Source organism: Selenomonas sp. GACV-9 (genome assembly GCA_900116485.1).
In the GTDB taxonomy this organism is placed as follows: Bacteria; Bacillota; Negativicutes; order Selenomonadales; family Selenomonadaceae; genus Selenomonas_A; species Selenomonas_A ruminantium_G.
This window is the reverse complement of sequence record FPAX01000013.1, coordinates 1-55,743: the sequence shown is the minus strand read 5'-3', so window position 1 is coordinate 55,743 and position 55,743 is coordinate 1. Positions and strand designations below refer to the sequence as shown.

The 55,743-nt window shown below is 49.2% G+C and carries 54 protein-coding genes, 1 pseudogene and 1 other annotated feature; of the genes and pseudogenes, 13 read left to right on the top strand and 42 right to left on the bottom strand.

Annotation, left to right across the window (positions count from 1 at the left end):
- Positions 1–383 precede the first annotated feature (383 nt).
- Together nadA and BM322_RS10350 are read left to right on the top strand one after the other, a co-directional pair.
- Entirely contained in the window at positions 384–1,292 is a 909-nt protein-coding gene (nadA, locus tag BM322_RS10355; protein WP_075430206.1) for a quinolinate synthase NadA, read from the top strand.
- 7 nt (positions 1,293–1,299) lie between these two features.
- On the top strand, positions 1,300–2,946 hold the full coding sequence (locus tag BM322_RS10350; protein ID WP_075430204.1) for an L-aspartate oxidase: 1,647 nt from the start codon (positions 1,300–1,302) through the stop codon (positions 2,944–2,946).
- Between the two features lie 16 nt (positions 2,947–2,962).
- Here the strand turns inward: BM322_RS10350 and BM322_RS13810 are convergent, their stop codons facing one another.
- Positions 2,963–3,094 carry a hypothetical protein gene (locus tag BM322_RS13810; RefSeq protein ID WP_318254594.1) on the bottom strand — a complete coding sequence of 44 codons (132 nt, stop codon included), beginning with the start codon at positions 3,092–3,094 and terminating at the stop codon, positions 2,963–2,965.
- On the opposite strand from BM322_RS13810, the gene nadC reads away from it, so the two are divergent.
- Complete coding sequence (gene nadC / locus BM322_RS10345) at positions 3,054–3,809, top strand: carboxylating nicotinate-nucleotide diphosphorylase (RefSeq protein ID WP_318254593.1); 756 nt, start codon at positions 3,054–3,056, stop codon at positions 3,807–3,809. The genes BM322_RS13810 and nadC overlap by 41 nt on opposite strands.
- 67 nt (positions 3,810–3,876) lie before the next feature.
- On the opposite strand, the gene ptsP is transcribed toward nadC, so the two are convergent.
- The 3 genes from ptsP to BM322_RS10330 all read right to left on the bottom strand — a co-directional run bounded on the left by ptsP (position 3,877) and on the right by BM322_RS10330 (position 7,955).
- Positions 3,877–5,589, bottom strand: a complete 1,713-nt coding sequence (ptsP, locus tag BM322_RS10340) for a phosphoenolpyruvate--protein phosphotransferase (protein ID WP_075430200.1) — start codon at positions 5,587–5,589, stop codon at positions 3,877–3,879.
- 124 nt (positions 5,590–5,713) lie between these two features.
- Positions 5,714–5,980 carry an HPr family phosphocarrier protein gene (locus BM322_RS10335; RefSeq protein ID WP_075430198.1) on the bottom strand — a complete coding sequence of 89 codons (267 nt, stop codon included), beginning with the start codon at positions 5,978–5,980 and terminating at the stop codon, positions 5,714–5,716.
- Between the two features lie 292 nt (positions 5,981–6,272).
- On the bottom strand, positions 6,273–7,955 hold the full coding sequence (locus BM322_RS10330) for a sigma 54-interacting transcriptional regulator (protein WP_075430196.1): 1,683 nt from the start codon (positions 7,953–7,955) through the stop codon (positions 6,273–6,275).
- 221 nt (positions 7,956–8,176) lie between these two features.
- Between BM322_RS10330 and BM322_RS10325 the strand changes: the two genes are divergently transcribed.
- From BM322_RS10325 to BM322_RS10315, 3 genes are all read left to right on the top strand, one after another.
- On the top strand, positions 8,177–9,244 hold the full coding sequence (locus BM322_RS10325) for a hypothetical protein (protein WP_075430194.1): 1,068 nt from the start codon (positions 8,177–8,179) through the stop codon (positions 9,242–9,244).
- 18 nt (positions 9,245–9,262) lie between these two features.
- A complete protein-coding gene (locus tag BM322_RS10320) occupies positions 9,263–10,225 on the top strand; it encodes a PRC-barrel domain-containing protein (RefSeq protein WP_075430192.1) in 963 nt (320 codons plus the stop codon).
- Between the two features lie 201 nt (positions 10,226–10,426).
- Positions 10,427–11,371 (top strand): Rpn family recombination-promoting nuclease/putative transposase, encoded by a 945-nt coding sequence (locus tag BM322_RS10315; RefSeq protein WP_075430190.1) that lies wholly within the window; start codon positions 10,427–10,429, stop codon positions 11,369–11,371.
- A 98-nt stretch (positions 11,372–11,469) separates the two neighbouring features.
- On the opposite strand, the gene BM322_RS10310 is transcribed toward BM322_RS10315, so the two are convergent.
- The 3 genes from BM322_RS10310 to BM322_RS10300 all read right to left on the bottom strand — a co-directional run bounded on the left by BM322_RS10310 (position 11,470) and on the right by BM322_RS10300 (position 15,813).
- Entirely contained in the window at positions 11,470–12,912 is a 1,443-nt protein-coding gene (locus BM322_RS10310) for a sugar transferase (protein ID WP_082334457.1), read from the bottom strand.
- A gap of 164 nt (positions 12,913–13,076) precedes the next feature.
- Positions 13,077–14,429, bottom strand: coding sequence for a phosphomannomutase (locus BM322_RS10305; protein WP_075430188.1), 1,353 nt, complete (start codon positions 14,427–14,429; stop codon positions 13,077–13,079).
- A 10-nt stretch (positions 14,430–14,439) separates the two neighbouring features.
- Positions 14,440–15,813 carry a mannose-1-phosphate guanylyltransferase/mannose-6-phosphate isomerase gene (locus tag BM322_RS10300; RefSeq protein WP_075430186.1) on the bottom strand — a complete coding sequence of 458 codons (1,374 nt, stop codon included), beginning with the start codon at positions 15,811–15,813 and terminating at the stop codon, positions 14,440–14,442.
- A gap of 339 nt (positions 15,814–16,152) precedes the next feature.
- On the opposite strand from BM322_RS10300, the gene BM322_RS10295 reads away from it, so the two are divergent.
- Positions 16,153–17,448 carry an RNA-binding domain-containing protein gene (locus BM322_RS10295; protein WP_075430184.1) on the top strand — a complete coding sequence of 432 codons (1,296 nt, stop codon included), beginning with the start codon at positions 16,153–16,155 and terminating at the stop codon, positions 17,446–17,448.
- A 112-nt stretch (positions 17,449–17,560) separates the two neighbouring features.
- Here BM322_RS10295 and BM322_RS10290 read toward each other — a convergent pair whose 3' ends face one another.
- Together BM322_RS10290 and rfbC are read right to left on the bottom strand one after the other, a co-directional pair.
- On the bottom strand, positions 17,561–18,478 hold the full coding sequence (locus tag BM322_RS10290) for a glycosyltransferase family 2 protein (RefSeq protein ID WP_075430182.1): 918 nt from the start codon (positions 18,476–18,478) through the stop codon (positions 17,561–17,563).
- An 8-nt stretch (positions 18,479–18,486) separates the two neighbouring features.
- Positions 18,487–19,059 (bottom strand): dTDP-4-dehydrorhamnose 3,5-epimerase, encoded by a 573-nt coding sequence (rfbC, locus tag BM322_RS10285; RefSeq protein WP_075430180.1) that lies wholly within the window; start codon positions 19,057–19,059, stop codon positions 18,487–18,489.
- A 485-nt stretch (positions 19,060–19,544) separates the two neighbouring features.
- Between rfbC and BM322_RS13875 the strand changes: the two genes are divergently transcribed.
- Complete coding sequence (locus BM322_RS13875) at positions 19,545–19,760, top strand: transposase (RefSeq protein ID WP_407047834.1); 216 nt, start codon at positions 19,545–19,547, stop codon at positions 19,758–19,760.
- A gap of 21 nt (positions 19,761–19,781) precedes the next feature.
- Positions 19,782–20,126, top strand: coding sequence for a hypothetical protein (locus BM322_RS13700; RefSeq protein ID WP_075430176.1), 345 nt, complete (start codon positions 19,782–19,784; stop codon positions 20,124–20,126).
- Positions 20,127–20,259: 133 nt separating this feature from the next.
- Here BM322_RS13700 and BM322_RS13340 read toward each other — a convergent pair.
- The 27 genes and pseudogenes from BM322_RS13340 to BM322_RS10145 form a co-directional block, all read right to left on the bottom strand.
- Positions 20,260–20,527, bottom strand: a pseudogene (locus BM322_RS13340) (glucose-1-phosphate thymidylyltransferase); the annotation flags it as partial.
- A gap of 47 nt (positions 20,528–20,574) precedes the next feature.
- The gene (locus BM322_RS10270) at positions 20,575–21,576 is read right to left on the bottom strand and encodes an acyltransferase family protein (RefSeq protein WP_075430174.1); all 1,002 of its coding nucleotides are present in this window, start codon (positions 21,574–21,576) and stop codon (positions 20,575–20,577) included.
- 30 nt (positions 21,577–21,606) lie between these two features.
- A complete protein-coding gene (locus BM322_RS10265) occupies positions 21,607–22,029 on the bottom strand; it encodes an adenylyltransferase/cytidyltransferase family protein (protein WP_075430172.1) in 423 nt (140 codons plus the stop codon).
- Positions 22,030–22,037: 8 nt separating this feature from the next.
- Positions 22,038–23,510: an oligosaccharide flippase family protein gene (locus BM322_RS10260; protein ID WP_177220867.1), complete on the bottom strand. Its 1,473-nt coding sequence runs from the start codon at positions 23,508–23,510 to the stop codon at positions 22,038–22,040.
- 58 nt (positions 23,511–23,568) lie between these two features.
- Positions 23,569–25,077, bottom strand: a complete 1,509-nt coding sequence (locus tag BM322_RS10255; RefSeq protein WP_075430168.1) for a hypothetical protein — start codon at positions 25,075–25,077, stop codon at positions 23,569–23,571.
- Positions 25,078–25,096: 19 nt separating this feature from the next.
- On the bottom strand, positions 25,097–26,020 hold the full coding sequence (locus tag BM322_RS10250) for a glycosyltransferase family A protein (RefSeq protein ID WP_075430166.1): 924 nt from the start codon (positions 26,018–26,020) through the stop codon (positions 25,097–25,099).
- The gene (locus BM322_RS10245) at positions 26,017–26,427 is read right to left on the bottom strand and encodes an FdtA/QdtA family cupin domain-containing protein (protein ID WP_075430164.1); all 411 of its coding nucleotides are present in this window, start codon (positions 26,425–26,427) and stop codon (positions 26,017–26,019) included. Before BM322_RS10245 ends, BM322_RS10250 begins: the two co-directional genes overlap by 4 nt.
- A gap of 3 nt (positions 26,428–26,430) precedes the next feature.
- Complete coding sequence (locus BM322_RS10240; protein ID WP_177220865.1) at positions 26,431–27,531, bottom strand: DegT/DnrJ/EryC1/StrS family aminotransferase; 1,101 nt, start codon at positions 27,529–27,531, stop codon at positions 26,431–26,433.
- Positions 27,532–27,552: 21 nt separating this feature from the next.
- Positions 27,553–28,152 (bottom strand): DapH/DapD/GlmU-related protein, encoded by a 600-nt coding sequence (locus tag BM322_RS13805; protein WP_143102227.1) that lies wholly within the window; start codon positions 28,150–28,152, stop codon positions 27,553–27,555.
- A 106-nt stretch (positions 28,153–28,258) separates the two neighbouring features.
- Complete coding sequence (aepY, locus tag BM322_RS10230) at positions 28,259–29,380, bottom strand: phosphonopyruvate decarboxylase (RefSeq protein WP_075430162.1); 1,122 nt, start codon at positions 29,378–29,380, stop codon at positions 28,259–28,261.
- Positions 29,377–30,105: a sugar phosphate nucleotidyltransferase gene (locus BM322_RS10225; RefSeq protein ID WP_075430161.1), complete on the bottom strand. Its 729-nt coding sequence runs from the start codon at positions 30,103–30,105 to the stop codon at positions 29,377–29,379. The genes aepY and BM322_RS10225 overlap by 4 nt, the downstream gene beginning before the upstream one ends.
- Before the next feature lie 4 nt (positions 30,106–30,109).
- The gene (locus BM322_RS10220; protein ID WP_075430160.1) at positions 30,110–31,240 is read right to left on the bottom strand and encodes a 2-aminoethylphosphonate aminotransferase; all 1,131 of its coding nucleotides are present in this window, start codon (positions 31,238–31,240) and stop codon (positions 30,110–30,112) included.
- Between the two features lie 18 nt (positions 31,241–31,258).
- Complete coding sequence (gene aepX / locus BM322_RS10215) at positions 31,259–32,557, bottom strand: phosphoenolpyruvate mutase (RefSeq protein ID WP_075430159.1); 1,299 nt, start codon at positions 32,555–32,557, stop codon at positions 31,259–31,261.
- A 40-nt stretch (positions 32,558–32,597) separates the two neighbouring features.
- Positions 32,598–33,392, bottom strand: a complete 795-nt coding sequence (locus BM322_RS10210) for a phosphorylcholine transferase LicD (RefSeq protein WP_075430158.1) — start codon at positions 33,390–33,392, stop codon at positions 32,598–32,600.
- Positions 33,393–33,420: 28 nt separating this feature from the next.
- Positions 33,421–34,518, bottom strand: a complete 1,098-nt coding sequence (locus BM322_RS10205) for a glycoside hydrolase family 99-like domain-containing protein (RefSeq protein ID WP_075430157.1) — start codon at positions 34,516–34,518, stop codon at positions 33,421–33,423.
- Complete coding sequence (locus BM322_RS10200) at positions 34,515–35,483, bottom strand: glycosyltransferase family 2 protein (RefSeq protein ID WP_075430156.1); 969 nt, start codon at positions 35,481–35,483, stop codon at positions 34,515–34,517. Before BM322_RS10200 ends, BM322_RS10205 begins: the two co-directional genes overlap by 4 nt.
- Positions 35,480–36,541 (bottom strand): EpsG family protein, encoded by a 1,062-nt coding sequence (locus tag BM322_RS10195; RefSeq protein ID WP_075430155.1) that lies wholly within the window; start codon positions 36,539–36,541, stop codon positions 35,480–35,482. The genes BM322_RS10200 and BM322_RS10195 overlap by 4 nt, the downstream gene beginning before the upstream one ends.
- Positions 36,542–37,582: a glycosyltransferase gene (locus tag BM322_RS10190; protein WP_075430154.1), complete on the bottom strand. Its 1,041-nt coding sequence runs from the start codon at positions 37,580–37,582 to the stop codon at positions 36,542–36,544.
- Positions 37,583–37,632: 50 nt separating this feature from the next.
- Entirely contained in the window at positions 37,633–39,003 is a 1,371-nt protein-coding gene (locus BM322_RS10185) for a GumC family protein (protein ID WP_075430153.1), read from the bottom strand.
- Between the two features lie 212 nt (positions 39,004–39,215).
- The gene (locus BM322_RS10180) at positions 39,216–39,710 is read right to left on the bottom strand and encodes a hypothetical protein (RefSeq protein WP_075430152.1); all 495 of its coding nucleotides are present in this window, start codon (positions 39,708–39,710) and stop codon (positions 39,216–39,218) included.
- Positions 39,697–39,987: a hypothetical protein gene (locus BM322_RS10175; RefSeq protein WP_075430151.1), complete on the bottom strand. Its 291-nt coding sequence runs from the start codon at positions 39,985–39,987 to the stop codon at positions 39,697–39,699. The genes BM322_RS10180 and BM322_RS10175 overlap by 14 nt, the downstream gene beginning before the upstream one ends.
- A gap of 1 nt (position 39,988) precedes the next feature.
- Positions 39,989–40,585, bottom strand: coding sequence for a hypothetical protein (locus BM322_RS10170; protein ID WP_075430150.1), 597 nt, complete (start codon positions 40,583–40,585; stop codon positions 39,989–39,991).
- A 333-nt stretch (positions 40,586–40,918) separates the two neighbouring features.
- Positions 40,919–41,077 (bottom strand): YvrJ family protein, encoded by a 159-nt coding sequence (locus BM322_RS10165; protein WP_075430148.1) that lies wholly within the window; start codon positions 41,075–41,077, stop codon positions 40,919–40,921.
- 15 nt (positions 41,078–41,092) lie between these two features.
- Positions 41,093–41,308, bottom strand: coding sequence for a DUF2922 domain-containing protein (locus tag BM322_RS10160; RefSeq protein WP_075430146.1), 216 nt, complete (start codon positions 41,306–41,308; stop codon positions 41,093–41,095).
- A gap of 26 nt (positions 41,309–41,334) precedes the next feature.
- Positions 41,335–41,556 (bottom strand): DUF1659 domain-containing protein, encoded by a 222-nt coding sequence (locus BM322_RS10155; protein WP_075430144.1) that lies wholly within the window; start codon positions 41,554–41,556, stop codon positions 41,335–41,337.
- Positions 41,557–41,691: 135 nt separating this feature from the next.
- Positions 41,692–43,026 (bottom strand): MFS transporter, encoded by a 1,335-nt coding sequence (locus tag BM322_RS10150; RefSeq protein ID WP_075430142.1) that lies wholly within the window; start codon positions 43,024–43,026, stop codon positions 41,692–41,694.
- A gap of 36 nt (positions 43,027–43,062) precedes the next feature.
- Positions 43,063–43,357: a binding site (T-box leader), on the bottom strand.
- A 371-nt stretch (positions 43,358–43,728) separates the two neighbouring features.
- Positions 43,729–45,783, bottom strand: coding sequence for a methyl-accepting chemotaxis protein (locus tag BM322_RS10145; RefSeq protein ID WP_075430140.1), 2,055 nt, complete (start codon positions 45,781–45,783; stop codon positions 43,729–43,731).
- 222 nt (positions 45,784–46,005) lie between these two features.
- On the opposite strand from BM322_RS10145, the gene BM322_RS10140 reads away from it, so the two are divergent.
- From BM322_RS10140 to BM322_RS10130, 3 genes are read left to right on the top strand one after another with little or no spacing between them, the layout of a single operon-like run.
- The gene (locus tag BM322_RS10140) at positions 46,006–47,067 is read left to right on the top strand and encodes a methionine ABC transporter ATP-binding protein (RefSeq protein ID WP_075430138.1); all 1,062 of its coding nucleotides are present in this window, start codon (positions 46,006–46,008) and stop codon (positions 47,065–47,067) included.
- Positions 47,036–47,689 (top strand): methionine ABC transporter permease, encoded by a 654-nt coding sequence (locus tag BM322_RS10135; protein ID WP_075430136.1) that lies wholly within the window; start codon positions 47,036–47,038, stop codon positions 47,687–47,689. Before BM322_RS10140 ends, BM322_RS10135 begins: the two co-directional genes overlap by 32 nt.
- A 14-nt stretch (positions 47,690–47,703) precedes the next feature.
- Entirely contained in the window at positions 47,704–48,546 is an 843-nt protein-coding gene (locus BM322_RS10130; protein ID WP_075430134.1) for a MetQ/NlpA family ABC transporter substrate-binding protein, read from the top strand.
- Between the two features lie 62 nt (positions 48,547–48,608).
- Here the strand turns inward: BM322_RS10130 and BM322_RS10125 are convergent, their stop codons facing one another.
- From BM322_RS10125 to BM322_RS10100, 6 genes are all read right to left on the bottom strand, one after another.
- Positions 48,609–49,745 carry a glycoside hydrolase family 3 N-terminal domain-containing protein gene (locus BM322_RS10125; RefSeq protein ID WP_075430132.1) on the bottom strand — a complete coding sequence of 379 codons (1,137 nt, stop codon included), beginning with the start codon at positions 49,743–49,745 and terminating at the stop codon, positions 48,609–48,611.
- Positions 49,746–50,163: 418 nt separating this feature from the next.
- Positions 50,164–51,540 carry a sodium-dependent transporter gene (locus BM322_RS10120; RefSeq protein ID WP_075430131.1) on the bottom strand — a complete coding sequence of 459 codons (1,377 nt, stop codon included), beginning with the start codon at positions 51,538–51,540 and terminating at the stop codon, positions 50,164–50,166.
- Positions 51,541–51,639: 99 nt separating this feature from the next.
- Positions 51,640–52,098: a low molecular weight protein-tyrosine-phosphatase gene (locus tag BM322_RS10115; protein WP_082334452.1), complete on the bottom strand. Its 459-nt coding sequence runs from the start codon at positions 52,096–52,098 to the stop codon at positions 51,640–51,642.
- A gap of 17 nt (positions 52,099–52,115) precedes the next feature.
- On the bottom strand, positions 52,116–52,409 hold the full coding sequence (locus BM322_RS10110; RefSeq protein ID WP_318254591.1) for a hypothetical protein: 294 nt from the start codon (positions 52,407–52,409) through the stop codon (positions 52,116–52,118).
- A 100-nt stretch (positions 52,410–52,509) separates the two neighbouring features.
- A complete protein-coding gene (locus BM322_RS10105) occupies positions 52,510–53,385 on the bottom strand; it encodes a zinc ribbon domain-containing protein (protein ID WP_177220863.1) in 876 nt (291 codons plus the stop codon).
- Positions 53,386–53,478: 93 nt separating this feature from the next.
- A complete protein-coding gene (locus BM322_RS10100; protein ID WP_177220861.1) occupies positions 53,479–54,669 on the bottom strand; it encodes a PrsW family intramembrane metalloprotease in 1,191 nt (396 codons plus the stop codon).
- A gap of 200 nt (positions 54,670–54,869) precedes the next feature.
- Between BM322_RS10100 and BM322_RS10095 the strand changes: the two genes are divergently transcribed.
- The gene (locus BM322_RS10095; RefSeq protein WP_075430125.1) at positions 54,870–55,466 is read left to right on the top strand and encodes a zinc ribbon domain-containing protein; all 597 of its coding nucleotides are present in this window, start codon (positions 54,870–54,872) and stop codon (positions 55,464–55,466) included.
- Positions 55,467–55,743: the final 277 nt, after the last annotated feature.

The window sequence follows — 55,743 nt, the reverse complement described above, 5'->3', positions numbered from 1 at the left end:
ATTCGTACAATCTCAGATTTCCGTTACCAAAGGGGCGAACGGGGTAGTGCTTCTTTCTGTCTGGAGCGACTGTCCTGCGCAGCAGGACTGGGCCGTAATCGTATAACCTAGAAAGAACTATGTACGTCGCGACCTGGTGACGGGAGCAGGTAACTAGATCCGTAGGACTGGTCGTACGGTCCATTCAGCGGAAACAGAAAAAGTACTACCCCGTGAACCCCGAGCTGCGTACTATCGGGATTCCGTTCCGCACGCACTGACAGACAAACTGCAATTGTACTTTCTGTGCCTTGCCACCAGCAACATTTGTGTTTATAATGTTATTGTCCGCTGTCATGACAGTAGACAATATAAAATCATTTACACATCAATGGAGAGAAATTATGGAAGATATTGTTGAGGAAATCCTGCGCCTGAAACGAGAACGCAATGCAATCATTCTTGCGCACGTCTACCAGCCCGAGGAGATACAGGAAATCGCTGACTTCACTGGCGACTCCTTTGCCCTGTCGCGGCAGGCCGCGGCTACTGACGCCGACACCATCGTGTTCTGCGGCGTGCGGTTCATGGCTGAGACCGCAAACATCCTCTCGCCGGACAAGGTCACGCTGCTGCCGGCTGCCGATGCGGGCTGCCAGATGTTCACCGATGCCCTCGAGGGCCAGGTGCGCCAAGCCAAGACCGACCATCCGAATGCGCTGATCGTTTCCTATGTGAATACGCCAGCCTCGGTCAAGGCCATGAGCGACATCTGCTGCACCTCCTCGAACGCTGCGGCCGTCGTCGGCTCACTGCCGGAGGATAGGGAAGTCATCTTTATCCCCGACCAGAACCTTGGCGGCTGGGCCGAGGAGCAGTGCGAGCGCCCGCTGCTCAAATGGCGCGGCGGCTGCCCGATCCATGCCAGCCTCACGGTAAACGACATCCGCCTGGCCAGGATCAAGTATAAGGATGCCCTTGTCCTCATGCATCCCGAGTGCCGTCCCGAGGTCCGCGAGCTCGCCGACTATATCGGGAGCACCAGCGGCATCATCAAGTATGCCGAAAAGAGCGAGGCCACGGAGTTCATCATCGCCACCGAGGAAGGTGTGCTCTATGAACTCACTGAGCGCTGCCCCCACAAGAAATTCCATCTGGCCTCCCGTCATCTGCTCTGCCCGAACATGAAGAAGACCACCCTCGAAAAGGTGCGCGATGCCCTCGCCACCATGGAGCCACGGGTCATCGTGCCACCTGAGATCCGCCAGCGCAGCGCCGCTGCCCTCACGAAAATGCTGGCCATAAAGGGGTGATAGGACTATGCAACGCTATCTGATGAACTTCAACACACGCACCATGGAAACGCGCCGCACCGAATGCCTGGTCATCGGCTCCGGCGTGGCAGGCCTCACGGCGGCAGTCCAGCTGGCCCGCCACGGCCACCACGTGCTGCTGGCCGTCCGCGATACCCTCGCTGACAGCAACACAGCCAATGCCCAAGGCGGCATTGCAGCAGCCTTTGGCAAGGATGACAATCCCGAGCTGCATCTGCAGGACACGCTGGTTGCCGGGGCTGGCCTCTCCGACGAAGACGTGTCACGCCTTGTGGTGACTGAGGGCCCTGACGACATTCGCTGGCTTGCCAAAAACGGTGCCGAATTTGACCGCACAAAAGACGGCTCACTTGCCCTGGGCCGCGAAGGCTGCCACAGCCGCCAGCGCATCGTCCACAGCCACGGCGACGCTACGGGAGCCGAGGTCGCCCGCGCCCTGCGCGCCATGGCAGAAAGTGAGCCAAATATCCAGCCACTGGAAGGCTGCTATATCGTCGACCTCTTGACCCACGAGGGACGCTGCTATGGTGCCATCGCCCTCTGGCATGGCCGCAAGCTTGCCCTGCGCGCCACCCATACGGTGCTCGCCACCGGCGGTCTTGGCCGCCTGTTCCTGCACACGACAAATCCCGAGGGGGCAACAGGCAGCGGTCTTGCCCTTGCCGCCCGCGCGGGAGCTGAGGTCGCCGATATGGAATTCGTGCAGTTCCACCCGACAGCCCTTGCCCTCGATGGCTGCCCGAACTTCCTGATTTCCGAAGCAGTACGCGGCGCTGGAGCGCACCTGCTGAACCTCGACGAGGAGCGTTTCATGCCTCAGTGCCATCCCATGGCCGAGCTTGCGCCGCGGGATGTTGTCGCCCGCTGCATCTTCCGCGAGATGACCAAGGCAAACGCCACCCATATCTGGCTCGACGCCCGCTGCATCGAGGGCGTCGCCCAGAAATTCCCGATGATTGCCGCGACCTGCCGGGATTACGGCATCGACATCGAAAAGGACCTCATCCCGATAGCGCCTGCCGCTCACTACATGATGGGCGGTATCAAGACCGACCACTGGGGCCGCACCAATATCACGGGGCTCTATGCCTGTGGCGAGGCTGCCTGCACAGGACTCCAGGGCGCCAACCGCCTTGCCAGCAACAGCCTGCTGGAGGGCCTTGTCTTCGGCCGCCGCTGCGCCACCATCATCGGCAAAGCGCGCCTGCCCCAGGCAGAGCCGGACCTTTACTGGCGCGAGGCTGCGCTTGACGAGACGCCGCTTGAATTCACAGCGGCGGACACCGCCCGCAGCGAGCAGATCATGAGCCGCTATCTCGGCATCACCCGCACAGCTGACGCCCTCGACCGCGCTCAGCAGAGCCTTACGGAAATCGCAGGAATCTACGAGGGCTGTGCCGCCAGGACCATCGCTGACCTCGACCTGCGCGCCCGCCTGACCTGCGACCTGCTGATCGTCAAGGCCGCCCAGCGACGCCAGGAAAGCCGCGGCGCCCACTACCGCAGCGACTACCCGCATAAGGACGAGGCCCTGCGCCAGCACTTCTCCGACCAGCTGACCACTCCCAGCGATGCCCATACCCGCACCGAAAACGTCGCTGCCAGCGAGCTGCTGAGCCCCGCATTCGCCTGATATAGCAGAAAGGATCTCACACCATGAACATACAGAATCTCGACCAATCCCTTGCCGCCTGGCTGCAGGAGGACATCGGCAGCGGCGACATCACGACGCTGGCCACCGTGCCCGAAACGGCCACAGCCCATGCCATCATCCATGCCAAGGACACAGGCATCCTCGCGGGTGTCGACGTCGCAGCCCGGGTCTTTGCCCTGCTTGAACCAGCGCTGAAGTTCACCAAGCACCTCGAAGACGGTGCGGCCCTAACCAAGACCTCCGTTATCGCGACAGTCGACGGCCCGGCCCGCGCCATCCTCACCGGCGAGCGGCTGGCCCTGAATCTCCTGCAGCACCTCTCAGGCGTCGCCACGCGTACCCATAAGCTCGCAGAGATAGCTGCCCCCTACGGCGCCAAGCTCGTCGACACGCGCAAGACCACGCCAGGCCTGCGCCTCCTCGACAAATACGCCGTCAAGGTCGGCGGCGGAGCCAACCACCGCCTCGGCCTCTACGATGCCATGCTCATCAAGGACAACCACATCCAGGTGGCTGGCGGCATCAGGGCTGCCCTTGACCGCGCTCATGAGTACGCCTCCCATATGACCAAGATCGAGATCGAGGTCGAAGACCTCGCTGGCGTCGAGGAGGCCCTTGCCGGTCACGCTGACGTCATCATGCTCGACAACATGGCACCAGACCAGATGGCCGAGGCCGTAAAGCTCATCGACCACCGCGCCATCGTCGAAGCCTCCGGCGGCATCGACGAGACGACGCTTGCCGCTGCCGCCCAGAGCGGAGTCGACATCATCTCCGTCGGCGCGCTCACACACAGCGTCAAAGCCCTTGATATCAGCATGGATATCGGCGAGATAAAATAACGCATACGAAAAAGGCAGAACCAGCCAAGAACTGGTTCTGCCTTTTCTATTGCTTGCAAAATCTCAATCAGAGAACTTTTGCCAGATATGCTTTGATTTCGTCGCCATCTTCCATCTTCATGACGTCAGCCAGGATTTCCTTAGCCTTGATGGAGCTGATGTTGCGGATCTTCTCCTTGACGCGCGGAATGGACGGTGCGCTCATGGAGAGCTCGCTGATGCCCATAGCCATCAGGAGGACTGCAGCGTTCGGATCGCTGGCCATCTCACCGCACATGCCAGCCCAGATGCCGTTCTCACGAGCGCTCGTGATCGTGCGCTGGATGAGCTGCAGGACAGCCGGGTTGAAGTGGTTGTAGAGGTAGGAGATGCTAGCGTTGCCGCGGTCGCAGGCCAGCGTGTACTGAACGAGGTCGTTCGTACCGATCGAGAAGAAGTCAACATACTTCGCGAGAACCGGCGTCATGACAGCAGCTGCCGGCGTCTCAACCATGATACCGACCTGAACATCATCAGCGAAAGCCTTGCCCTCATGGGTGAGCTCGAGTTTAGCCTCTTCGATGAGCTCTTTGACCTTCTTGAACTCAGCGACATTGATGACCATCGGTACCATGATACCGACTTTACCGAACTTACCAGCGCGCAGGATAGCCTTGAGCTGCGGCAGGAAGAGGTCGCGGCGCTGGAGGCTGATGCGGACTGCACGGTAGCCGAGGAACGGGTTCTCCTCAGGCGGGATGTTGAGGTACGGCAGCGGTTTGTCGCCACCGATATCCATCGTACGGATGACGCAGAGGTTGCCGCCGCATTTCTCGACTGCCTCTTTGTATGCCTTGAACTGGTCTTCCTCGTTCGGGATGTCCTGACGGCCCATGAATACGAACTCGGAACGGAACAGGCCGACGCCTTCAGCACCATAGGTCAGGGCATTGTCAACGTCCATATGCGTGCCGATGTTGGCCATGAGGTCAACCTTGACACCATCGGTCGTTACAGCCGGCAGATCCTTGAGCTGTGCATAGTGAGCAGCCAGCTCCTGCTGTTTCTTGATCTTCTCGTTGTACTCAGCCATCTCCGCCTCAGTCGGGTTGATGACGATCTGGCCAGCCTCGCCGTCGATGACAACATGGTCGCCATCAGCGATCTTGTCGATGCGATCCTCTTTGTTGAGGCCAACAATCGTCGGGATAGCACGAGCCTTAGCAATGATGACAGCGTGAGCCGTCGTGCTGCCCGAGCCCAGGATGACGCCGGCAATCTTGTCGGTCGGCATGCCAGCGATAACGGACGGCTCGATCTCACGGCCGCAGAGGATAACCTTCTCATCGCCGATTTCCGGCTCTTTGACGCCGAGGATGTACTTGGCAACGCGCTTGCCGACATCGCGCAGATCAACAGCGCGGGCAGCGAAGTACTCATCTTCCATCGACTCGAACATCTGAGCCTGCTCCTCAGCAGCCTTGAGGACTGCATGCGGTGCGCTGGCGTTCTCCTCGAGTTTCTCCTCGATCTTCTGTGCCATCATCGGATCCTGGACCATCATGCGATGAGCCTCCATGATAGCAGCCTGCTCCGTCATCTCCTGTTTCTGCAGGCGCTCGATGCTCTCGCGCAGAATCTCAGCGACAGCCGTCAGAGCAGCCGTAGCCTTCTGCTGCTCCGTCTCTTTGCTCTCCGGCTGGTAGCTCACGAGATAGCCGTCCAGATTCTGGCCAGCCAGCATGATCTTACCCATAGCAATACCGGAAATTACGCCTTTTCCGCGAATCGTCTCTGCCATTTGTTTCTTTCCCCCTGAAACTATCTAAAAATTACCAAAACTCGCACGAAAAGCCCTCCCCCGGGGACGCATCAGCATCCGTCGGAGGAAGGCTATTCAGTTGTTGCCCTATACCCCGCAGGAATTATTCCTCGCCGAACTTGGAAGCAACGAGATCTTTCAGAGCCTTAACTGCCTCAGCCTCATCCGGACCATCAGCAACGATCGTGATCTCCGTACCTTTAACCAGGCCCATGCTCATGATCATGAGGATGCTCTTAGCGTCAACCGTCTTGCCTTTAGCCTGAAGCTGAACCTTGGATTTGAACTTCGTAGCCGTCTGAACGAAGATGGATGCCGGACGAGCATGGATACCAGTTTTGTTCTCGATCGTAATAGTTTCCTGAGTCATTGTTAAACCTCTCCAATCTTTTCATTAAAAATACTTCTTTTTCCTGCCTGGCAGGGTGTCAGCACGATTTGTCTAACTGCCCTTTAATTATTGCAAGCAGCGTGCCAACTTCTGCAGGTTGGGAAAAATTTCTATATCTTTTATCTAACCCCCCGTAAAACAAGGACTTAGCAAAAGCCTGAAATTATGTTTTCGGAAATATGCATAAACGCCAGCGATACGATTGGTAAAATTTACCTAAAACCCGCAAAGTGTTGGTAATTTTTTCTACCACCGGGTAAAATTTACCAACTCATTCCACCAAACCGTATTTGCGCGCCTTGGCAGCCACGGTCTTATGGGTAATCTTCAGCATCTTGGCCGCGGCATTGAAACTGCCGCACTGCTTGAGGGCGTTGGCGATGATCTGCTTTTCGTACTCCTCCCAGGGCAGCACGGTCTCCGCCGCTGTGAACTGCTGCACCTCGCGCCCCGCCATCTCGCCCTTGATATAGGACGGCAGCGCGGCCACCGTGATGCGTTCGCTGTCCATCAGCGTGATCACACGCTCGATGACATTCTCGAGCTCACGCACGTTGCCCGGCCACTTGTAGCCCATCAGCACCTCCATGGCCTCCGGCGTGACATCGCGGACCGTCTTGCCGCTGGCGGCACTGACCTTCTCGACGAAGTGCTCGACGAGCAGCGGGATATCATCGACGCGGTCACGCAGCGGTGGCAGGCTGATGGGGATGACGTTCAGGCGGTAGTAGAGGTCGTCACGGAAGGTCCCGTCCTTGACCATCTGCTCGAGGTTGCGGTTCGTCGCCGCGATGATGCGCACATCGACATGCACCGTCTCCTCGCCGCCCACGCGGTCAAACTCCTTCTGCTGCAGCACCCGCAGCAGCTTTACCTGCATGTTCTTGTCCATCTCGCCGATCTCGTCGAGGAATATCGTGCCCTTGGCCGCAAGCTCGAACTTGCCGAGCTTGCGCCGCACGGCCCCCGTGAAGGCGCCCTTCTCATGGCCGAAAAGCTCCGACTCGAGGAGCGTCCCCGGGATAGCGCCGCAGTTGACGCGGATGAATGGCCCACGCCGCCGGTCGCTCGCATAGTGGATGCCCTCAGCGATGACCTCCTTGCCCGTGCCGCTCTCGCCGCGGATCAGTACCGTAGCCGTCGAGCCAGCAGCCTTCGAGGCCAAGGCCAGCACGTCAACCACCTTGCCGCTCTTGCCGATGTAGTTCTTGAAGGCCTGTGCTGTCTTCTTCGTGCGCAGCAGCTCCTGCTCGAGATACTCCGCCCGGGCCGAGACCTGCGAGAGCCGCGCCATGAGGTTCTGCAGCTCCGTGATATCCTTGATGACCGACACGACACCGGCAATCTCGCCATCGACGAAAATCGGATTGACATTAGCGACAACCGTCGTGCCATCCTTCTTGCGGCTGATGCTGCCGATACGCGCGACACCAGAGCGCAGCACGCCGCAGCGGTTGCCGTCCGGCGCGGTCTTGAAGACATTCTGCCCGACCACCATCTCAGGGGTCTTATGCACGATGCGCAGATAGGAAGGATTGACATAGGTGATCTCACCCGTGCGGTCGACGACGCAGATGCCGTCCTGCACCGCCTCGAGGATCATCTGCAGGCGCTCCTGCATCAGCGCATTCTCATGCAGCAGCAGGTCCATCTCATGGATGTCCCCTGGCGAATTCATCTCGAAATCACTCTCGAGGAACCGGACCATCTCATAGACAGCCTGGCGCCCCTCGTCGCCCTCCGCGGCCACGAACACCGAATCCCCGCAGCCGATCTTCAGCGCGACAAGCTTCATGAGGCTGTGCATCTCACAGCGCTCACTGCGCTCGCTGCGCAGGAACAGCGGTGTCCCATATTTCTTTCCGAGATCCTTCGCCCGCTGCACGATCATCGCGGCAATACGGGCATGGATGCCGCTATCATGGCGGATGACGGCCTCCTGCTCAAACATCATATCGAATCGTTCCTTTCTGATCCTTCTATTATACTATAAAACCTCGCCAAAATCTGCCAAAAACAATAAGAATTTTCAATGGTAATTTGATATTGTTTGAAATTCCCTTCTCATGGTATAATAAAAAGGTATTTTTGCTAAACGGCAGCAGGAATTTCCCCTATCATGTCGAATAGGGGAACATAGTGGTATTTTGCCCAATACAGGAAGAGGTGAGCAACATGACATTTATCCTGGTGACGGGCTCCATCATGGCCGTGAGCATCTTCCTCATCTATCATCTCTGCCGCTTCATCGGCATCGAGATGAAATGGTTGTCGCTAGTGCTCTGTGCGGCCATGGCCTTCCTTGTGAACGCCGTGGCCATAACTATGAGTCCATTCCTGGACCGGTCGCACTATCTACGGCTCGGCGTTCTTGTCATCGCCGCCGCTGCCTTCGTCACGCTATTCAACGAACATCTGCTGCGACGCAGCGATGACGCAGGCAAGCAGCCAGCGGACGAGCCAGCAGCTGCACTCCCTTGGAAGGCTGAGCAGCCAGCAATGGCCGCCGCAGCCGCCGGCGCTGCCACCAGCAGCCCTGCGCTCCCAAGCGTGCCGGCCAAAGTCCATGAGGAAAAACCTGAACCAAGCACCACCGTAACAGCAAAACAAGAAGATACCGCCCAGCAGGCCGCCGCTCTCAAAGCGAAAAAAGCTCAGGAAGCTGCCGCCCGCGCCGAGGAAGAACTCGCAGCTAAAGCCGAGCAGGCCGCCAAGGCAAAAGCCGAAGCCATCGCTCGTGCCCAGGCCCTGCAGGCCGAAAAAGACGAGGCCCGCCGCAAGGCCGCCGAAGAGCTCAAGGCGCAAAAAGCCGCCGCTTCTGCCCGCGACGCGAAACGCAAGGTTTTCCGCGAGGAAATCACTGCTCTCGACTCGCTCGACAGCATCCTCGACTACGCCTATGACAAGGCCGCCAGCGAACCAGACGCAGCCATCTACGCCTACCAGCAGGCCATCGACCGCTACAAAGAGGACAGCTACACGCCGTTCCTCGTCATCGAGCTGGGCAATCTCTACAAGGAACAGGCTGCCTACACCGAGGCTATCCAGTCCTACCAGCAGGCCCTGTCCCTGCCGATCATCGCATCGAACGATGACATGAAGCAGGAGTTCATCAAGAACACCCGCTACCTGACCATCGTCCAGGATATATTATCCAAACACCACGCGCTCTCGACGCCATTCCCGGACATCCCGGCCGACGTCATGCAGGAAATCGAGACCGAGTTCCAGCAGAGCAGCTAATCTAATGGGGGAATATTCATGAAGAAAAGTGTAGAAATCCTTGGCCTCCCGGTCATCAGCATTACCGAAGGCCGTGAGCTCGGCATGAGCAAGACCCTGCTCATCGATGCCAAGAACGGCAGCGTCGCAGCCATCACCATCGAGGATGAGGACTGGTACCGCGGCGTCAAGCTGATCCCGTACGAGTCGGTCATCGCCATCGGTGATGACGCCGTCACCGTCACCAACAGCGAAAACATCCTGAAACTTGATGACGCTGGCGACTATGAGAACCTGCTCGATGAGAACATCCGCGTCATCGGCACCAAGGCCATCACGAAGTCCGGTACCATCCAGGGCAACATCACCGAGCTGTTCATCGGTGACGATGGCAAAATCGAAAAATGCGAAATCACTGCACCGGACGGAACGAGCTCCGAAGTTACCAGCGACCAGATCTCCATCTTTGGTAAACAGGTAACGGTCATCGATCCGAACGGTGAAAAAAAAAATGAACCTGTAAGCGCTGCTCCGAAAGCTGCCGCAGCGGCTCCGGCACCAGCCGCTGCTCCCAAGGCTGAGGAAGCTCACGAAGCTCCGAAAGCTGAGGAGAAACCGGCTGAGGCCCCCAAAGCGGAAGAACCGAAAGCTGCGCCAGCACCCAAAGCCGAGCCAGCTCCGGAAGTGAAGGAAGAGCCGAAGAAAGAGGCTCCGAAGGCTGAAGAGCCGAAAGCTGCCCCGGCAAAACCTGCCGCTCCGGCCCCGAAGAAAGAGGCTCCGAAAGCAGCAGCTCCGGCAGCTGACGCCGCTAAACAGGCCGCTGCTGACAAAGCAACGGAAGAGCGTCATCGTCGCTTCCTGCTCGGCAAGAAGGCAACGCGCGACATCAAGATGGACAACGGCATCGTCATCGTACAGGCTGGCCAGGACATCACCGAAGAAGTCCTCCAGAAAGCCAAGCTCGCCAACAAATTCATCGAGCTGTCCATGAACGTTCGCTAACAAAGACAAAAGGCAAGACCGCAACTACGCGGTCTTGTTTTTTTGTGCCCCAGATGTATGTATACATGTATTTATATAGAAAATGCGTTCTAAATATGATAGAATGTATGTGTGGGGAATGTATGTTTTTGTTATGTAGATACCCTCTGCATATTGCAGAGACATCCATCATTATCTATAATAAAGAAAGGAAGGATTTTCATGGAAACGGCGCATATCTACGCTTCTCGTCCCTATGATCCCACGAACGATTTGCTCTTCAAATTCGTCTTTGGACGCGAAGAGCGCAAAAACATCACACTCCAGCTTATCAATGATATCCTCGGGCGTGATGGCGACGATGCCTTTGTCGACCTGCAATTCCACAATACCGAATTCTCTCCGGAGAAACAGGCTGACAAACTGGGAAGGCTCGACATCTTCGGCATCCTCAACGATGGCAGCCGCATCGACATCGAGATGCAGGTAGTCAACCGACGCAACATGGAAAAACGGACGCTTTTCTACTGGTCACATATGTATCTCCATTTTGATGCGCTCCGTTCCGGCGATGACTACGGTACACTGAAGCCTGCCATCTCCATCAATATCCTGCGCTACAATTTCCTGCCACAGGAAAATCCCCACGCAGCCTATATCCTCTATAATCCTGAGACACAGCATCGTCTCACAGAGGATCTGGAGATACATTTCCTCGAAATCCCTAAATACAAGAACAAACCCATACAATCCATGGATCGGATTGAAAAATGGCTTGCCTACTTTGCTAATAAGCTCGACGAAAAACAAAAGGAGGAACTCGCGATGAAAGACACCGCCATCAAAGATGCCATGCAGGCATCCGACCGCTACATCATGGACGATGCCGCCTATCGGGAATACATAGCCCGCGAATCCGCCATCTGGGACTACAACAGCGACCTCAAAGCCAACCTCGCCGAGGGACGTGCCCAAGGCCTCGCCGAGGGGCGTGCCGAGGGGCGTGCCGAAGGGCGTGCCGAAGGTGAGCGGAACATGGAAATGACTATCGTCAAACGTATGCTTCTAAAACAAAAGCCATTGATTGAAATCAGCGATGCTGTCGACTGGTCCAAAGAACGCATTATTGCCTTTGCCCAAGAAAACAACATCGCTATCCCCAAATAACCAACAAAACAAGACGTGCGCTCCAACAGAATTGTAAAAATTGAGCATAATAAGAAGGGCTTAGCCACATTCGGCTAAGCCCTTCTTATTATGCTCTTTCAGTACGCATCCCGTCCAAGCACGACCCGTACGGTCTTGAACAGTATCACGATATCTGTCCAGAGGTTCCAGTTACGCACATACCACGAATCCATCTTCAGGCGACCGCTGAACTTCACATTGCTGCGGCCGCTGACCTGCCAGAGGCCAGTCATACCTGGCGTCGTCATGCAGATGACTGGCATATACCCGCCGATATCCTCCTTCTCACGCGGCAGATACGGCCGCGGCCCGACAAGGCTCATATTGCCCTCGAGCACGTTGAAGATCTGCGGCAGCTCATCGATACTGTACTTGCGGATGAACCGGCCCACCTTCGTCACGCGCGGATCCTCGCCGCGCAGCTTCTGGAACTCCTGCCATTCCTGCTTTGCCTCAGGATTCCTCTCCAGATGATCGCGCAGGATCCGATCCGCATCCACATACATCGAGCGGAACTTATAGCAGCGGAATGTCGTGCCATCCTTGCCAATACGCTCGGCATTATAGAACGCCGGGCCATCCGAATCCACCTTGACCAGCACATACGTCACCACGAGGATAGGCAGGATGCACACCGCAATCGCACTGCCGACCACCAGGTCAAAAACACGTTTCAGCAAGCGGTTCGACATGCGGTTCAGGTTGTTATGCGTACGCAGCACCAGAAGCTGATCATCGAGGCTCCGCAACGCCTTCATATTGCCGATCGGCACCCCGAAGAGATCCGGGATCAGCGACACATGCTTCGTATATGGCTGCACCTCATAGAAAAGCTGGATTGTCCGCGCCTTCGAAAGCCCCGGCGCCGCAATCAGCACCTCATACACGGGGTGCTCCCGCAATACCTGCTCAATATCGGCAAAACCACCAAGATGCGGATACTTCTTCAGCAATGGCCGCCCAGGGTTATCCTCGACAAAGCCAACGATATCAAACCCCGCACCGAACGCCTTCACGAACTTCTCCGCTGTCTTGCCTGCACCGATAATCACAATCTCCGATTTCCACATCCCTAGACGACTGAAGACCGCCCGCAGCAAGCATCGCTCCGCATACAGCCCCCAAAAGCTAAGCAGCCAGAACAGCACGAGGAATGCCCGCGACAGCGGCGTCCCCCCCATATGCAGCAAGAAATCTGCCAAGACGATCGTGATGACAGCGTACCCTGACGCCTTGAAAATCTTGCGCGCATGGTCTGCCAGCACCCGCCGCGTCCGGTAGAGATCCGCAAACAGCAGATTCGACATGTAAAGCACCGTCAGCCAGACGCCCCAGCTGCGCGACACCCACACAGGCTGCCCCATCCCCTGCGCCACCAGCATCATCGCCGCCATCATCGTACCATACACGACCAAGAGGTCCGCGGTGAACAGCACAAACGGCAGGATGAAATAATTCCACTTTATCCCCGACAGCAGACTAGTATTCGTTTCCCCCATAAAAGCAAAAACCATCCTCATAATAAAAACATCCTATCATTCAATGTCTTTATTATAGCAATTCACGGTGCAATATACAATTAAATATATGTTGTATATTGCACCGTGCCATAACATACCACAAAGGGAGGCTGCACCGCAAAATAGCGGCTGAGCCTCCCTTTGTCTATACTATCTTGAGGTCTTTACCCCCGGATTTTCGCCAAAAGCTCCGTTGTCTTTTCCTTCATCAACACCTCATCCTGGCGCGTCTCGACGTTCAATCGAATCACAGGCTCCGTATTGGATTTACGCAGGTTGAAGCGCCAGTTGCCAAAGTCCACGGACAAGCCGTCGACTTTCATGACCTTCCCCTGCGGCCCGTATTCTGCCTCGATCCGCTGCAGCACTTCATCTGCATCTTTTACCTTGCTGTTGATTTCCCCGGAGCAGGGATAGCGTTCCATGCGTTCCTTCATCAACTCAGACAACGACTTCCCTGATTTCGACAGCAGTTCCAGCACCAGCAGCCAAGGAATCATGCCGCTGTCGCAATAGGAAAAGTCACGGAAATAATGATGGGCACTCATTTCCCCACCATAGATAGCATTTTCTGCACGCATCTTTTCCTTGATAAAGGCATGTCCGCTCTTGGACATTACTGGAATACCACCATTTTCCTTGACCAGCTCTTCCGTATTCCAAGTCAGCCGCGGATCATAGATGATCTTCTCCCCAGGAGCCTTCTGCAGGAATGCCTGGGCAAGGAAGCCTACCATATAATAGCCTTCAATGAAATTCCCCTGCTCATCAAACAGGAAACAGCGGTCAAAGTCTCCATCCCAGGCAACGCCAGCATCAGCGCCAGACTCCCGCACTGCCTCTGCCGTAGCCTCGCGATTCTCGGGAAGCAGCGGATTGGGTACGCCATTCGGGAAGTTCCCATCTGGCTGGTGATGAACCTTCACCAATTCAAAGGGCAGATACCTCTCCATCACATCCAGGATTGGCCCCGCCGCACCGTTACCGGCATTGACTACCACCTTCAGCGGCCTCAGCCGAGATACATCTACATAAGACAAGATATGCTTTACATACGCTTCGGTGATATCTACGGTCGCCACTTTACCTACCGTATCTGCCGTAGTTGGCAGCTCTCCATCAGCCACCAGCTTTTCCAACTCCCGCAACCCGGTATCCCCGGAAATCGGACGAGCCTCCTGCCGCACAAACTTCATGCCGTTGTATTCCTTGGGATTGTGGCTGGCAGTGATCATGACACCACCATCCAGTTTCAGATGCGACGTAGCGAAATAGATCATCTCCGTGCCACACTGACCAATATCCAACACATCGCAGCCCGACTCCGTAAGCCCCTTGATCAATGCATTCTTCAGCGCCGGGCCAGACAGCCGGATATCATTCCCTACCACTACTTTTTTCGCGGCAAACAAAGACGGGAAAAAGCGGCCAATCCGATAGGCGATCTCTTCATTTATCGTCTGCGGATATATCCCGCGGATATCATAGGCCCCAAAAGCCTCTACACAAAAACTCATAAAAAAATCCTCATCCTTGCTCTGAAAATCTTACGATATCTTCTTCGCTGATATACTCTCCATTCTGTATCTCAATCAACTCCAACGGAATTTTCCCCGGGTTCGACAACTTATGTTTTACGGTTTGCGGAATGAATACAGATTCTTCCTCATGAATGAACATATGCTCATTCCCCCGCACAACTTCAGCTGTGCCACGCAAGATCACCCAGTGCTCTGTCCGATGATAGTGCATCTGCAATGACAGTTCCTTGCCTGGCATGATCCGAACCTTCTTCATGCGATAACCTTTGCCTTGCCCAATAATAGATGAGGTTCCCCATTCATGATATATCGTGGTATGCTCAACAGCCTCTTTACGATTCATAGCTTTAAGCTTCTCCACTACATTCTTTACCTTTTGCGATTCGCCTTTCTTCGCTACCACGATAACATCGTCAGTTTCTACCAGCAGCAGATCGTCAAGACCGATCCCCGCAATCAAACGATTACGCCCCATGATAAGAGAATCCTTGCACTCCATAGCAAGGACATCCCCTTGTACCGCATTGCCGTTATCATCCTTAGGCAAAATCTCATACATGGCATCCCAGGAACCAATATCATTCCAATAGCAGGAAAGCTCCACCATACATATATTCTTCGAACGTTCAATAATTGCGTAGTCAATGGAGATATCTGGCATAGCAGCAAAATTATCCAGCATATACGCATAGCCCGCTTGCATCTGCCGAGCTATTTCCGTCTGATAGTTATCAAATTCTTTTTCAATAGACCTCAGCGAAAAAGCAAACATGCCCGAATTCCAAAAATAATTCCCAGCAGCTACATATTTCTCTGCTGTAACTAAATCCGGTTTTTCCTTGAAGGAAACCACTTCCCTGATAGCGCCCTGGCTTTTGCCAGTTTCTATATAACCATAACCTGTTTCAGGCCGCTTAGCCGTAATGCCAAAAGTAACCAACTTTCCAGTCTTTGCTGCCTGCTCGGCCGAACGCACACAACACTGGAATTCCTCCAACGGCCTGATGACATGGTCAGCAGCAGCCACAAGCAGGATCTCATCATCGCTGCAATCGAGCTGCGAACGACAGAACTCCGCCCCCAAGGCAATAGCCGGCGCAGTATTGCGGGCAACCGGTTCCAATAAGACATGCGCTGCCTCAGCCTGACATTCGCTTAATTCATTTTTGACATGATATACATATTTCTGATTGGTAATTACAACAATGTCCTTTGCTGGCACGAAGGACAGCATCCGTTGTACAGTATGAGCCAACAATGAAGCATCATCTTCAAGTTTCAGGAACTGTTTCGGATACGCATTACGAGATAACGGAAACAATCTCGACCCGCCACCACCAGCTAAAATTATGACTTTCAAAACTTACACAACCTTCCCACCGCCGAAATATCGATCTTGCTGAAATTGTTGGTGGCCAAATATGCCTCAACAGCCTGCGGCATCCCTCCCCATCTTCAACCGGATCACTACATGAATTATACCACAGCATCGCACAATCCCCAATTCTTTGCAGATACATTTCCGCACTATCCCTATTCCTATCGCTATGTCCCCCAGGCTGCTCCTGTACTACCAACATCTTTCCTGGTAACCGCAAAACCATTCTGGGACACACTGTATTATTTTACGGTTACAATCAAGCCTCTTGACTAGAATGATTAGAATGACTAGAATAATGACTAGAAAGAAGGGATTACGATGCTGCGAAAAGAAGATGCGCATACAGAATTCAAGCGTGAGCTTACTGATGCACTAAAAAAAGAGGTGCTTGCCTTCGCAAACACCAGTGGCGGCTCTATCTATATCGGTATTGAAGATGACGGAACTGTAACTGGTGTAGATGACCAAGACCAGATAATGCTGCGTGTTGCCAGCATGCTGCGCGATGCCATCCATCCAGATATCATGATGTTTGTCGACATCCAAGCCAAACAAATCGAACAACGCACGGTCATCCATATCATCGTATCTGAAGGAACCAACAAACCTTACTATCTGATCAAGAACGGACTCAAGCCTTCCGGCGTCTATGTACGTCAAGGAAGTGCCACCGTGCCAGCCTCAGCAGAACAGATCCGGAAAATGATAAAAGCTTCTGATGGCGACGTTTACGAAGACAACATTTCCCTAAACCAAGAATTGACCTTCCAAAAAACCACCAGCCTATTTCTGTCCCACAATCTAAGATTCGGAATCCAGCAGCAGAAAACACTGGGCATCATACGCAGCGATGGCCTATACACGAATGTCGGACTGCTGCTATCCGACCAATGCCCCTTTACGATAAAAGCTGCTGTATTCAATGGCGATGACCAGTCCGAATTCCAAGACCGGCGAATCTTTACCGGCCCGCTCTTCACGCAGCTAGAAGAATGCTACACCTACCTCCAGCTGAAGAACACACTATCCGCAACCTTCGACGGCCTTTACCGGAAAGATACAAAAGCCTACCCAGACACAGCCCTCCGCGAAGCCTTGCTCAATTGCATCATTCACCGTGATTACTCCTTCAGCGCCAGCAGCTTTATCAGCGTTTACCGCAGTCGGATAGAAATCACCTCCATCGGCGGCCTGCTCCCCGGCATCCACCAAGACGACATCCTCATGGGCATATCTGCCTGCCGCAACAAAAAGCTCGCAGAAATCTTCTACCGCCTGGAACTGATTGAAGCCTACGGAACCGGCATCACAAAAATCCGCACAGCCTACAAACACAATCTCTCCCAACCTGAAATCCATGTATCGACCAACGCCTTCAAGATATGCCTGCCACAGATGCAGTCCCAGGTCACTCCACCGCCATCTGCACTAACCCCAGAGGCAACTGACCTCATAAATTATTTACACCACAACGACAGCATTACCCGAAAGGACGCCGAAACCTTGCTCGGACTCAGTCCGTCTACCGTAACGCGAATACTGAATCAATTAATCGCTGACAACCGTCTCCATCGAACCGGGCGCGGAAAAAACACCCAATATCACATACGATGAATACATACATCTTTCTGCCGAACACATCGCTGAGCTTGCTAAGACTCTCTAACCATAAGCGAACACTTCTAGCTCGAATCGAAACATCACACCAGCCTCCTTCTATTCATGTTCACTCTGACTCCCAATACCTTTTCATCATGCTGATATGCCGTTTAATTCCGATAGGTATTTTTTTTTCATATAATCCTAGCCTGTATCCGATAAATTTCATGCTATCTCTAGCAATCATCTCAGCAAGTAAAAAAGGATTATTCCTGATTATAGCTTGTAATTCTCTTTTCATGAAGTTCAAGCCTTCCCCTTCTGCCTGCCCAAATATTTCCCGAATCCAACTCTCACGTGAATGAAATACGCCAATGTCAAAGTATCGTTTGAATTCCTGTAGAATAGAATAATTATGCGAATGATATACTTTCGAATCCGCATCATACGCTACTTTCCATCCATTGATCAACATCTTCGCTGCCACAAACATATCTTCACTCAATATTGTATTGTTGGGAAAACCATCAATATCATTCATTGCTTCTTTACGATATGCTGCATAGGAATTAGAAATAAAACACGTTTTCATTCCAAAATTCATACGATCATTAAATGAGCGCACATAACTTTTTTCTCCGTAATTGTTTAAGCGAGCTATTCTTGAAAACCAACTAGCATCCTTATGCGGCAATTGTCTCCCGTAAGCACAACCTATAGTCTTATCCGTAAAACATTTCAGCAAATGTTCAAGAGCCATTTCATCAGCCAATATAGCATCTTGCGTCAAAAAAACATATACATCTTTATCCGGATACATCTTTATCCCCAATTGCCGTGTCCCACCATGATTAAAGTCACGGTTAGCAATCTGTCTGATCATAAAATTGCGATTATTCTTAATAACATTCTGATAATCGTGTTGACTGCCAGAATCAATCAACAACACGGGGAAACAACCTATTGATTGTCTTTGCAACATATCTAGTAACCGTTCAAATTTTTCATCCGGATTGTATACGGGAATAATAACCAGAATTTCCATCACTGTTTTTAATTCTCCCCATATACAAATTGATTGTTGCTGTCAGACAAAGTCGGGCCGGTCGTATCTTTCTCACTGAGAATCGGCTCGATGCCTGCCAATAAGGTTCCCCAGTCGACATTTACCTCTGGCGCATCATAACGCATACCACCCTCAGAAGCCTTGTTATATACATTGTCGCATTTATAGCGGAACTCCACATCATCCGTTAGTGTCAGAAAACCATGCGCAAAGCCTCGCGGAATAAGGAACTGTCTGTGATTTTCCGCACTAAGCTCCACCGCAACCCATTTGCAAAAGGTCGGACTTCCCTTGCGGATATCTACGGCTACATCAATAACGCGCCCCTTCGAGCAGGATACCAATTTCGCCTGCGCATACGGCGGATTTTGCCAATGCAGGCCGCGAAGTGTCCCCTTATGCGCTGAAAAACTCATATTATCCTGCACGAAATCATTCGTGATGCCTAACACCTCATACTTTGGCTTATTATAAGTTTCTGTGAAAAAGCCACGATGATCACCGAACACGTCCGTCTCAATGATCAAAACTCCTTCAATGCTTGTCTCAATAACCTTCACACTAAACTCCATTCAGCCGCTGTCGCTGGCGGCACAAATAGGAATGAAAACAAAGGTGCGACTCTCCTTTGTTTGGTATAATTTTCTTAGAGGGAAGATATCCTACGAAGCACGGGGAGGTGAGTTGCAGATTGTCAACTCTGTTCGATTCAAGTCAGTACACTAAACAGTGCAAGCCCTGCCTTTCAAGCACAAATAAGTGGCTTTTCGAGACCGTATACTAATCATTGGCATCGACTTATCTTTTCTGCTTGGTATGGGCAGGCAATGTCTTCCCTCAACAATGAAAGAAGGGCAGCTGCCATGAAAATCGTTTCCCCGTATGCTGTGGCATCGATGTTCACAAAAGCTTTCTCATTGCCACCATTGTATCCGTTACTAAGTTACGGACACTCACTTACAAAAAGGAACGCTTCTTCACCTTTAACAAAGACCTTTCCAGGCTTAAAATTTGGCTCATTGACAACAACTGCTATGACGTATGCATGGAATGCCTCGATTTGGCAATAGACCTTCTTGATGCAAAATTGGAACCCCTTACGGAACCGTATGCCGCAGCCGTAAGGCTGCTTTGCACCATTCCGGGCATGGACAAAGACTCCGCTATAACAATAATCTCAGAAATAGGTACGGATATGTCACAATTTGATTCTTCAAAGAGACTTTATAGTCGGGCTAGCCTTACACCTGGCAACAACTAGTCGGCTGGCAAGAAGAAATCCGTGAAATTCACTCGTGCCAGAGGCTACACCAAACCTATGCTCGTCCAAGTAGCCCACGCCACCGTAAAATGCAAGACTCAGCCCTACTACAAAATCAAGTATGAAAATATCTTGCGGCGTCGTGGCAAAAGAAGAGCCATAATTGCCATCGCACGCATGATATTGACAGCTATTTACCACATGTTCCAAACCGGAGAGGTGTTCAATCCCAGTGACCTTAGACAAATAGACCTGCCTAAAGAACTAAGGATAAAGCAAAAACAACAGGAAATTAACAATGCTATTAAGCTCCTGAAGCAACAAGGAGTTCTAGCCGAAGATTTTACAGCTTCACCATGTGCATAAGTCAAAAAATCAAAATTTCATTTTTTGAGGCTTATTAAGTGCGGCCTTTTTGAGGATGCTGTTCATAGCTATATGTTTTCTTACTATACTAGATACTCCCTTATTTTCGAATCATGCGAATCAGATATTTACCTTATTCATTCTTCAGTAACGGCTGTACCAGTCTCTCAACCTGTGCCGCATCAATATAGCCCATACGATAGGCAATCTCCTCAATGCAAGCAATCTTCAGCCCCTGCCGTGCTTGAATCGTCCGTACAAAAGAAGCCGCATCGAGTAACGAGTCGTGCGTAACCACGGCAAATCTTCTCCACCTGCAGCGTATCGCGCTCTTGATAAACATTGTTTACATCTGTAATTTCTAGCTCACCAAACGGCGATGCTTTGATGAGATTAATAATCATCAAGGATTATTGTATTATTAGCGACTTAAATTAGAAGAAAATCATCATCGTCCCCAAAGCACTCTTAATCTCGATTTCATAAAAGCTATGCATAACACATAAAGAACGCCCATTGATAATATACAAATAATAGAATCTCTCATATATCCCGAACGAACAGCGTTTCCCAAAAACATTCTACATATTCTAATAACTAAATGATTTAAACAAACATAAACAATAGCATTTCGGGCAATAAAGCACAAATGCTCATTAAATAATTTTGCTTTGTCCCACCCCATTTCCAACCACAATCTTGCTATGTTAAGCCCCACAATAGTAGCTCCTATTGCATTAAGCCAAAACAACGGAATTATTTCATAAGCACTCATTCTCATATTAATGGTATTATTTACAAAAATCATCAATGTTACCGTAACAGCCATAAATATTATTGTTTTTACCTTTAACTGTAACATTTTTTTCGAATGCATCATCGCTAACTTGCCAAAATGAAAAAGGCCGACACCAACGCATGCTGCTTCCAACGCCCAAGGCAATGATAAAGATGTCATTTTATGAAACATACAACCAAACAAAGCTATTGCAAAAACAATAATATCTCTCATCATTTTATTAGCCACACTACACATAATAAACTGATAAATCATTTCGCAACCAAACAACGCAGTCAAAAACCAAAGTGCCACAGCTATAGGAAGTCCATCAGTATTCATAAAAAGCAAATGTTTCAACGGGCTATACACATCATAACTATCAACAACAACCAGATAAACAATATAATGAAATATCCCAAATACCATATAAGGCATCAACAAGGTTTTTGCCTTTCTAACAATATATGTCTTTATACCTTTAATTGGATTAGGATATTCATTCTGTATCTCTCTATAAAACATACCCGATATAAAAAAGAACATCGGCATATGAAAAGCATATATGAATTTATTAAACGGAACACCAAAACCGATATGCCCCATGACCATAAAAACAATTCCTATACCACGAAAAATATCTATATACTCTATCCTTTTCTTTTCATTCATATACATATCCTTAAATATAGCTAAGCAAAATCATCTTATATGTTTTTTTACAAATTCTGTCAGTAAAGAACTCGATATTCCATCCGTATGTGGTAAATATACAATCTCAACTCCTATTGGCCGAAATTCCTCCTCATATTTTTCCCAAGCTGGCGTTCCTTGCCAATCAGAACCAACAAACATTTTATCAAAATGATAGTTATCCCATGCCTCCCTTTTATTCTTGTTAATCTGTGGTACCACTCTATCAACGCACCGCAGAGCTTTCACAATCTCCATTCTTTCCTCAAAAGAAATAACAGGTGTCTTATTCTTCTCTTTCTGCACCAGCTCATCCGTGCTGACACCTACAATCAAATAATCACACATTTTTCTTGCTCGCTGTAATATATTCAAATGTCCAATATGAAACATATCGTAAACGCCCGTAGTATAACCTACTATCTTACTCATATCTATCCCTACTTCCTAATGACCAGTAACGTATCAATAAAACTTTGCTTTTTATACACCAGCATAGCGACTATAACCATGATAAAAATCCAACGATAGAAATCATCTTCATAGAAGACTAATACCATAAAGCATAACATAGATAGTATTAATGAATTCTTAAATAATCTTCTCCCATTGAATATAGATTTATGTTCACCATTTTTCATTAAAACACACTTCATAAAATAATAATGACACAAAGCAAAACATACGTAGCATAAAAGAGTAGTATATGCTGCTGCTACATAACCAAACATAGGAATCAAAAGAGCATTCAACACCACATTCAACACCGCCCCGACACAGGAAGCAATAGTCACATAATGATTAACTTCATAATAGAATTCCACAGCACCAAACATAGGATAGAGAAACATATAATATGCTGCTAATGTCACCGGAGGAACAATCCATAGTGCTTCATGATAAGATTTCGGCAACATGAATCGAAATACGTCTGGAACTATACAAATAAGCACTAAAGCACAGGCACCAACGAACAAAGCAGCTATATTATTGATTTGAGCGAGTTTTTCAGTATGACCACTCTTCAAACAACGGTATACATAAGCGGTAAGGGATGAATTCATTCCATTGGCCACTAGATTTAACAGCATAGCAAATGTATACGCTACGCTATAAATACCAGCCTTACTGCTACCCACCAAATCGTTAATCATGATTCGATCAGATTGGTTAAGCACCTGCATAGATAAATAATGAAGGATTAAAACCGCATTAAACCCGAAAACATAACGCCATATCTTCTTATCAAAAAAAACTTCACCACGTCTCTGCTGCTGCCAGAAAAAAAACAATCCAATAACTACCTGGGGCAATAAACCGCTAAGCACTTTTGCCTCCACATGCCAGGGAAACGTCACAATACCAATATATCCCAAAAGAGGATTAAGCACACTTAAGCAAATCGTAATGATGATTTTTTTTTGATAGATAAAGTCAAAAGTCTGCTCAACTACCCAAATATTAAATGGGATAGTCGCTAAGATTTCCACAAACATACAGACTACCAAAAATTCATTCATCCCCAACCACTGGCTAATAGGATGCAGAAAGAACATAGATATACAGCCTGCCACCATTACACTTGTGACTGACATTCCTTGAATAGCAGAAACAAAACGAGCTCGATTGGGATACTTAACCATCCCCACATTAAATACTCCACCCCAAACCGTAAATGTGAGCAAAATGCTAAGGAGTGACACCCAGGATGTATAAATTGATAGTATTCCATATTCAGATGTAGTCAGCAGCCGAGTAAAAATCGGCAATGTGATAAAGCTTATTCCTTTCAACAAAACACTACTGACAACCGTCCAAAAAGAAGCTTTTACGCCTTGCGGCATTTGCCGGTAACGACGAACAAGTTCATCCAACATCACCATGACCATTCCCTTGTCTTTTTCAATATCCAAAGTATGGTACCAAGAATCAACTTCGACAAACTTTTTTCGACTCTTGCATACGTACCAATTACTTGCATGGCTCCTCCTCATCCGTCATCTTGTTATAAGCCTCTACAGCTTTCAGATAACCCTGCTGGAATTTTTCATTTGTTATTTCGTGCAAAGTCATTTCTATATCATCCAATGACTCACAAGCCGGGAACCCCATATCCGTAATCCCACAGAAGAAATTACGCCGCTTTGTAAGATTTACCGATGCAAAAGGAATTTCCTTAAATGCCGCATCCACCATAGAAATGGAATGTTCACCGAATACGAAATCGGCCTTGGCCAAATCTTCCTCCAAAGAGCTCCGAGGGAATGTCAGTTTGAAATCCCCCTGTCCTGTCGTTTGGATGGGAATATGTGCCGACACATGCAGATTCGGCAGATTCAGCCAGGAGAAATATTCCTGCACACGAGCAATAGAATGCACGCCTACATTCAAGGGATGTATCCAGGTTGGATGACAACGATAGACAAAATCGATTTCCGGAAACCTTTTGGCCATCTGAGCAAATGCATACACCAAAAGATCATCATCCGAACGATTTTTCAATGCAGTCCAATCTCCTGCCCCAGAAGCTACAATCAAAACATTTTTTACTTCTTTGGGAAATTTCGGCACCGGCATGTAAAGCTTCTTACGGAAAGGGATTACCGACACAGGAAGATTCCGATTCTTGAAAAGCTTAGTCCCCAACACATCCCAAGCATAATACTGAACATTTTTCGGTATAAAATCATAACCATACTCCGTATAGTTTGGCGGCAGATACCCATCCTGGAGCCAGCGTACATCATAACGCTCGTCATCCGGTACATGGCACTTCCAATGTTCATGCCATGTCGTAAGATATTGGCATGATTCTTTCTCCTCATACTCTCCCCGATTGAATTTTCCCCGCTCTTCCTTAGATAGCTTAAACGGAATATCCAAACGGTAATCGATACGATTCATGCGCCCAATGAATATATATTTTTTTCCTTGATAATGAGCAACATATACATCTTCTACTTCATTATTATGCTTGGGCTTGATTTTCTCATAAGCCATACGCACCAGTTTATATTTCTTTAATCTATTTTTAATTTTCGATTTAAAGCCACTCAATTGATGCTGCGGATAATAATATTCTCCCTCCAGCCAGCTGAAGCCACCATTTTTCCACACTTCACTATCGATGCCTAAATCATCACAACATATGAATCCACGAAAAACGGGGAATTCATCCTTGATTTTTCTTAGAACCATCTCATTCTTCAAAACTTTCATCCGATGAAGATATTCCTCATAAGGCATAGAAAGGTTGACAAAAGCATCTTCATCGCATCTTGCCATATCCTCATCTGTCAAGAAATCCGCAAAAGAACGAAATTCCGCCCCTGGAAAGCTCCTTCCTATTTTTTCCCGCTCATGCTCAAACAAAAACTGTGTGGTCAAAAAAATATACTTACCTGTGTTTTTTTTACGCTGTAACTTCTTAATCAGAGAATCGATAATCAAATTCTGTGAAAAGAGTATGATATTGGTCAATCTCATTACCTCTCGATCATCATTTAATCTTAACCAGTTTCGCCATTTTCCCCATCACTTTTCGCATCGTGCATCTCATAAAAGACCACAAAATCTCTGCTGGGCTATAAAACACCCGCATACTTTTCATAAAAGTAGACGTATCATAAGAGCAAGGCCGCCGCAGAACAATAAACTCAATTGCCATTCCTATGCAAAATTTTAACGTTTCTTTTTTCAACTGCAGAAAGGTCTCTGTAGATATATCCTTAGTCCGTAAAAGTTCTCCCAGTATAAATGGCCACTCTATAGCAAAAGCATGGAACACATCATACTTTCCTTTTTTTCCATGCCCCACAGGAATTTCATCTAGTAAAAAAGTGTTGTCGATAATATATTTTCTATCCCGCTCTTTGAATAATATCGTGGTATGAGGGAAAAGTTCATTATACTGTTCATCCCTCGGAATCTTGTCAAAATCCTGTTTCCAAATGGCCATACCTGTTGACCAAGTACCCAAAATCTTAAGTCCGCAAACAAAATTCGAGAAATTATCAAAATAGACAATCTGTCTATCCTGTTTCAAGGAACCATTAGAAAAATATACAATCGGCGGCTTATCCTCTGCCTCATGCTTCTTCACAAAATCTAACAGATAACGAAGCGTTCCTGGCATCAATTTCGTACGATGATTGATGAATTTAATGAATTTACCTGTAGCCATCTTATATGTCTCAGGCTCGCTGAGAAAGACCGGTGCATCCGTCCGACCGTAGCGAAGATTATCATGCTTTCCTGCATATTCACTTATCATCTGACGAAATACTGCATTATCGCCATTATCACAAACCACTACTTCAAAAAGGCTTTCATCAACACCTTGCGCGTAAATGCTATCTAGCACAGGAAAAACCAGCTCAATGACGCCATTAGTCGGAATACATAAAGAAACCAGGTAACTCATTTCGCCATTTCCTCAAGATACTCCTCATAATCCCGGATATATTCGCCACCATCATAATGCGTACTAGCCAGCACCAACAGTACCGAATCCGAAGAAAACTCATACATGTCTTTCCAGATCATCTTTGGGATATATACGCCCATCATCGGCTTGTCTAAAGATACGACAAATTCCTCCATGCCGTCTGTGATACGAACCTTACTATGGCCTGCTACATTAATCAGTACAAACTCGGATTCCCGATTGGCATGCTGCCCTCGCACTACCGCAGAATCTGAATCGTAGATATAAAACACACGCTTGATATCAAACGGGATTGCTTGTGCACCTTCGATAACTACCAGTTTTCCCCGTTCGTCACCCAAATCTCCAAAATGCAAAATAGGGCACTTTTCCTGTAATGTCATTCGTTACTCCTTATCCTCAAACGCATTTATTGCACGAATCACAGTAGTCTGCTCCTCTTCCGTCATGCCATTATACATTGGCAAACTCAGCACCTCGTCAGCATAACGCTCAGCAATTGGATAATCCCCAACCTTTTTCCCTAGGTATGCATATGCCTCAGACAGATGCGGCGGAATCGGATAGTGTATCAGCGTCTTGATTTCCCGCTCCGCTAAAAATGCCTGCAGTTCGTCCCGCTTATCGGTATGAATCACGAACTGATGCCAAGTGGAATCAGCTCCAGGACGAATTTTCGGCAGTCTTACATGAGGATTTTTTATCTCCTCCATATATCTATCCGCCAAACGACAACGTTCCGCATTGAATTCATCCAAGTGGCTGAGTTTTACCCGCAAAAGCCCTGCCTGCAATTCATCCAATCGACTATTGCTGCCAACCACTTTATTGTGATAGTGCTTTTCACTGCCATAGTTACGGAAAACCTTGAACTTTCTCGCTAATTCCTCATTGTTGGTGGTAATGCAGCCTGCATCTCCAAATGCTCCGCATCCTTTAGTTGGATAGAAACTGAAACAACCTACATCTCCGAAAGTACCTACAGTCTGTCCCTGCCATTTATTACCATGACTCTGTGCACAATCTTCTACTACCTTTAGATTGTATTTGTTGGCAAGCGCCATGATTTTCGTCATATCACAGGCTTGACCATAGAGATGTACAGCCAGAATAGCTTTCGTCTTGTCCGTGATTGCCGCTTCAATCTTATCTGCATCGATATTGTCATACGCATCGGGCTCAACAAAAACTGGCGTAGCCCCATTGATAGTAATCCCCATCACACAGGCAATGTAGGCATTGGAGCATACAATGACTTCATCCCCCGCCTTGATATCCAGCAAACGGAAACTGATCCACAAAGCATCCAGGCCACTGGCAAGGCCTACAGCATACTTAGCTCCAATATAGTCAGCCCATTCCCGCTCAAAAGCCTCCACTTCCTTCCCCAGCACATACCAGCCAGAACGAAGAACTTCCACTGCTTTATCTTCATATTCCTTGCTATGCAGTTCAAACTGTCGCAACAGATTATTTGCCATGATCACAGGACATATCCCCTTTCAAAATCAAACTCGCAGCCACTTCTTTTTCTCTTCGTCCCACTTTTTTACCACCCGCGCCGGACTACCTACGGCTATGGAATTTGAAGGAATATCGCGTGTTACTGTACTGTGACTGCCAATAATGCAACCTTCACCAATAGTGACACCAGGAAGGATTGTCACAAACTCCCCAATCCAACATCTATTGCCAATTTCCACGCTCTCATTTTCGGTTAGATGCCTGCTAATCGGCGGAACATCTGGGCTATCCGAGAAATCCTCACGATAAACACCATGATTATGATCGGTAATATAAATTTTGCTCCCCATCAATACATCATTGCCAATAATAATTCGATGATTGCAGCCAATATGCACATACTCTCCTACATTTACTCGATCACCAATGATTAGTTCTGGCGAAAAAACTTGTCCGGTTACAGCATAATCAGTTACTGCTTCAAGCCACAAACCACGACCTGCCCCAAACCCCTCGCCGATACGCATATAATGCACACCACCTAATCGAGCATCAGGGAAAATTCGCAAATCAAAACGCTTGAATATTATTGTTGAAAATATTAGCTGTATGATTCGGCAATAATAAAAATCTATTGTTTTCAAAACTCCTTGTGTCTTAATCCGAGTCTTAAAAAGCAACAACCTATGCACTCGTATCCCCTATCTTTATCTTCATTAATTGTTACGCTGATAGATACATCATATTCACTCAAACAGTCTTTAAATAGTTCATAAAATTGTATCTATTTTCTAATGCAGTAGTCGTTGGACGCCCCAGATCTTCACGCGCACCAATAGCACTTGCGACTTCGACGAAGTGACAGCCTGCAGTTGTCTTTGTGGCTTGCAGTGCCTTGTCCAGTTCCACAAAGGACGATACCTTACTGACCGTATCATAGCCACATGCCTTTGCGATAGCTGACAAATCAGCACTATTTGCTACTGTTGGCATTCCGCCTACAGTTTCGTGGGCCCCATTATTGATGACGACATGCACAAGATTCTGCGGTTTTACTGAGCCCATGACTGCCATCGCACCCATATGCATCAGGACAGCACCATCCCCATCAATGCACCAGATTTTCTGGTCTGGCTTATGGATAGCTACGCCCAGCGCAATCGAGGAAGTATGCCCCATCGAGCCTACGGTCAGGAAATCATACTTGTGGCTCTGCCCATTTGCCTCACGCGTCTCAAAGAGCTCGCGACTGGCTTTGCCTGTCGTCGAGATGATGGGATCCTCCTCAGATACAGCCACGATATGCTGGATGATTTCCTCACGAAGCATCTGATTATCGTTCTTATAGACGACTTTCTCCTCATAGGACAGCGCACCCTTACGGATGACAAAAGCCACATTCTTCCCTTTCTGCAACAATGTCTTATACTCTGCCATCACAGCCTGCAGCTCATCGACGGTCGTCTCCTTGCTGATAACAAAGCTCTGGATGTCCATATCTTCCAGCAGCTTTATCGTTACCTGCCCCTGGTAGATATGCTGCGGTTCATCATGGATGCCCGGCTCACCACGCCAGCCGATGACAAAGATCATCGGGATGGCATATACCTTATCACTGAGCAGCGATGCGACTGGATTGATGATATTTCCCTCGCCACTGTTCTGCATATATACTACTGGCACCTTTCCTGTCGACAGATGATAGCCTGCCGCCAGTGCCGCACAGTTTCCCTCATTCGCTGCGATGATATGGTGCTCCTTGTCAATGCCATAGGTATGCATCAGATAATTGCACAGCGGTTTAAGCTGAGAATCAGGTACTCCCGTATAGAAATCTGCACCCAGTATTTTTATAAACGATTCGATTTTCATCTTTCCACTCCCACAACATTACTTCTCTCATAATCTGGATCAATCATTGCTAGTTCTGCTACAGAATCAATCTCTACCAATTGTTTAGCGTCGACAGGCTGTATCTTCAATATCAATTTATCGAGATTTGCATTTACTACATCATCCCAAAACCATTGTTCACACCCTGATGTTTTATACGCTTTTTTTACTTCTTCACACAGAACTGCCGCATCCATTTGTTTCCAATAAGATATTCCCACCATATTGTAAGCATCCGTCCCATTTTTACCAACTCTCGTAACGATGCCATTGTCATTGAGATCAAAAACCCAATCAGAAGAGGAACCTTTGATCATTTTCCCATAGTAGCAGGAATGCTCTAACTTATTCAAAAAAATATCATCATCCGATACATACAAATCTGCTTCGCAAATAAAACAATCATGCTTACCTAAAACATCAGCTACTGCATAGAGAGAAGAAATATTATTCTTTGCATCATATTCCTTATTCTCTACCAAAGTTATATTGTCGTATTTTTCCTTAAGATACAGAAATTTTTCTTTCAAGTATCCAACTACGATATAAATATGACCTACGCCACGTTTTTGCAGTCCACCTATGACCGTTTCAATCATAGGCTTGCCGTGAACCTTTACCAGCGGCTTGGGAACAGTCTCCGTAATGGGTCTCATACGTGTCCCTAAGCCTGCAGCCATCAATATAGCAATCTCTTTGCTCATAGCATCACCTATCGTATGTGACCGGCATTGAAATCTTATGCGTATTCATCGCATCCTCAAACACCTTCCAAAATTCATCTATATCTTCTGCATCAATGTCACCTAACGCACATAAACGAAAGGTCCCCTTGTTTTGCATCTTACCTGGATATATGGTAAATCCACGTTCATAGCAATAGTCATGTATCTCATCAAAATTCCAGTGCGGGTCATCAGGATAACAAATCGCTGCTACCAACCCCGATTGAACCTCTCGTGACAAAGCTTCCTGAAATCCATATCGATCAACGCCTTTGCGAATAGCCGCCATAACCCTTTGATGACGTGCCCACTTTTCCTTCTCACCCTCAGCAAAATATTCTACCAGAGCCTGTCTTGCTGCATAGATTGTCTGCACGGGAGGGGTAAAGTGCATTTCACCAGTCCGCTCAAAGTATTCGTATTGCATATACAGATTGCAATAATACGAGTGCTTGGGGAAGTCTTTAGACTGTTCAATAATGTCCCTGCGGCCAATCACATAGGACAATCCCGTCATCCCCTGAATCCCCTTTTGCGCGGATGCCATGCAAAAGTCTATATTCTCCTCATAGACATTGATTGGAATCATCGCATACGCTGAGGTCGTATCAGTAATCAAAAACTTACCATATTTGTGCGCAAGCGCACCAATCTCCTTAACAGGGTTAAGCAGCCCGGTTCCCGTCTCATGGTAAGTCACATACACATAACTAACCTCTGGATTATCGACAAGACACGTTTCGATAGCCGCTAAGTCCGGAATATCATCCAAAGGTTGTTTTAGCTCAACATAAGGCAAGCCATAACTATCCAACACATCACAAGCGCGCTGGCTATAAGAACCATTATTGATTACCAAGGCTTTTTTTCCTGCATCCAGTAGTGAATTCAAGACTACATCGATACATATGGTTCCTGAACCACAAAACAATACTGCCGTGTATTCATCTGTGTCACCATGAACAATACGTACCAAATCGTCTCTTAGCGGCCCCATTATGCCCGCAAATTCTTTTTCACGCGGACAGATATCCGGAACTACCTGTGCATACTTCACAGCATCACTTGTAGTTGCAGGTCCCGGATTCAAGAGTATGTTTCTTTTTATTTCCATGGAATAGATCCCCTAATCTTATATCTCATCAATCAACGTGATGATCTGCTTTATTGGCATCAATCGATCATCAACCTCTTTCGCTCTATGATATTTCAAAATATCTTTAGCTGTCTGCTGCATGGCAGGAAAGGCTGACCGAGTCAACTGGTTAGCATAAATAACAATATTCACACCATGTGAAACAAGTTCTTCCTCTGTTATCGTATTGAAACTAGACGGGACAACTACGATTGGTGTAGTTGTATCCATTTCCCTAAACTTGTCACAGAACTCCAAGATTTCAGCAGGGTCTTTCTTACGACTGTGAATCATAATGCCATCAGCACCAGCTTTTACAAACGCCATAGCACGGTTCAGTGCATCATCCATCCCCTGCTCGAGGATCAATGATTCAATTCTCGCGATAATCATAAAGTCATCGGTTAACTGTGCCTTCTTGCCAGCAGCAATCTTCGCACTGAAATTCTCAATCGTATCCTGCGTTTGCTTAACCTCTGTACCGAAAAGAGAATTCTTTTTCAAGCCCGTCTTGTCCTCAATGATTACCGCGCTAACCCCTAAACGTTCAAGGGTACGAACCGTATATACAAAATGCTCTGTAAGCCCACCAGTATCACCATCAAAAACAATCGGTTTCGTCGTTACTTCTGTAATGTCCTCGATTGTGCGGAAACGTGAAGTCATATCAACCAGTTCAATGTCCGGCTTGCCTTTAGCCGTTGAATCACAAAGAGAGCTTACCCACATAGCATCGAACTGATCCAACCTGCCATTTTCGCCTTCGATAACAGTCTTCTCTACAATAAGTCCCGTAAGACCAGAATGAGCCTCCATTGCTTTGACAATCGGTGTCATGGACAGCAGCTGACGTAATCGTTTCCTTCTGTACTCAGGCATGGAAAGTTTCTCTTTCAACTGCAAATCAATCTTCTTTACATCCTCGTTATACGTATAAGGTACATCTACTATTTCTCCACCATACTCAGACAATAGTTTCTCAACATGATTGCGAATAGCAGATTCTGCCCCTTCCTTCCAGTTATCACCATGAATCACATAATCTGGATGTAAATATTCGATAACATCATCATACAACATATCATTTTGGAGGATTACTGAATCTATTCCATCAATCGTTTTATATAATTCCATACGTTCATTTTCCGGTACAGTCGGGAACCTATTATAACGAATAGACGCCTTGTCACTAAGGCACCCAACAACTACACGTCCATATTTCTGTGCCTCTTTAATGATATTCAAGTGCCCATCATGAATTACATCTGTGCTAAAACATGTGTAAACCGTTTTCATAATTTAAAACTCCTATCATAAAAATATATATTTGTATAATTTAATCATACTTTCTATATGCTGTAATTTTATGCTTTCCCACGCGCTCTTCTTCTGGAGGAAACTCCATATAATTTCCATAAACTTTTTTCAGCCAACAATCATACTCACTTGGCACGTTATATTTCTTGTTTTCAAAATCTACTTTGACAAGCTCTTTGACATACTCCTTCTTGAGCAATGCATTGGAAACAGATGTAAAATCTCCAATATAATCGCTTTTATTTCTCATGCAACTTCTTGAATTTTCTACGACTTTCCTTGCAAAATAATTCTTTGGAAACAGGTTCAGCAACGGCCTCATCGCCTTGTATATATAATATTTAATTTTATTCTTCACCCTAACACCGTTTCCATATTGGCAAGCATTTAAACGATTAAAAACATTTCTCTTAAAGCACATCCACTTAAAATGTATTATATTTTTCGGTGCGTTATCAAAAACGAACACATCAATATTAACAGACAGTTTTATATCCTCTTCATAAAGCACCGTATTACAATCAAACACTTTCGCAAAAGGAAAGCGACACATAGGATTTATTTCCACACAATCCAAAATGTATTTACTTTTACTTTTTTCATTGAACGTATGTATAAATCTATCATAATCCTCTCGCAACATTCCAATGTCTATGTCATCATCCCACGGTATGTACCCTTTGTGGCGAATAGCACCTAACATAGTCCCACTATCCAACCAATATTTTATATTATTCTCATCACAATATTTCACCACCTCATCCATGATTTGAATTTGTATATCCTTTATTTCCTGCATAGATAGCTCATTCATACGAACATATCCCTTTCAACATTTTTACTTATATTTCATCCATAACCTCTTTTATTATTTCTAGGTATAAATAACCATTCCCCTCATCCGGCTCTAAATATGCTCCTTCCCCCCATTCATTCCATGCTGTTATAAACACAAAATCATCACTTCTGTCATTTTTTTCCAGTGTTCTCTTTAACAAATGTAAATTATCTTTAAATTCTTTTATCCGACCTTTATAAATCATTCCTTTATATTGTCTTCGTGGGGAATCATCATAATCTGGAAATGTTCCTAAGTAACATTTTTTTCCATTCTGCCATAAAGGCCTCATATTATTCCTATAAATCAATTTCGACGGCACAATCAATTCAGCTCGTTTTTTTTCGCACAGATTGTTTAACATTCCTTTAACTTTTCTACTAATAGCTATCGGTGCCTTATCCCAAAAACTCAACTTGTGCGTATATGTTAATCCTGGTTCATAATTGTAATACGCATCTATCGAATCTGCCCTATTGTCAATAGGATGTCCAGTATTCCCTGCCACCAAATATACACCGTCAAATCCATTTTCTTTAGCTAAATCATCCCATACCTTGCGCATTCTTTCTAACAAATCAATCTCATAACTAGAATGAATACATATCATAGGCTTATTCTCTACCGTTATGTATCTCTTATCTTTGAAAAATTTCAACAGGTAGTTAAAATGATTTATCCATTCTTTCTCATCTCCATATATTTGCTCTTTTAAAATCTCTTCCCCCGTACTATACCATGTTCTGCACCATGTTCCATTAGCCCAATCTACACAAAATCTTATATCTATCTCTGGATGGCTCAGTAATATCTCCATCGGCTTTTCCAATAGTTGTTCACCAGTCTTTAACCAATAATGGTATATACAAAAACCATATATACCATATTTTTTTGCCAAATCTGCTTGCCATTTCCAGGTACTTGCATCTTGCTTTGATAAATCATAATAATTATTATTCAGCGGGATTCGAGGCTGATTGTGTTGTGCAAAATATTTTTTTGCATTCTTTACTGCCACCCACTCTGTATATCCTTCGCCCCACCATTCATCATTCTCTTTGATTCGATGATATTGCGGCAAATACATCGCTAAAATTTTCACACTCTTAATCTCCTCTTAATCGCAATCGCAAGCGGATTTAAAATTATCAGTAATGAAATCGGACTGATTTTATAAAAATGCACGATTAATTTTTTCTTAAAAGATATCTCTTTTCCATATAACATACTTGATTGTATTTTATTTTTTAATCCAACCAAAATCTCCCCCCTATTTCCCCATTTACTAGCTGCTATTTCGATGAACATACCAATTAATACTACAATATACAAATTGTTTAACAGCAAACATAATTCCCTATTTTGTTCCTCACCCAATGCCAATTCTATTGCATCAACAAAAGTCAAATATTTTTCACTAAGTACATGTGATGCACTATCTTCTCGAGCAAAATAATGATAACTCATGTCATTTACTCTTATTATTCGCTTTGCCTTGCCAAACACACACCAATTAAACAAAAAATCTTCTCCATTATGAATGTTTTCATCCAAATAACAACCTTCTAATACATCCTTTCTATATACCTTGTCACATAATTCCCATCTAAACCCATCCCCCTTAATCATATGTTTAATTGCATCATTTTTCCCATAAACCGAAACCACACTAGGAATATCTTCATATATAGTTTTTTGCTCATTTCCGACATTTATCACAAAACTGCCAATATATATATCAGCATTATATTCTTCGATTTTTTCTATTGCTTTTTCGAATCTGTCAGACTCTATCCAATCATCAGCATCTACAAAAGAAACGTATTTACCATTTACATTCCTTAATCCCATATTTCTAGCAGAGCTAACCCCACCGTTCTTCTTAGGGAACACTTTTATCCTGCGATCTTTTGCTTCCCAGTATTTGCATATATCCAAACTACTATCTGTAGAGCCATCATCGATAATAATTATCTCCATATCGTCCATCGTCTGATGTACGATTGAATCAATACACCGATTAATATATTTCTCTGCATTATACACAGGAACAATGACACTGATCACAATCCACCCACTCCATTTGCCTTAGCCAAAACCATATGGATTACACTAACATAACCTCCTATAATCAATAACAGCAACACAAACCACCTAGTCGTTGCCTCCCTAAATCTACTAATTATCATCGGCATACCAATCACCATATAAACATCAAAATAACATACCAATCTATAAAAAATGTACATAAATATTACTTGAAGCAATGTAAATACAACAGCAAACTCCCCATATAACGCTACGTATATTTTTCTATAATCAATGTTTTTTTCTTTTACCAACAAAAGTGCCACAACAATCACATAACACATAAGCAAAAAATATCTAAGCGCTCCTAATTCTGCCTGCTCAGAATAAAAACCATCAGAAAAATAAACATTAAATTTATTAAAAACCTCTATATTTTCCACTAAAATCTTTATTATAGGCATCATCGCTGCCATGACCAAAACAGCTATACTGGGAATAAGCAATTGATAATTAGCACCCTTCTTTATCAAGCAATATATAACCCATGATATAAGTGCAAAAACCACAAGGACCACGCCAGAAAAATGAAACAAAGCTGCAAGTATTGATATAAATAAAGCCTTTGCAAACTTTAATTCCGACAAATATTGTAAAGAATTCACCCCTACTCCTATGCATAAAGCTTGACGAAGGCCGTTAAACGAAAAAGAATAAAATCCTAAAGCAACTATCAAAAACGTTGCTATCCAGTAATTTTCTCTTGACGTATTCTTGTAAACGAATACGCCTATTCCTAAATATGTTATGCAAGAAGATAAAAACAAAAAACTTTGATAATCATCATATAAAAGACTTGCTATAAATATAACGACTCTTACGCCGAACTCTAAATAATGTATCACCGAAAAGTCAACATTATTTGAAAAGTAATCATACATTTTTATATATGCAAATGTATCTGTACCTTCAGACGCATCTCTTATGCCTACTGTTATTGCAAAAACAGAATATACTATTGCAAAATATACATTCTTATTTTTGCATATAACATGCAAAAACCATGTAATTGTTAATACGCTAATATTTTCCACCATTTATCTCTCCGTAAGAAATAAATTAATATACCCCCACAAGCAAAGCTTTAATATCTTATATTGTTTAGCCAAAAATAAAACTACACACAATTTATTCTGAATGCCTTCCAATATTCTCACATCTTTTACTCTGATGATATCTACAAAAAATTCTTCATTCACTTCATTTAATACTTTTATAAAAAAACTCCTATCCCCTTTAAAATCTTTTCTGCACATTGTCGACAATATATATAACAAATTGCGATAACGCATTTTTATCATATCCCTATTATCTAGCCCCAATTCAGTGCACAACTCCAACTCTCTCCTAAAGTTCTCTTTTTGAGCTTCAATAAGTTTATAACTTTTTGCCTTATCCATTCCTCGAGATGTGCTTTTTTCGTATCTATAATGCTTATAGTAGCTTTTGGGATTATAAACCATTCTACGTAAATGTCGAATAAGCAAATTATTAAAATCTATATCTTCCTGTCCAATCGTAAAACATTCATCAAAACAACAACCATTCGAACGTAAGAATTCACTTCTGTATATACCGTTCCACACAAATATAAACGCGCCACTTGCTCTTAATTTAGAATACGATTCCTTCACCATATTTCGATCCATTACAACAACTTCACCATCTGGTAAAATATTTTTAAACGGATATTTAGGAGCATTGTCTAAACATATATAATCATAATTATATTTCACAACATCTGCCCCATATTCTTTTGCATAATTATAATTATCTAACAGTTGATTATAACCGTATTCATCATCATGATCACAAAAACCAATATACTCACCTTTGGCAATCTCTATAGCTTTATTTCTAGCCAAACAAATACCACTATTATCTTGATGAATAACGACGACCCTACGATCTTTAGCGGCGTATTGATCACAAATATCGCCACTACCATTAATCGATCCATCATCGACTAAAATAAGCTCTATAGCTTTTAAGCTTTGTGCTAATATACTCTCTATAGCTCGACGCAGCAACTCATGCTTGGTATTGTACACAGGCATAATTATGCTTATGGCTATCATCACGATACTCCTTATCCCTCATATTTTTATCGCATCATCAATTCTTTGACCTATCTTTCTTCCTCTCTCTTATAAAGTATTAGACTATAACCAAACGCTAATATCGTACCAATGATTAATCCCATCCCTGTAATCAACTTCCATCTTGGTGCTGACGGTTTATCTTCATCCGGTAAATCAGCAGGGTCAATTACCTGAATATCCATACTCTGCATAGCTTCCTGAATCTTATCCTGCTCACATTCCTGTACCAGGCTCATATAGATTTTTTGCTTGATTTCTGCATCACTCTTGAGCTGCAGGAAGGTCATCATATCGTCTGGCAGCTTGCCGATTTCCTGTTCTTTCTTTTCTTTCTGCGCTTTAATTGCAACTTCGCTAGCACTTGCAGCCTCCCGCGCTGCTTCAGCTACTGCCTGATTCTTCAACAGCTCCATCTGAGCAGTATTGATTGTGGCTGCGTTCGAGCTGACAATTGCGTTCACCTCATCTTCCAACGCGCTGTGAAGTTTATCTAATTGGCGCCGTACTGCCATCACATCAGGATGTTTGTCCGTCCATTTCTGTCTAAGGCCTACCAGTTCTACTTCTTTATCCACAATCGACGAGCGGATGGCCTGTACCGTGGTATTATCATTGATATTGTAATTGTGCGTTCCTGCCTTCTGTTCACCGAGTTTCTGCGTTGCAACATCATACTGAGCCTGTGCGGATTTCTGTTGCACCTGCATCTCACCAATTGTTTTGTCAAAAGCCACCATCTGTTCAATCACCGCTTTTGCCTGGTCATCTGGACTATAGATCTGATGTTCCTTGGAGAATTCCGCTAATTTTTGTGCTGCATCATCGGACTCTTTCTTTGCCGTGTCAATACGCTCATTGAGAAATTTTACCAACAAACTTTGCGTTTGCTGATTCATATCCGTCTGCATGGCTAGGAAGTTATCCACTACTCCCTGGCTTATCTTCTGTGCCTCTTCCGGGGTGCGTCCTTTCGCCGTAACAGTAATCAGATTCGTCTGCTTTGTATTTTTGATATCCAGATTACTTTTTGCAAACCCAGCAGCACTCGGCTTATGCTTTTCATCCGCCCACTCCAAAGAGTCGATAACCGGCTCCAATACATGGCGGGATTTCATCAATTCTATATAGTTGGTCGGCGAGGCAGAATTACTGCTACCACTACCTATATTTATCCCCATCAAACTTGCCATGGAAGATAATCCACTGATATCTTTGCCTACACTTCTCGTCTGTACCAACGCTGTGGATTCATATTGCTTTGGTAAAACAAAACTAATGCCAGCCGCCAGCAATGTGCACCCAATGATGATGCTACCAACTTCCTTCTTATGGTTTACAGCAATCCGTGCCAGTCTCCCCAAATCTATCGTTTCTTCCTGCAGTTCCTTGTTTTCCATTCACATGCTCCTTACTTAAATTTACAGCTTGAACTGTTTTTTACTCCCTTTTACGATACGGTTTAAAATATATTCTGCAATGCATTTTACACACTTGCTTTCATTATATATTTAGTGCCAATACATGTCAATTTTGCACCAATGAAAATAGGCTTAAAAATAAGCATCGGACAAACAGGTATTTGTCCGATGCTTTCTCATTCTATTCGGTTTCAGTGTGCCAGCATCATATCTCGCACCTCCTTCGGCAGCTGGTAGAAAAACGAATCTTTGGCGTAGGTCTTCCGTTTGCGCCTGAGTTTGCGTTCTTCCTGTTCTTTCTCCCAGTTCTCGACGAGGAGGTGGGCTTTGCGGGCACGAGCATTTTCGCAGTAGTGATGGGCGAGGATGCCCATTTCGCCAAGGCGGTCGTAGTTCAGCGTGAGCCAGCGCGTACGGTCGTAGGCGTGGTGGTTGTAGTTGCGGCTGATCAGCACGCCGATCCGTACGAGGTGGGCGATGGTGCGCTGGACGGTAGATGGGGATAGGTGCAGTTCCTGGGCCCAGCGGCTCGTGCTGTAATATACCCAGTAGCGGCCCTCGCGGACGTTGCCGGTGCGGTCGAGCAGCCAGTCGAGCTGGCTGATGAGACGTTCCTCGGAGTCGGAGAAGTATTCGAGCAGGTCGAGGTGATGGATGCGCACGAGTTTCGGGTCAGTAGCGATCATGATGTGCGCCTTCTTTGCTCGTGTATTTTGCACTACCCTGCTGCCGATGGGATTTGCCGGAATGCGGGATGTTGCGCATGCGGTAGTGATGCTCGATGGCGTGGCAGAGCCAGCCCGAGGGATGCAGGATCGTGCGGGTGCGGGTCTCGTACCATAGCAGGGTGAGGCCGCGGTCGATCTCGTAGGAGCTGTAGCGCTCGTAGAGCTTGCGGATGACCGATGCGGGGACGCCGAGTTCGTTGCCATGACGGGTGAGATTTTCGAGTATGATATCCATATCAGTTTTCCTCCTGTGCTGCGTGTACTGTGATGTTGCTGTTCTCTCTGAGGATTTCCGGCAGTGTGCGCTCGGCACGGGCCATCTGGTCTCTGGCCGCGGTGAAGGTCCGCAGGTAGATATAGCGTGCCTGGTTGAGTTTCTGCCGGACGGTCTGGGGACTCCAGAGTGCGGACAGGCTCCTGCCCGAGCGGAATACGAGGATGCCGCGCGAGTGAGCCTGCGCATCGCTGCGGACGCTCACCGGATGGGCGATATTGACATAGGCCCTGGTCGAGCGGTGGGAGCTGTAGCCCTTGGTACGGACCTTGAGCCCGACGAGGGTGAGGTCAAGGGAGATTGGATAGATGGTGCCATGCGACTTGCCGAGGAGGCTGGCACAGCTGCGGCCCACACGGCCGAATTCCTTATCCTCGCGAGCCGCGTAGACGTGCGCGATGGTCTGGATGGTGCTGCCATACAGTCGCGCCGCACCGCTTGTGAGCAGGATGCGTGTGCCCTCGCCTCCGCCTTCCATGGTGCACGGTATGATGGCATCGATGGTCCTGGCATCTGGAACAGTTTGGAGTAGTTCTTGTCTGGTCATTTTCCCTGTCATGCATTTACCTTCTTTCGGTATGGTTTATTTTTTCGCCGCGTTTCATCTCCTTTTGTATTGTGTTCACGAGCACATTATATTCCTTTTGCACGATAAAATCAAGTGTATTTTATAATTTATATTGCAGTTTTTTTTAATTTTTTCCAGTACGCAAATTTGTTCGTTTTTTTACGCATGAACGTGCGCAAAAAACCTTCCCCAGAGGGGAAGGCTTTTTGCTGCGAGTTATCCACAGATGGCATTCTCTTTGTAGTCTAGGTGTAGTCTCAGGTATCGTCGTAACGATTTGCGCATATGGATATGACAGGTTCCTAACATGGTTATGTGCAGGGACTATGGTAGGATCCGGTCACGGCGCTGTAATTCTTTTACCAGCTCGCCCAGCTGCTCGGTGAAGTTATCCATCGAGCGCTGGAAGCGGGTCAGCAGGTAAAAGGTCACGACGATAGGAAAGCCCACAGCGGATATGGCGGTCAGGATGGTCTGCTCCATGATGGACGCCAGCTATCACGCGATGATGCTCGTGGCATCGACGGACTGGAGGTAGGCTTTCTTGACACCTGCGACCGGGGAGCCGTCGACGAGGAAGGCTTTGCTGGCAACAGCCTCCTGGATGAAGGCTTCGATGTCAGCGGCGGCAAGGTCCTTGCGCGGGTTCTGGATCGTGATGGTGCTGGTCTTGCCGTTTTCGAGGTTCATGACAATCTTGAGTACTGCTTTCATGATGGTTTCTCCTTTCGATCAGTGGATTACTCGGCTACGATGCTGCTGGCATCCTGGCGGACGATGGCGGCGACGGTGTTCGTCTGCAGACGGCCCAGTTTGCCGCCCAGGGAGTAGAGCGCATCGTCGGTGATGTCCGGATCCAGGTTGCGGAATACGCGCTGGGCGTATTTGTCCTTGCCATCCACCGTCTGCCCGACAATGACCTTGAGGATGAGTTTGCTCGTAGTGTCTTCACGTTTTGCCATGATGATTACTTCCTTTCTATATAAATGATGTGGTGAGGAGCTCCTTTCACTTATAGTACATGGAGGAAGTGGGGCAAAAAGCAACCTATAAAATAAAAAAGAGCCATCCCCATAGGAATGACTCCTTTCACCTCATTAAGCGTTGACTGTTTCTGCTGTGACTTCTGCCGTCGGATCGGCGTCTTCTTTTACTTCACCATTGAGTTTGTATTTGATGGTGAGGACGAGGAGACCTGAGAGCAGCATGAAGGCGCCCATGATGTAGTAACCGAGGTCGAAGCTGCCTGTCGTGGTCTTGACCCAGGCCATCATGTTCGGGCCTACCCAGCCGCCGATGTTGCCGCAGCTGTTGATGAGGGCGACGGAGGCAGCAGCTGCCGGGCCCGTCAGGAATGTGGTCGGGATGGTCCACCAGATGCCCATGGCGGCGTGGATGCCGATGGCCGAGAGGCAGACGAGGAAGAGGGCCATGCCTAGGCTGCCCGCATGGGGCGAGCAGGCCAGGCCGACAGCACCGACGAAGAGGGCACCAGCAACATGCCAGACCTTGTCACCCGTACGCGTGGAGGTATGGCCGAGGATGACCTGCACGACAAGCGCTGCGGTCATCGGGATGGCGATAGCACCGCCCAAGAGCGAGGTCGAAAGGCCCGAGAGCTCTTTGAGCACGGTCGGCATCCAGAAGTAGAAGCCCCAGAAACCGACAACCCAGAGGAAGTAGATCAGGCAGAGCTTGAGCACCTTCGGGTCACGGAATGCCTGCAGTACCGTGTATTTCTTGCGGCCCTGCATGCGGGCCTGTTCTTCGTTGAAGTTATCCGTGAGGTATTTCTTCTCCGCCTCCGAGAGCCAGTGTACCTGATTGGGGCGGTCTTTGACGCCGAAGAAGAAGAATACGGCAAAGGCGAGAGCCGGTACGGCCTCGAGGATGAAGAGCTCCTGCCAGCCGTGCATGCCGAAGAACGAAGTCTCCAGCAGGACGCCCGCCAGCGGCGCGCCGATGATGTTCGATAGCAAGAGGCTCGTGAGCATCAGGCTCGTGGCACGGGAACGCTCAGCGGCCGTGAACCAGCGCGGGAACAGTACCGAGTAGATGACAGGATAAAGGCTGGCCTCCGACGCACCGAGCAGGAAACGGCAGAGGTAGAAATGGAACTGCGTCGTCATGAAAGCCATGGCCACGCAGACAAGGCCCCAGGTGAACATGATGCGGGCAATCCATTTGGTCGCCGAGAATTTCGCCGCGACGAGCGAGCCCGGGATCTCGAAGATCAGATAGCCGACAAAGAAGATGCCGGCGCCCGCGCCGAAGACCTCCGGCGTGATCCACGGCAGATCCTGGGTCATCGTGAGCTTGGCATAGGCCACGTTGACGCGGTCGATGCAGGCGATGATGGAGACCAGGAATACCGGCAGGATGATGCGCAGGTCACGCCTGCGCTTGAGACTGGCAAGATCGATGTTTTCCATGATGATTCCTCCTAAAATAAAAAATGTCCGTCCCTATAAAGGGACGGACGATATATCCGCGTTACCACCCAGATTCCATAGCCTGCGGCCATGGCGCTCTACAACGTACTCTGGCAGTATCCGTACAATCCTGTCTGTGCTATCAACGTACCATCATACGCGGCACCTGTAACGGGGTGCTGCCGTGGCCACTTACTGACAGCTGTAAAGCTGCCGTTCAGCGCCATGTCTCGGAGATGATTTTCTGCCCCCGCTGTACTACCGGCTTTCACCATACCCGGCTCGCTATGCGTCTCACCGCGAGCATACTCTTTCTCGTCATCAACTGTGTGTATTATGTGTTTTGTTGTTTACATCTTACGCATATAACAATAGCACTAGTATGTAAAGCTGTCAACCCTTTGTTGTAAATTCTCTTTTCGTTCTTTAGCGAATATGTTATCCTATATACAGCCTCCAATGAAAGGAGGTGTATCATTTGTTTCTCCAAAAATTCGTCGAGCTCATCGTTGCTCCGTTAATCGTCGGTGTGCTGCTCAAATTATTTGAGTGGTGGTTGACGCACTAAGATTAACCAAAAACGTAGAAAACCCCGTTAATCAGGTCCTAAGCTGATTAACGGGGTTTTCGCATCATTTGTTTCTCATTCGTTACCTTGATAATAGCACGTCAGCCGCTTTCTGTCAAGATAACAGCGAAGGCTTACAGTTTGAATTTCGCAATCTCCTGCTGCAGCTCTTCGGCCATCTTGGCGAGGCTTTCGCTGGCGTTGGAGATTTCCTGGACGCTGGCGCTCTGCTGCTCGGTGGCTGCCGATACCGTCTCAGCCTCCTCGGCGGCGGTGCGGCTGGCCTCGCCGATGGTGCGGATATGGGCGACGATTTCCTCGCCGCTATCAGCCATGCCCGAGATGGCAGCTGATATATGCTGCACCTGATCCGATACGTCCTCGACAATCTCGATGATGCGGCGGAAGCTGTCACCCATGCTGATGATGTTCTGGGTGCCGACGCGTACCTCCTCACTGCCAGCCTGCATGCCGGCGACGGCATTTTCGGTATCCTGCCGCGTCTGCTGGATGAGCTCAGCGATCTGCTGCGCCGCTGCCTGTGAGGACTCGGCAAGTTTCCTTACCTCGTCAGCGACGACGGCAAAGCCGCGGCCATGCTCACCGGCACGGGCCGCCTCGATAGCGGCGTTGAGAGCCAGCAGGTTGGTCTGCTCGGAAATGGACGAGATGGTGTCGACGATCTGCCCAATCTCAGCCGAGCGCTCGCCCAGGGCCGTGACGACCTGCGTCGACTCGTTCGTGCTCTGCTCGATGCGCTTGATCTGGCCGATGGCCTGCTCGAGGGTTTGGCCACCTGTGCGGGCCACATCGGCAGCCTCGCGGCCGTGGCTTGCGGCCTTGTCGGCCTGCGTTGCGACATCCTGGATCGTATCGTTGAGGCGCTCGATGGCGCTGCCTGTGGAGTTTACCGCCTCCAGCTGCTCGGCCGTGCCCTGTGCCACCTTGACAATGGAGTTTGCGACCTGGTTCGAGGCCTGGGCCGACTGCTCCGTCGTGCCGTTCAGCTGCTCAGCCGATGCCGACAGGCTCTCCGAGGAGCAGCTGACGCGGTCGAGTACGCCGCGGACCTCCTGACGCATCGTGCGGACGGCGGCGGCCAGCTGGCCGAGCTCGTTGTTTACCGTGATGCGGCTCGGACGGTTGCGGAAGTCGCCAGCAGCCAGCAGCTGCATCTCCTCCATCATGACGGTGAGCGGACGCATCGCGCGGTTGACCGTGAAATAGATGCCAAACGAGATCAGCAGGATCAGCAGGATGCTGATGCCAGCCATGATCTTGAGCACATTGCCGATGGGGGCAAAGAGCTCATCCTGATAGGCGATGGTCGCCATGCCCCAGCCCGTGGCCTTGATCGGATTGTAGAAGGCAATCATGTCCTTGCCCTCTTTGTTGGTATATTTGTAGACACCAGCCTGCCCCGAGAGCATCTTCTCGCCGAGGGCGCGCAGGCCCGGATCATCTTCCTCGGAGATTTTCTTCTTCATGATGGCACTCTCGTCGGGATTGACGATGTAGGTGCCCTCTTTCGAGACCAGCAGACTGTAGCCGTCGTCACCGAGCTTGAAGCTGCCGACCTTATCCATGACGGCATCGACGTAGATGGCCGCCAGCACCATGCCGACGTTCTGCCCATTCTCATCCTTGGCCAGGGCAATCGAATTGACGATGATCTTGCCCGTGGCCTGGGAGATGACTGGCGAGGCCATGAACGAGTCCTTCGCCCCCGTCATGGTTTCCTTATACCAGGCCTTGTCGGCGTTGTGCATCTCCTTGAACCCACTCTTCGTCTCACCGTAGAGCACCCCCGAACCATCGAAAGGCCCCCAGCTGACGCTGTCGTAGACGCCCGGATAGATCTTGTTCATCAAGGCAAGCCTATACTTGTTGTTCTCGTTCATGGCCTCAGGCAAGTCCTTGAGCCTCTTGGCCGACGGGTTGCTTGCCGCCGTCTGCGTCTCGAGCATCCGCGCGTCGAGCCAGCTCGATACGCCATCGGATACCTCCTGCGCATTGCGCAGCGCTGTCGTCGTGAGCTGTTCCTCGAAGGCAGAGCCTACGTATTTGAAGATAATCCCTGCCATCAGTACGAGACCGACGGCGACGATGGGCAGTACATACATCAGGATTTCTGTCTTGACAGTACGTGCTCTGCCTGTTGCTGCATTTGTGCTGTGTTGCTTTTCCATGAATATACCCCCTTACATCTTCTGCACCTGTAGTACTTCGTGAAAAAGCCGCTATCTCCTGCCGACAAAAAAATACTTTTATGCCCTATATATCTTCGTGGTATAATGTGTTGTGGCAGTGCATATCGTGACAAGACACTACATATTATAGTTGACAATCTGTCAACCATGCGCTATTATGTAAAACATATAATAATACTAGGAATTGGAGGAGACACGCTTATGATTAAGCTCTCTCATATAGAGAAGACTTATGCCAGCCCCACCGGGCCGGTCGCGGCGCTCAAGGGTATCGACCTTGAGATTGCCCGCGGTGAGATTTTCGGCATCATCGGCCTATCTGGCGCGGGCAAATCGACGCTCGTGCGCTGTATCAATATGCTCGAGCGGCCGACGGCCGGGCAGGTATTCGTCGACGGCAAGGAGCTTACGGCGATGGATGCGGCCGAGCTGCGAAAGACCCGCAAGGACATCGGCATGATTTTCCAGCATTTCAACCTGCTCTCGTCGGCAACGGTCTACGAGAACATCGCCTTTCCGCTGAAGCTTGCGGGGATGCCCGCGGACAAGATCCGCGAGAAGGTCGAGCCGCTCTTGAAGCTCGTGGGGCTCGAGGCCAAGGCCAGCCAGTATCCGTCGCAGCTCTCTGGCGGCCAGAAACAGCGCGTCGGCATCGCCCGTGCGCTCGCCAGCGAACCGAAGGTGCTGCTCTGCGACGAGGCCACCAGCGCCCTTGACCCGCAGACGACCAAGGCCATCCTCGAGCTCATCCGCGACATCAACCGCAAGCTGCAGCTGACCGTCGTGGTCATCACCCACGAGATGCAGGTCATCAAGGATATCTGCGACAAGGTCGCCGTCATCGACCAGGGCGTCATCGCCGAGCAAGGCTCGGTCATCGACATCTTCACGAACCCGCAGCAGCCCATCACGAAGGAATTCATCAGCGTGCTGCTCTCCAACGACCTGCCAGCGGCCTTCCGCGGCGGCATCGTCTCAAGCGAGCCCGTCGAGGATGCCTACCTGCTGGTGCGGCTGACCTTCATCGGCGAGAGCGCCGACGATCCGGTGCTGGCCGGCATGATCCGCCGGTTCCCCGATGTCGAGACCACGATGCTCTTCGGCAATCTCGACCAGATCCGTGCGACGCCCTTTGGCCGCATGATTGTCGGCCTGACCGGCCCCACGGAGCGCGTGCAGGCGGCGCTGGACTACCTGCGCACCAAGGAACTCAAGGAGGAGGTGATCGGCTATGTCCGCAGACATGATACCACTGCTGTCTAAAGCCCTGGGCGAGACGGTCTACATGGTCGTCATCTCGATGGTCATCGCCTCCGTCATCGGCATCCCGCTCGGCGTGCTGCTGCATACTACCAGCAAAGGGCAGATCCTCGCAGCACCGGCCTTCAACCGCGTGCTCGGATCGATTGTCAACGCCATCCGCTCGATCCCGTTCATCATCCTGATGGTCGCCATCATCCCGCTGACCCGTCTTATCGTCGGCAGCGCGATTGGCACGACGGCGGCCATGGTACCGCTCGTCCTCGCCTCGATTCCGTTCATCGGCCGCCAGGTCGAGACCTCCCTCAAAGAGGTTCCCTACGGCCTTGTCGAGGCAGCCCAGTCCATGGGCGCGACACCCTTCCAGATCATCTGGAAGGTCCTGCTGCCTGAGTCCCGGGCCAGCATCACAGCCCAGCTCACGACCGTCATCATCAGCCTCGTCGGCGAATCGGCCATGGCCGGTGCCATCGGCGGCGGCGGTCTCGGTGACCTCGCCATCCGCTACGGCTATCAGCGTTTCCGCCCGGAAATCATGATTGCCACGGTCATCATTCTCATCGTACTCGTCCAGCTTGTCCAATACATCGGCAACACGATTGCCCGCAAGCTGGATAAGAAATAAAAGGGGGAATCATAATGAAGAAAATCGTATCACTCATCGCGACGCTCATGGTCGCAGCCCTGGCCTTCGCCGGCTGCGGTGGCAGCGACAGCAGCAGCTCGGGGACGAGCGCTGTCGCTCAGAACTCCTCGGGCATGAAGACGCTGAAGGTCGGCGCTACGGCCGTCCCGCATGCCGAGATCCTCGAGGTCGTCAAGCCGCTCCTCGAAAAGGACGGCATCAAACTCGATATCGTCGAGTTCAACGACTACGTCCAGCCGAACCTGGCCCTCAACGACAAGGAACTCGATGCTAACTTCTTCCAGCATGAGCCGTATCTCAAGAACTTCATGGAAGAGCATAAGGAAGTCAAGCTCATGAACGTCGCTGGCATCCACATCGAGCCGATGGGCGTCTACTCCAAGAAGGTCAAAGACCTCAAGGAGCTCAAAGACGGTGCCTCCATCGCCATCCCGAACGACCCGACCAACGGTGGCCGCGCCCTGCTGCTGCTGCAGAAAGCTGGCCTCTTGAAGCTCAAGGACGGCGTCGGTGAGAAGGCTACGGTCCAGGATATCGCCGAGAACACGCATAACTTCAAATTCCAGGAAGTCGAGGCCGCCCAGGTTCCGCGCACGCTCGAAGACGTTGACGCTGCCGTCATCAACACGAACTACGCCATGCAGGTAAACCTCGTCCCGACGAAAGACGCCCTGATCATGGAGGACAGCACCTCCCCGTACGTCAACATCCTGGCCGTACGTGAAGGCGACAAAGACCGCCCGGAAATCCAGGCCCTCATCAAGGCCCTCCAGAGCCCGGAAGTCAAAGCCTTCATCAGCGATAAATACAAAGGCGCCGTCGTCCCGGCATTCTAAGCCACAAATCACAGATACAAAAAGACAGTATGCAGATTCGTCCGCATACTGTCTTTTTATTTTCACTGCTGATGCAATAATTTCGCCTTGACGATACGTTTTACTGACGCATCGATTTGATCCTTGTCCAGCTCGCCGTTTTCATATGCTTCGAGCAAACCCAGATAGATTTCCGTCTCATGGTCATACTCATGGCAGATCATGACCATATCGGCGCCAGCCTTGACGGCATTGACGCCGAGCTGCCGGAAGCTGCCGTGCTTAGCCACCGCCCCCATCTCAAGGTCATCCGTGATGATAAGGCCTTGATAGCCCATCTCACCACGCAGCAGGTCTGTGATGATGGCGCGCGACTGGCTGGCCGAGTTCTTCGCATCAAGCTGCGGATACTTCAGATGTGAGACGAGTACGAAAAAGTCATCGTCGGTATCTTGATCGATAATGGCCTGGAATGGCTTGAGATCCGTATTACGGAGCTCTTCCCTGCTGATGTCGATAGCCGAAACATCCTGATGCGAGTCGACTGTCCCGCGGCCGATACCGGGGAAATGTTTGAGTGCATAGATGACATGGGCCTCCTCATAACCCTGCGTCGCAGCCTTGAGCATCTTTACCGCCTGCTCCGGGTCAGCGCCGTAGGAACGCTCACTTGCCGCGCCGAGGTCGGCCACCGGTGCGAAGTTCACATTGATGCCCAGCTTTCGCAGCTGCTCGCCGGTCTTGCGCGCCCAGGATTCAGCGGCCACGGTATCCTGGGCCTCGCCCAGCGCCCGCTGGGATGGCGGCGGCTCGATAAAGCCCTTGCCCCGCGAAACAGGGCCGCCTTCTTCATCAATGCCGATAAAAAGCGGCACAGGCTGCCCCGCATCGCTTGCCGCCTGCTGCAGGTCAGCGGTAAGCCTGGCCGTCTGCTCAGCCGTCTGCAGGTTGCGGTCAAACAGGATGATATTGCCGATATGATACTGGCTCAGCATGTATTTGGCATCATCGGTGATCTCCGTGCCATGGATGCCTATCATCACCATCTGCCCGAGCTTTTCCTTATAGCTCATATTGGCGACAATAGCATCAACCTTGTCATCAAACGTCTGCGGCTTCTCAGCAGCCTTATCCGCCCCCTGGCCACAGCCTGCAGCAATCGCCAGCACCAGCGTCATAAAGCCCACAGCCAACCTCTTAATCCACGTATTACACTTCATTGCCTTATCCCTCGATTAATATTGTTCTTCATTGACGAAAAAAATCCATCTTGGTATAATGAGTATAGAAAAGATGCTATACACGGGAACAGTCAGCCCGAACATATAATGTACGAATTAACCGCCTAGTTTTCCAGACATGGGGCGGTTATTTTCGTGTGTTCAAGTCTTTACCGATCATATAGCCGAAACTAAAGACGGCAATCGTATAGCCTGTTACAGCTAACATTGACTCTATTGTCATACGACATCCCTCCTCTTGCATATTTCCCCAAGGGGACTCTATGTCATCGGAGGGTCACAGTCCCTCCGCAGAGGGCTAACCGCTTCCTGTGTGATAGCACCACGAATATTATAACACAAAACGCCGGGCCGAAACCACAAATTAAATGGTTTCGGCCCGGCGTTTCCTTTACCTTTATTTGCTGAAGAACAGCGCATAATACCCGTTGACAAAGATGACGAGTACGATAAGCGGCAAGATCCACGTGACATAGAACCGCACGCAGGTCGGGAAGGCCATCCCCTTGCCGGTATTGGCCTCCTTGATGAAGTTATCCCAACCCCAGCCGTAGCGGCTCGTGCAGAAGGCAAGATAAACGAGCGACCCGAGGGGCAGCAGGTTGTTGCTGACGAAGAAGTCCTCGAGGTCAAGTACCCCCGAGCCCGGGCCGAGCGGCTGGAATCCGCTCCAGACGTTGAAGCCGAGCACGCATGGCAGCGACAGCAGGATGATGACCGGGATGCCCCAGCGGATGATTGTCCGGCGATCCTTATGCAGCAGCTCAAAGAAGCAGACGATGAGGTTCTCGAATACCGCAATGACCGTCGACATCGAGGCAAACGTCATGAACAGGAAGAACATCGTGCCCCAAAGGCGGCCAAGCGGCATCGCATTGAACACGTTCGGCAGCGAGATGAATAAGAGATTCGGGCCGCTGGCCGGGTCGACGCCATAGGCAAAGCAGGCCGGGAAAATGATAAGGCCAGCCATGATAGCAACGAAGGTATCGAGCAGTACCACCCAGACAGCCTCGCCCGTCAGGCGTTTCGTCTTGCCGATATAGCTGCCGAAGATGGCCAGTGCACCGATACCGATGGACAACGTGAAGAAAGCCTGTCCCATCGCAGCGAAGATGACCTCCTTGATGCCAAACTCCATCAGCCGTCCGAAGTCCGGATAGAGGTAATAGCGCAGGCCTTCCTCGCCCCCTGGCAGGATGACGCTATGGACAGCCAGGACAACCATGAGCACGAGCAGGCAGCTCATCATCGACTTCGTGATGCGCTCGACGCCCGCCTGCACGCCAAGGTAGCAGACACCGCCGCAAAGCACGACAATCGCCACCATATAGCCCGCCATCGTGACGGGGTCCTGCAGCAGCGCGCCAAACACGCCGCCGACCCCTGCGGCATCGAGCCCCGCCAGGCCTCCCGATGCCATCTTATAGAGGTAATAAAGCATCCAGCCTGATACCGTCGTATAGAACATCATCAGCAGCAGATTGCCCGCGATGGCCCCATACTTATAGAGATGCCACTTCGTGCCCCGCGGCTCCAGCGCATCAAACGACATCGCCGCACTGCGGATACTCGCGCGGCCCACGGCAAACTCCGCCACCATGATGGGCAGGCCCAGGATGGCCAAGAACACCAGATAAATCAGCACGAACGCTGCGCCGCCATACTCACCCGTGATATATGGGAAACGCCAGACGTTGCCAAGGCCGATTGCACAGCCAGCCGACACCAGGATAAAGCCCAGACGAGTCGAAAAACTTCCTCTTGATTCCAATAAAGCACCTTCTCTGCAATAATATAAACTGTCATGTGCCAGCATGTACGCTCTGAAAGTTTACAATGATACACACGCACCAATAATTACCTATCTATATTACCGCATTGGTCGAATTTTGTCCAGCAGAGAACGACACCCTTTAGTAACGTCCATATACGTAACCTCAAAATTCCCCGTATACCAAGGATCAGCCACCTCTCGCGCCTCACCAGCATACGCAAGCAGCAAATGGCACTTGCCCTGCGGATCGCCGCCTGTAAGTCGTGATAAATCACGCATATTCTCATCATCCATCGCAATAATCAGGTCATATTCATCATAATCCGTGCGCCGGATCTGCCGCGCCTGCCGTGGCGTGAACGGCACCCCATGCGCGCGCAGCACCCGCTTCGTCCCCGGATGCGTGTCACTGCCGATCTCATCGGTGCGGCAAGCCTTCGACTCCACGAGGATCTCCTCCGCAAGCCCCGCTTTTTCCACCATATCCTTCATCACGAACTCAGCCATCGTCGACCGGCAAATATTGCCGTGACAGACAAAAAGAACCTTTTTCATTCCCATTATCCTCTCCCTTACCGCTGCATCTGTTTCCGCGCGTAGATATCTGTCGCGAAGTCTATCATCTCTTTCCAGCTGCCGAATCGTGTGTTCTTGGCTACGTGTTTATCCATCTGCTCTTCGGGCAGGTCCTCGAAGTCCTGCTGGGATGTGATGCGGAACTTGCCGCCCTGCAGGAATTTCTCGAAGGTGCGGTAGTTCGTATACTTGCGCATGAACGATTTGTCGAATAAGTCCTCAAAATCCACCGGCTGCGGCAGTGCCCCCGGCAGCTGGTAGTAGCCTGTCAGTTTTACCAATGCAATCACCTCAAATTCACATCTATTTCTTATATCTTAGCGCATCACCCGCATTCCCGCAATCGAAAAGGGTCATGGCACTCGGCCATGACCCTTGGGGTTCTGTTTTTTACTCGACAAGCACCGTCGGTTTATTGCTTCCCTTGAACATCAGGAAACTGTGATCCGCGAAATTGATGCAGCGGAACGTGATCTGGTATTTCTCTGCCTTCGGCAGCTCTGCCAACGGGATGATGTCACTCTTCGACGTCGAGCCCTCGGGGGCTACGACCTGGCGCACTTCCACGCTCTGGAAGGTATGACCGGTCACCGTGCTCTTCATCGGCTCGCCCGCCTGGTCAAGGGCCCGGACGGAAAGCTCGAGACTCGAAAAGCTCTTGGCCAGCTTATTCGTATAGAGCAGGCAAAGCTGCGGATGGCCAGCGGCATCCATGGTGATCTGGGCATCCTTGAGCATCAGGATGAGCTCGTTCGTCTCATTGTTCATGAGCTTGCGGTCCTTGTGCTTGAGCGACAGTACGCCTGCCTGCTGCGACTCAGCACTGGGCTGGTCAGTGCCCTTTTCCGCAGGGTCAGTCTGTGTTATCTCAGGCTTATCGTTGGCACTCGACGAGCTCACAGCCATGAAGCCAAGGCCGAGCACAGCGACAACGGCCAGCGTGATGGCTACGATCTTGCCCGTCGAGGCGCGGTTCTGCGGCTGCGGGTAGTAGCCGCCCTGCATATTCATCTGGGGCGGTACCGGCGGCACATTCGGCTGCTGCGGGGCTGTCATGGCTGGCTGTGGCTGCGGCTGGGGAGGCGGCGTGACTTTCGTCATCTGCGCCTCAGGGACCGCGGCCGTGCTGCTGACCGTACCTGCAGCGGCTGAGCTGGCTGCCGTGGCATCTGCCTGCGGAGCCGGATCAGCCATCACTTTCGTGCCGCAGTTCTTGCAGAATTTCGCATCATCTGGCAGTGGGGTGTTACAATTTTTGCAAAACATAGTTGTTCCTCCATCATTCATCAAATCTTTTTATCATAGTCCCACAATCCCCAAATAACGGAAACCTAAATCCTCAATCTAATCCTCGTTCTCTCATATACTGGCTGAGCCCTGCGGCACAGTCTGCTGTGCCTGGGCCTGCTGCGTCGATATCTGCCGCAAGCCTGCATGCAGCATGACCAGTACGAATATCCAAACCAGCACCATCAGGCCGATCTGGGTCAAAAGCGGCAGGATATGCGAGAGCAGTGGCATATCCCAAAGGCCGTGCAGTACGATGCAGACCAGCAGGAACTTCAGGAACCTGAAGTCCAGGAAGTGATCGGCCCGCAGCGGCTCTGCGCCCTTGACCATGGCCAGCGCCGCGCCCGTGAGGCTTCCCCAAGCCACATGGCCGCCGAGGGCCAAGGCCGCGCGCAGGTAGAGCACGCCGAGACTGTTCGTCTTGGCGATATAGCCCGCCGTCTCGAAGACTGCAAAGCCTGCGCCGACGGCCGCGCCAATCAAGAGCCCGTTCAGGATATACTTCTTCTCGACGCCACGCAGGAAGTAGGCCGTGACAATGAGCTTGCCGACCTCCTCGGCAAAGCCGACCAGGAAGGTGCTCGTATTGCTGAGCTTGTCAAAGCCGATGAATCCATAGACAAACATCGTCATCACCAGCGACATGACGCCGCCGATGAAAAATACCTGCGTCGTCTCAAAGATGCTGATATTCCGCGGCGCATTGACCTCGAAGAAGAAAATCAGCGCCGAAAACGGCACGGCCAGGGCCCCGATGAAGATGACTCCCGGTGCCGCCAGCTTGTTGCCCAGGGTCTCCGTCATGAAGAGCAGGCAGGCCATCGTGATGGCCAGGACCAGGAAGACGCGGGAATATAGCCATGGATGAGGCCAGGCTGTCGATATATACCGCTCTGGCGGTGTCGTTGCCGCCGTGCCATAGATGAAGATTTCCTCCGCCTCCTGCTTCGTATGCTGGCGGAAGACGCTTTCGACCAGATCATTCATCTTGAGTTCAACGTGTTCCGTTCCTCCGGTCATACGGTTGACATTGTCGATGAACGTGGCCAGTTTCCCTTTTGACTGCGGCCGCGGCCACATATAGGGCGGGTACCCCTGCCCCTGCATCATCTGCTGCGCCATCATCTGCTGGTACATGACCTGCTGCTGATACGCTGTCTGCTGCGTGGACTGCTGCGGCAGCGCTGTCACTTGATGCCCGCAGGCCGCACAGAATTTCTCATCGCCGGCCAGCTGCGTCCCGCAATTCGCGCAGAACATATTTATCCCCTCCCCGATCCTCAAAGAAAATCATTTGCTTGTCCCCTACCATATCATTAAAAAAATTGAATAGCAATCGATTTTAATCGATTTAACGGTTATCTAATTGAAGATTAATTGCTATCAAACAATCCATGTGTAGTCTATATAAAGAACAAGTATATCTTGTATCCAGATATTTGAGAAATGAGGATTTCGTTATGTATTGTATGAATTGCGGGCAAAAGCTGTCCGATGATGCAAAGTTCTGCACCAACTGTGGCCAGTCATTTGCCAATCAAGACACACCAGCACCACAGCCAGCCGCCCAGCAGCAGCCAGCTCAGCAGCAGTATGCCGCCCAGCCACAGTTCGCAGCTCCGCAGCCGCCTATAGGCTCGATGCCGTATCCGCCGCAGGCCGGTGGGATGGCCATCTGGCCTGGCATGATGATCTCGTTCACACCGGAGCAGACGGCGCTCCTCGAAAAAGGCTGGAATCTTTGCCGGCTCGCCGTCCTCCTGCCTCTTGTCGTCGCCTTCATCACGGCTGGCAGCTCCAATCACGCGCTGCAGCGCATCGTCGGTCTGGCCAGCATCGTCATGTACTGCGTCGACAAGAACTATCTCAAGCAGGTCGGCCTGCGCATGTCTGCCTGGTACTATCTGGCCATCGTCCTTTGCCCGCCAATCTATCTCTATCATCGTGAGAACCTGACCGGCAAAGGACACGCCTGGTCCATAGCCCTTGGCGTCCTCTATGCGCTCTTTGTCATACTGGTGCTCGCTGTTTTAGCTAAGCTTGCGCATCTAAACTAAAACATAATCGTAGCTACGACAAATTGCAGTTTGTCTGTCAGTGCGTGCGGAACGGAATCCCGATAGTACGCAGCTCGGGGTTCACGGGGTAGTACTTTTTCTGTTTCCGCTGAATGGACCGTACGCCTAGTTCTACGGATTTAGTTGCCTGCTCCCGTCACCAGGTCGCGACGTACATAGTTCTTTCTAGGTTATGCGATTACGGCCCAGTCCTGCTGCGCAGGACAGTCGCTCCAGACAGAAAGAAGCACTACCCCGTTCGCCCCTTTGGTAACGG

What these genes read in the sequence shown, in the direction of transcription:
- BM322_RS10310 (WP_082334457.1), bottom strand. Translation starts at nt 12,912, where the DNA reads ATGAGGATGGTTTTTGCTTTTATGGGGGAAACGAATACTAGTCTGCTG.
- BM322_RS10315 (WP_075430190.1), top strand. Translation starts at nt 10,427, where the DNA reads ATGGAAACGGCGCATATCTACGCTTCTCGTCCCTATGATCCCACGAAC.
- BM322_RS10190 (WP_075430154.1), bottom strand. Translation starts at nt 37,582, where the DNA reads ATGATAGCCATAAGCATAATTATGCCTGTGTACAATACCAAGCATGAG.
- BM322_RS10225 (WP_075430161.1), bottom strand. Translation starts at nt 30,105, where the DNA reads ATGAGCAAAGAGATTGCTATATTGATGGCTGCAGGCTTAGGGACACGT.
- aepY (WP_075430162.1), bottom strand. Translation starts at nt 29,380, where the DNA reads ATGAAAATCGAATCGTTTATAAAAATACTGGGTGCAGATTTCTATACG.
- BM322_RS10180 (WP_075430152.1), bottom strand. Translation starts at nt 39,710, where the DNA reads ATGATCGCTACTGACCCGAAACTCGTGCGCATCCATCACCTCGACCTG.
- BM322_RS10095 (WP_075430125.1), top strand. Translation starts at nt 54,870, where the DNA reads ATGTATTGTATGAATTGCGGGCAAAAGCTGTCCGATGATGCAAAGTTC.
- BM322_RS10335 (WP_075430198.1), bottom strand. Translation starts at nt 5,980, where the DNA reads ATGACTCAGGAAACTATTACGATCGAGAACAAAACTGGTATCCATGCT.
- BM322_RS10175 (WP_075430151.1), bottom strand. Translation starts at nt 39,987, where the DNA reads ATGGATATCATACTCGAAAATCTCACCCGTCATGGCAACGAACTCGGC.
- BM322_RS10130 (WP_075430134.1), top strand. Translation starts at nt 47,704, where the DNA reads ATGAAGAAAATCGTATCACTCATCGCGACGCTCATGGTCGCAGCCCTG.
- BM322_RS10150 (WP_075430142.1), bottom strand. Translation starts at nt 43,026, where the DNA reads ATGGAAAACATCGATCTTGCCAGTCTCAAGCGCAGGCGTGACCTGCGC.
- BM322_RS10320 (WP_075430192.1), top strand. Translation starts at nt 9,263, where the DNA reads ATGAAGAAAAGTGTAGAAATCCTTGGCCTCCCGGTCATCAGCATTACC.
- BM322_RS10170 (WP_075430150.1), bottom strand. Translation starts at nt 40,585, where the DNA reads ATGACAGGGAAAATGACCAGACAAGAACTACTCCAAACTGTTCCAGAT.
- BM322_RS10125 (WP_075430132.1), bottom strand. Translation starts at nt 49,745, where the DNA reads ATGAAGTGTAATACGTGGATTAAGAGGTTGGCTGTGGGCTTTATGACG.
- BM322_RS10100 (WP_177220861.1), bottom strand. Translation starts at nt 54,669, where the DNA reads ATGTTCTGCGCGAATTGCGGGACGCAGCTGGCCGGCGATGAGAAATTC.
- BM322_RS10305 (WP_075430188.1), bottom strand. Translation starts at nt 14,429, where the DNA reads ATGAGTTTTTGTGTAGAGGCTTTTGGGGCCTATGATATCCGCGGGATA.
- BM322_RS10160 (WP_075430146.1), bottom strand. Translation starts at nt 41,308, where the DNA reads ATGAAAGCAGTACTCAAGATTGTCATGAACCTCGAAAACGGCAAGACC.
- BM322_RS10195 (WP_075430155.1), bottom strand. Translation starts at nt 36,541, where the DNA reads ATGGTGGAAAATATTAGCGTATTAACAATTACATGGTTTTTGCATGTT.
- nadA (WP_075430206.1), top strand. Translation starts at nt 384, where the DNA reads ATGGAAGATATTGTTGAGGAAATCCTGCGCCTGAAACGAGAACGCAAT.
- BM322_RS10250 (WP_075430166.1), bottom strand. Translation starts at nt 26,020, where the DNA reads ATGAGTTACCTGGTTTCTTTATGTATTCCGACTAATGGCGTCATTGAG.
- BM322_RS10210 (WP_075430158.1), bottom strand. Translation starts at nt 33,392, where the DNA reads ATGAATGAGCTATCTATGCAGGAAATAAAGGATATACAAATTCAAATC.
- BM322_RS10135 (WP_075430136.1), top strand. Translation starts at nt 47,036, where the DNA reads ATGTCCGCAGACATGATACCACTGCTGTCTAAAGCCCTGGGCGAGACG.
- BM322_RS10220 (WP_075430160.1), bottom strand. Translation starts at nt 31,240, where the DNA reads ATGGAAATAAAAAGAAACATACTCTTGAATCCGGGACCTGCAACTACA.
- BM322_RS10265 (WP_075430172.1), bottom strand. Translation starts at nt 22,029, where the DNA reads ATGAGTAAGATAGTAGGTTATACTACGGGCGTTTACGATATGTTTCAT.
- BM322_RS10330 (WP_075430196.1), bottom strand. Translation starts at nt 7,955, where the DNA reads ATGATGTTTGAGCAGGAGGCCGTCATCCGCCATGATAGCGGCATCCAT.
- BM322_RS10145 (WP_075430140.1), bottom strand. Translation starts at nt 45,783, where the DNA reads ATGGAAAAGCAACACAGCACAAATGCAGCAACAGGCAGAGCACGTACT.
- BM322_RS10325 (WP_075430194.1), top strand. Translation starts at nt 8,177, where the DNA reads ATGACATTTATCCTGGTGACGGGCTCCATCATGGCCGTGAGCATCTTC.
- BM322_RS10155 (WP_075430144.1), bottom strand. Translation starts at nt 41,556, where the DNA reads ATGGCAAAACGTGAAGACACTACGAGCAAACTCATCCTCAAGGTCATT.
- BM322_RS10165 (WP_075430148.1), bottom strand. Translation starts at nt 41,077, where the DNA reads ATGGAGCAGACCATCCTGACCGCCATATCCGCTGTGGGCTTTCCTATC.
- BM322_RS10105 (WP_177220863.1), bottom strand. Translation starts at nt 53,385, where the DNA reads ATGTTTTGCAAAAATTGTAACACCCCACTGCCAGATGATGCGAAATTC.
- BM322_RS10140 (WP_075430138.1), top strand. Translation starts at nt 46,006, where the DNA reads ATGATTAAGCTCTCTCATATAGAGAAGACTTATGCCAGCCCCACCGGG.
- BM322_RS10185 (WP_075430153.1), bottom strand. Translation starts at nt 39,003, where the DNA reads ATGGAAAACAAGGAACTGCAGGAAGAAACGATAGATTTGGGGAGACTG.
- ptsP (WP_075430200.1), bottom strand. Translation starts at nt 5,589, where the DNA reads ATGGCAGAGACGATTCGCGGAAAAGGCGTAATTTCCGGTATTGCTATG.
- BM322_RS10295 (WP_075430184.1), top strand. Translation starts at nt 16,153, where the DNA reads ATGCTGCGAAAAGAAGATGCGCATACAGAATTCAAGCGTGAGCTTACT.
- BM322_RS13875 (WP_407047834.1), top strand. Translation starts at nt 19,545, where the DNA reads ATGGAATGCCTCGATTTGGCAATAGACCTTCTTGATGCAAAATTGGAA.
- BM322_RS10350 (WP_075430204.1), top strand. Translation starts at nt 1,300, where the DNA reads ATGCAACGCTATCTGATGAACTTCAACACACGCACCATGGAAACGCGC.
- BM322_RS10115 (WP_082334452.1), bottom strand. Translation starts at nt 52,098, where the DNA reads ATGAAAAAGGTTCTTTTTGTCTGTCACGGCAATATTTGCCGGTCGACG.
- BM322_RS10290 (WP_075430182.1), bottom strand. Translation starts at nt 18,478, where the DNA reads ATGGAAATTCTGGTTATTATTCCCGTATACAATCCGGATGAAAAATTT.
- aepX (WP_075430159.1), bottom strand. Translation starts at nt 32,557, where the DNA reads ATGAAAACGGTTTACACATGTTTTAGCACAGATGTAATTCATGATGGG.
- BM322_RS10245 (WP_075430164.1), bottom strand. Translation starts at nt 26,427, where the DNA reads ATGACATTACAGGAAAAGTGCCCTATTTTGCATTTTGGAGATTTGGGT.
- BM322_RS10270 (WP_075430174.1), bottom strand. Translation starts at nt 21,576, where the DNA reads ATGAATGAAAAGAAAAGGATAGAGTATATAGATATTTTTCGTGGTATA.